This window comes from Janthinobacterium agaricidamnosum NBRC 102515 = DSM 9628 (assembly GCF_000723165.1).
In the GTDB taxonomy this organism is placed as follows: domain Bacteria; phylum Pseudomonadota; class Gammaproteobacteria; order Burkholderiales; family Burkholderiaceae_D; genus Janthinobacterium; species Janthinobacterium agaricidamnosum.
On record NZ_HG322949.1, the window covers coordinates 4,286,019 to 4,343,689 of the forward strand.

44 protein-coding genes, 1 tRNA gene and 1 pseudogene (1 of these 46 only partly in view) are annotated in these 57,671 nt (G+C 62.2%); 3 read left to right on the top strand and 43 right to left on the bottom strand.

Annotation, left to right across the window (positions count from 1 at the left end; genetic code table 11):
- Positions 1-4 precede the first annotated feature (4 nt).
- From GJA_RS18405 to gspG, 4 genes and pseudogenes are all read right to left on the bottom strand, one after another.
- The gene (locus GJA_RS18405; protein WP_038495077.1) at positions 5-844 is read right to left on the bottom strand and encodes a hypothetical protein; all 840 of its coding nucleotides are present in this window, start codon (positions 842-844) and stop codon (positions 5-7) included.
- Entirely contained in the window at positions 837-2,543 is a 1,707-nt protein-coding gene (locus GJA_RS18410) for a GspE/PulE family protein (protein WP_038495080.1), read from the bottom strand. The genes GJA_RS18405 and GJA_RS18410 overlap by 8 nt, the downstream gene beginning before the upstream one ends.
- Positions 2,540-3,736, bottom strand: a complete 1,197-nt coding sequence (locus GJA_RS18415; RefSeq protein WP_038495083.1) for a type II secretion system F family protein — start codon at positions 3,734-3,736, stop codon at positions 2,540-2,542. The genes GJA_RS18410 and GJA_RS18415 overlap by 4 nt, the downstream gene beginning before the upstream one ends.
- 12 nt (positions 3,737-3,748) lie before the next feature.
- Positions 3,749-4,147, bottom strand: a pseudogene (gene gspG, locus GJA_RS18420) (type II secretion system major pseudopilin GspG); the annotation flags it as partial.
- Positions 4,148-4,715: 568 nt separating this feature from the next.
- Between gspG and GJA_RS18425 the strand changes: the two are divergent.
- Both GJA_RS18425 and GJA_RS18430 read left to right on the top strand, forming a co-directional pair.
- On the top strand, positions 4,716-5,510 hold the full coding sequence (locus GJA_RS18425; protein WP_051781087.1) for an NF038120 family PEP-CTERM protein: 795 nt from the start codon (positions 4,716-4,718) through the stop codon (positions 5,508-5,510).
- 50 nt (positions 5,511-5,560) lie between these two features.
- On the top strand, positions 5,561-8,698 hold the full coding sequence (locus GJA_RS18430; RefSeq protein ID WP_038500374.1) for a S8 family serine peptidase: 3,138 nt from the start codon (positions 5,561-5,563) through the stop codon (positions 8,696-8,698).
- Positions 8,699-8,801: 103 nt separating this feature from the next.
- Here GJA_RS18430 and GJA_RS18435 read toward each other — a convergent pair whose 3' ends face one another.
- The 3 genes from GJA_RS18435 to GJA_RS18445 all read right to left on the bottom strand — a co-directional run bounded on the left by GJA_RS18435 (position 8,802) and on the right by GJA_RS18445 (position 13,657).
- Positions 8,802-9,539 (bottom strand): LuxR C-terminal-related transcriptional regulator, encoded by a 738-nt coding sequence (locus GJA_RS18435; RefSeq protein ID WP_038495086.1) that lies wholly within the window; start codon positions 9,537-9,539, stop codon positions 8,802-8,804.
- Between the two features lie 452 nt (positions 9,540-9,991).
- Positions 9,992-10,642 carry an NF038129 family PEP-CTERM protein gene (locus GJA_RS18440; protein ID WP_038495089.1) on the bottom strand — a complete coding sequence of 217 codons (651 nt, stop codon included), beginning with the start codon at positions 10,640-10,642 and terminating at the stop codon, positions 9,992-9,994.
- 9 nt (positions 10,643-10,651) lie between these two features.
- A complete protein-coding gene (locus GJA_RS18445; protein WP_051781090.1) occupies positions 10,652-13,657 on the bottom strand; it encodes an ExeM/NucH family extracellular endonuclease in 3,006 nt (1,001 codons plus the stop codon).
- 528 nt (positions 13,658-14,185) lie between these two features.
- Between GJA_RS18445 and GJA_RS18450 the strand changes: the two genes are divergently transcribed.
- Positions 14,186-14,935, top strand: coding sequence for a PEP-CTERM sorting domain-containing protein (locus GJA_RS18450; protein WP_038495091.1), 750 nt, complete (start codon positions 14,186-14,188; stop codon positions 14,933-14,935).
- 102 nt (positions 14,936-15,037) lie between these two features.
- Here GJA_RS18450 and GJA_RS18455 read toward each other — a convergent pair whose 3' ends face one another.
- The 36 genes from GJA_RS18455 to GJA_RS18630 form a co-directional block, all read right to left on the bottom strand.
- Positions 15,038-15,640: a GNAT family N-acetyltransferase gene (locus tag GJA_RS18455; RefSeq protein WP_197539802.1), complete on the bottom strand. Its 603-nt coding sequence runs from the start codon at positions 15,638-15,640 to the stop codon at positions 15,038-15,040.
- Positions 15,641-15,779: 139 nt separating this feature from the next.
- Positions 15,780-16,832 carry a TIGR03790 family protein gene (locus GJA_RS18460; RefSeq protein WP_051781092.1) on the bottom strand — a complete coding sequence of 351 codons (1,053 nt, stop codon included), beginning with the start codon at positions 16,830-16,832 and terminating at the stop codon, positions 15,780-15,782.
- Between the two features lie 82 nt (positions 16,833-16,914).
- On the bottom strand, positions 16,915-18,333 hold the full coding sequence (locus GJA_RS18465; RefSeq protein WP_038495097.1) for a mannose-1-phosphate guanylyltransferase/mannose-6-phosphate isomerase: 1,419 nt from the start codon (positions 18,331-18,333) through the stop codon (positions 16,915-16,917).
- Positions 18,330-19,505 (bottom strand): nucleotidyltransferase family protein, encoded by a 1,176-nt coding sequence (locus GJA_RS18470; RefSeq protein WP_051781094.1) that lies wholly within the window; start codon positions 19,503-19,505, stop codon positions 18,330-18,332. The genes GJA_RS18465 and GJA_RS18470 overlap by 4 nt, the downstream gene beginning before the upstream one ends.
- Positions 19,506-19,557: 52 nt before the next feature.
- Entirely contained in the window at positions 19,558-20,556 is a 999-nt protein-coding gene (gene galE, locus GJA_RS18475) for a UDP-glucose 4-epimerase GalE (RefSeq protein ID WP_038495100.1), read from the bottom strand.
- Complete coding sequence (locus GJA_RS18480) at positions 20,553-21,836, bottom strand: glycosyltransferase family 4 protein (protein ID WP_051781096.1); 1,284 nt, start codon at positions 21,834-21,836, stop codon at positions 20,553-20,555. The genes galE and GJA_RS18480 overlap by 4 nt, the downstream gene beginning before the upstream one ends.
- Positions 21,820-23,130: a nucleotide sugar dehydrogenase gene (locus GJA_RS18485; RefSeq protein WP_038495103.1), complete on the bottom strand. Its 1,311-nt coding sequence runs from the start codon at positions 23,128-23,130 to the stop codon at positions 21,820-21,822. Before GJA_RS18485 ends, GJA_RS18480 begins: the two co-directional genes overlap by 17 nt.
- 103 nt (positions 23,131-23,233) lie before the next feature.
- The gene (locus tag GJA_RS18490; protein ID WP_038495106.1) at positions 23,234-25,225 is read right to left on the bottom strand and encodes a heparinase II/III family protein; all 1,992 of its coding nucleotides are present in this window, start codon (positions 25,223-25,225) and stop codon (positions 23,234-23,236) included.
- An 18-nt stretch (positions 25,226-25,243) separates the two neighbouring features.
- The gene (gene asnB / locus GJA_RS18495; protein ID WP_038495109.1) at positions 25,244-27,157 is read right to left on the bottom strand and encodes an asparagine synthase (glutamine-hydrolyzing); all 1,914 of its coding nucleotides are present in this window, start codon (positions 27,155-27,157) and stop codon (positions 25,244-25,246) included.
- A gap of 48 nt (positions 27,158-27,205) precedes the next feature.
- Positions 27,206-28,297, bottom strand: a complete 1,092-nt coding sequence (locus GJA_RS18500; RefSeq protein WP_167541133.1) for a glycosyltransferase — start codon at positions 28,295-28,297, stop codon at positions 27,206-27,208.
- Positions 28,290-29,513 (bottom strand): glycosyltransferase, encoded by a 1,224-nt coding sequence (locus GJA_RS18505; protein WP_081905481.1) that lies wholly within the window; start codon positions 29,511-29,513, stop codon positions 28,290-28,292. Before GJA_RS18505 ends, GJA_RS18500 begins: the two co-directional genes overlap by 8 nt.
- A 233-nt stretch (positions 29,514-29,746) precedes the next feature.
- A complete protein-coding gene (locus tag GJA_RS18510) occupies positions 29,747-31,972 on the bottom strand; it encodes a heparinase II/III domain-containing protein (protein WP_051781100.1) in 2,226 nt (741 codons plus the stop codon).
- A gap of 325 nt (positions 31,973-32,297) precedes the next feature.
- Complete coding sequence (locus tag GJA_RS18515) at positions 32,298-33,434, bottom strand: glycosyltransferase (RefSeq protein ID WP_038495115.1); 1,137 nt, start codon at positions 33,432-33,434, stop codon at positions 32,298-32,300.
- Entirely contained in the window at positions 33,424-34,122 is a 699-nt protein-coding gene (locus GJA_RS26315) for a glycosyltransferase family 32 protein (RefSeq protein ID WP_051781101.1), read from the bottom strand. Before GJA_RS26315 ends, GJA_RS18515 begins: the two co-directional genes overlap by 11 nt.
- A complete protein-coding gene (locus tag GJA_RS18525; RefSeq protein ID WP_038495118.1) occupies positions 34,119-35,384 on the bottom strand; it encodes a lipopolysaccharide biosynthesis protein in 1,266 nt (421 codons plus the stop codon). Before GJA_RS18525 ends, GJA_RS26315 begins: the two co-directional genes overlap by 4 nt.
- Positions 35,385-35,449: 65 nt before the next feature.
- Positions 35,450-37,000, bottom strand: a complete 1,551-nt coding sequence (locus GJA_RS18530) for a hypothetical protein (protein ID WP_038495121.1) — start codon at positions 36,998-37,000, stop codon at positions 35,450-35,452.
- 52 nt (positions 37,001-37,052) lie between these two features.
- The gene (gene epsI, locus GJA_RS18535; protein WP_051781103.1) at positions 37,053-37,760 is read right to left on the bottom strand and encodes an exosortase-associated protein EpsI, B-type; all 708 of its coding nucleotides are present in this window, start codon (positions 37,758-37,760) and stop codon (positions 37,053-37,055) included.
- On the bottom strand, positions 37,757-38,689 hold the full coding sequence (gene xrtB / locus GJA_RS18540; RefSeq protein WP_081905483.1) for an exosortase B: 933 nt from the start codon (positions 38,687-38,689) through the stop codon (positions 37,757-37,759). The genes epsI and xrtB overlap by 4 nt, the downstream gene beginning before the upstream one ends.
- Positions 38,689-39,564 (bottom strand): chain length determinant protein tyrosine kinase EpsG, encoded by an 876-nt coding sequence (gene epsG / locus GJA_RS18545; protein WP_038500404.1) that lies wholly within the window; start codon positions 39,562-39,564, stop codon positions 38,689-38,691. The genes xrtB and epsG overlap by 1 nt, the downstream gene beginning before the upstream one ends.
- 15 nt (positions 39,565-39,579) lie before the next feature.
- Entirely contained in the window at positions 39,580-40,989 is a 1,410-nt protein-coding gene (epsF, locus tag GJA_RS18550) for a chain length determinant protein EpsF (RefSeq protein WP_038495124.1), read from the bottom strand.
- 180 nt (positions 40,990-41,169) lie between these two features.
- Positions 41,170-41,958: a polysaccharide export protein EpsE gene (epsE, locus tag GJA_RS18555; protein ID WP_038495128.1), complete on the bottom strand. Its 789-nt coding sequence runs from the start codon at positions 41,956-41,958 to the stop codon at positions 41,170-41,172.
- Positions 41,959-42,004: 46 nt separating this feature from the next.
- Complete coding sequence (locus GJA_RS18560; RefSeq protein ID WP_242404577.1) at positions 42,005-42,955, bottom strand: EpsD family peptidyl-prolyl cis-trans isomerase; 951 nt, start codon at positions 42,953-42,955, stop codon at positions 42,005-42,007.
- 207 nt (positions 42,956-43,162) lie between these two features.
- On the bottom strand, positions 43,163-43,492 hold the full coding sequence (locus tag GJA_RS27510) for a hypothetical protein (protein WP_144241592.1): 330 nt from the start codon (positions 43,490-43,492) through the stop codon (positions 43,163-43,165).
- A gap of 139 nt (positions 43,493-43,631) precedes the next feature.
- On the bottom strand, positions 43,632-45,014 hold the full coding sequence (locus GJA_RS18570; protein WP_038495136.1) for an undecaprenyl-phosphate glucose phosphotransferase: 1,383 nt from the start codon (positions 45,012-45,014) through the stop codon (positions 43,632-43,634).
- Positions 45,015-45,028: 14 nt separating this feature from the next.
- Positions 45,029-46,285 carry an XrtB/PEP-CTERM-associated polysaccharide biosynthesis outer membrane protein EpsL gene (gene epsL, locus GJA_RS18575; protein ID WP_038500407.1) on the bottom strand — a complete coding sequence of 419 codons (1,257 nt, stop codon included), beginning with the start codon at positions 46,283-46,285 and terminating at the stop codon, positions 45,029-45,031.
- A gap of 53 nt (positions 46,286-46,338) precedes the next feature.
- Positions 46,339-47,004: a CAAX prenyl protease-related protein gene (locus GJA_RS18580; protein WP_038495139.1), complete on the bottom strand. Its 666-nt coding sequence runs from the start codon at positions 47,002-47,004 to the stop codon at positions 46,339-46,341.
- A gap of 280 nt (positions 47,005-47,284) precedes the next feature.
- On the bottom strand, positions 47,285-49,186 hold the full coding sequence (locus GJA_RS18585; protein ID WP_038495142.1) for an ATP-binding cassette domain-containing protein: 1,902 nt from the start codon (positions 49,184-49,186) through the stop codon (positions 47,285-47,287).
- A gap of 169 nt (positions 49,187-49,355) precedes the next feature.
- Positions 49,356-49,430, bottom strand: a tRNA-Arg gene (locus GJA_RS18590).
- Between the two features lie 73 nt (positions 49,431-49,503).
- The gene (locus GJA_RS18595; RefSeq protein WP_144241593.1) at positions 49,504-50,532 is read right to left on the bottom strand and encodes an alginate O-acetyltransferase AlgX-related protein; all 1,029 of its coding nucleotides are present in this window, start codon (positions 50,530-50,532) and stop codon (positions 49,504-49,506) included.
- Positions 50,533-50,540: 8 nt separating this feature from the next.
- Entirely contained in the window at positions 50,541-52,013 is a 1,473-nt protein-coding gene (locus GJA_RS18600; protein WP_038495148.1) for an MBOAT family O-acyltransferase, read from the bottom strand.
- A 148-nt stretch (positions 52,014-52,161) separates the two neighbouring features.
- Positions 52,162-52,554 (bottom strand): RidA family protein, encoded by a 393-nt coding sequence (locus GJA_RS18605; protein ID WP_038495151.1) that lies wholly within the window; start codon positions 52,552-52,554, stop codon positions 52,162-52,164.
- 12 nt (positions 52,555-52,566) lie between these two features.
- A complete protein-coding gene (locus GJA_RS18610; RefSeq protein ID WP_038495153.1) occupies positions 52,567-53,709 on the bottom strand; it encodes an acyl-CoA dehydrogenase family protein in 1,143 nt (380 codons plus the stop codon).
- A gap of 1 nt (position 53,710) precedes the next feature.
- Positions 53,711-54,565: an enoyl-CoA hydratase family protein gene (locus GJA_RS18615; protein ID WP_038495155.1), complete on the bottom strand. Its 855-nt coding sequence runs from the start codon at positions 54,563-54,565 to the stop codon at positions 53,711-53,713.
- A gap of 13 nt (positions 54,566-54,578) precedes the next feature.
- The gene (locus GJA_RS18620; protein ID WP_051781105.1) at positions 54,579-55,106 is read right to left on the bottom strand and encodes a MarR family winged helix-turn-helix transcriptional regulator; all 528 of its coding nucleotides are present in this window, start codon (positions 55,104-55,106) and stop codon (positions 54,579-54,581) included.
- 36 nt (positions 55,107-55,142) lie between these two features.
- Positions 55,143-55,913 carry an SDR family NAD(P)-dependent oxidoreductase gene (locus GJA_RS18625; protein WP_038495158.1) on the bottom strand — a complete coding sequence of 257 codons (771 nt, stop codon included), beginning with the start codon at positions 55,911-55,913 and terminating at the stop codon, positions 55,143-55,145.
- A 1-nt stretch (position 55,914) separates the two neighbouring features.
- Positions 55,915-57,671, bottom strand: the 3' portion of a protein-coding gene (locus tag GJA_RS18630; RefSeq protein ID WP_038495161.1) for a bifunctional salicylyl-CoA 5-hydroxylase/oxidoreductase. Its footprint extends 625 nt past the window's final position; 1,757 of the gene's 2,382 nt are visible here — the last part of the coding sequence; its start codon lies beyond the right edge, outside the window; its stop codon occupies positions 55,915-55,917.

Below are 57,671 nucleotides of genomic sequence, written 5' to 3' on the forward strand. Positions count from 1 at the left end.
TGGCTCATGTAGTACTCCCGGCACGCGCCAGCCGGGCGCTGGCCGGCCAGTCGGCGCCCAGCGCGGCCGGCTCCAGCAAGGCCACCGGCAAGTCGCCGGCGGTGGAGGATGGCTTGCTCCACGACAGCGGCGCCGGGCCGGACAACATCAGTTTCGACGGCGCCGCCAGGTCCAGCAGCAGCGCTTCGCGGCGCAAGGTCTGGTTCAGCCAGTAATGTTCGGCGCCATGCGGCACCGGCAACGGCCGCACCGCGCGCAATACGCCCGCCTCGACGGCGGCGACGGTCAGCACGCCGTCATGCATCAAGCCATACCAGGCGCCGCCGGCCAGGCTGCCTTGCCAGCGGTTCCACGCGGCGGCGAAGTGCGGCACGATGGCGACGATATGCAATTTGTGGGCGGCGGCGACGCGTTCGATCTGCGCCAGCAAGGCGCGCGGCATGGCGCCGAAAAACGGCGCGCCGGCGGCCCAGCCGGCATTGATGCTCCAGGCCGCCGGGCTTTCGCCATACAGCGCCTGGAAACGCATCGCGGCGGCGGCGGCCAGGTCTTGCGGCTTGCTGGCGCCGGAAGGCAGCGCCACTTGCCACAGCCGCAGCAAGTCGTCGTCGAGCACAAAACTGACCGGCCAGCCGGCATGGCCGGCGCCGGCCGTGGTGCGCAACACGGCGTCGAGCGCCTGGCCGAGCGCCGCATAAGCGTCCTCGGCGCCGGCCGAGCTGGCCAATACGTCCTGCTCGGCCAGCCGGCTCAGCCTGTCGCCCGACCAGCGGCTGCTGCGCAGCACGGCGACAGCCGATCGCGACACGCCGATCCGCAATGCCTGTCCCAACTTTCTACGCATGCAAAGTCACCCGTTTGATTTCAGTAATGGTGGTGGCGCCGCGCTTGACCAGCTCCAGCGCGGCCTGGCGCAGGCTGCGCGTGCCGTTTTTGTACGCCGCCGCCTTGATCTGGCGGATCGGCCGCTTATCGACGATCAATTCGCGGATTTCATCGTTCAGCGTCAGGATCTCGGCGATCGAGCGGCGTCCCTTGTAGCCGGTGCCGCGGCAATCGCCGCAGCCCTTGCCCTGCATGAACTGGTAGTCGAACACGTCGGCCCGGCTCAGGCCGACGCTGGCCAGTTCGTGGTCGTCGGGCGTGTATTCGGTGGCGCAATGCGGGCAATTGGTGCGGATCAGGCGCTGCGCCCAGATGCCGTTCAAGGCCGACACAAACGCATACGGGTCGATACCCATGTGGGTAAAGCGGCCAAACACGTCGAACACGTTATTCGCGTGCACGGTGGTCAGCACCAAGTGGCCGGTCAGCGCCGACTGCACCGCGATCTCGGCGGTTTCGCGGTCGCGGATTTCGCCGACCATGATTTTATCCGGGTCGTGCCGCAAGATCGAGCGCAAGCCCTTGGCGAAGGTCAGGCCCTTCTTTTCATTGACCGGGATTTGCAGGATGCCGGGCAGCTGGTATTCGACCGGGTCTTCGATGGTGATGATTTTTTCGCGGCCGTTGTGGATTTCCGTCAGCGCCGCGTACAGCGTGGTGGTCTTGCCGGAACCGGTAGGTCCGGTCACCAGCAGCATGCCGTACGCCTCCTGCGCCAGCGTGCGCAGCGACACCAGCGACGGCGCGTCGAAGCCCAGCGCTTCCAGCGTCAGCGAGCCGTACGCTTCGATCATGGCGCGCTTGTCGAGAATCCGGATCACCGCGTCTTCGCCATGGATGCTGGGCATGATCGAGACCCGCAAGTCGATTTCGCGGCCGCCCGACTCCACCCGGAAGCTGCCGTCCTGCGGCACGCGCCGTTCGGCGATGTCCAGTTCGGCCAATACCTTGATGCGCGAAATGATGTGCTCCGCCACTTCGATGCCGTTGACCGCGGTGGCATGGTCGAGCACGCCGTCGACGCGGTATTTGACGGCCAGGCCGCCGGCGGTGCTTTCCAGGTGAATGTCCGAGGCGCCCGCTTTCAACGCGTCGTACAAGGTCGAGTTGACCAGCTTGACGGCCGGGCTGCCCGCTTCCGACACCGACGCGAACGACAGCACGGCGGCGGTCTTGCCGTCGCGCCGTCCGTCCATCGCGCCCGGCAGCAGGCTGTCGACGGCGCGCGCCGATTCTTCCTGCTTCGACAGATAGGCCTGGATATCGGCTTGCAGCGCCAGCCGCAATTGCAGCGGCGCTTGCGGCGCGCTCGCCGCGCGGGCGCCCAGCCAGGTTTGCAGGTCGAGGTCGAACGGGTCGGCGATCACGCCGATCACCTGCCCTTCCGCGCTGCGCAACAGCACCGCGTGGCGCGGCAAGGCCTGCGACAGCGGCAGCAAATCGAAGGCCGGCGTAAACGCCAGCATGTCGGCCGTTTCCAGCACCGCCAGGCCGAACGGCTGGGCCAGCGCCTGCACCACCAGACGCGGCTCGATGCCGGTCAGCGCTTCCAGCTCTTCCACCAGCGAGCGTTTCGAGACGGCACGCAAGGCCCGCGCACGGCCCAGCAGCGCCGCGTCGATGGCTGGTGCCGCGCTGGCCAAGGGAACAACACTCATGAAATATCTCCAGCCAGATCGAAAATCGGCATGTACAACAACACCACGATGGCGCCGACCACCAGGCCGATGGCGGCCATCAGCAGCGGCTCGAACGTGCGCGTGAAGCGCTCGATCCAGCGGCTGATCTCGCCATCGTAAAAGGCCGCCGACTGGCTCAGCATCGGTCCCATGTCGCCGGTCCGTTCGCCGACGCGCAGCATGCGCAGCGAAATCGGCGTGGTCAGGCTGTTCACTTCAAACGCGGTCGACAACGGCAAGCCGGATTCGACGCTCAGGCGCGCCGCCTGCAGCGAGGCGCGCATGCCCGGCGAAACCATGTCCTGCACCGTGCTGATCGCCTGCACGATGGTGATGCCGCCTTCCGACAGCATGCCCAGCGTCAGGTACAAGCGCGACAATTCATAGATGCGCACCCGCTCGCCGATGCCCGGCACCTTGGCCAGCAGGCGAATCGCGCCGCCGTTGGCGGTGACGCGGCGCACCAGCACCGTGACCAGCGAGATCAGCGCGGCAAAACCGCCCAGCAGCAAGGTGGTATGGTTGCCGGCGAACTGGCCCCAGCCCAGCAGCACTTGCGACATCCACGGCAGGCTGCGGCCGGCGCCCTGGTACACCTCGGCGAAACGCGGCACCACATAGGTAATCAGGAAAGTGCTGACGCCGCCGCCGACCAGCAGCAGTATCACCGGATAAATCGCGGCGCTGACGATCTTGGCGCGCACCAGGTCGATGCGCTGCTGGTAATCGATGTAGCGCGCCAGCGCGCGCGGCAAGTCGCTGGTGCCTTCGGCGGCGCGCACGATGCCGATATACAGCGGCGGAAACAGATCGGCCTGGTCGGCCAGCACCGCCGAAAAGCGCTTGCCTTCACGTAAGCCATCGAGCAGGCGGCCGAGTGCGCCGCGGGTGCCCGGGTTGGCTTCTTTTTCGAGCAGCGCTTCCAGGCCCTCGACGATGCCGAGGCCGGCCGTCAGCAGGGCCAGCAATTCCTGGCTGAACAAGACCAGCGACAGGGTCTTGCCCTGGCGCCGCTTGACGGAACTGAACGGCGTGCCGCGCAGCGGCGCGATGGCGCTGACGAACAGCCCGCGCGCCTCCGCCTGCTGGCGGGCGTCGGCTTCGTCGCGGCCATCGATGACCAGACTGGACACGGTCATGTCGGCGGACAGGACCCGAACATCGAACTGCATGGCGATGAAATCTTATTGTGAAGTGATGTCGGCGTCTTCACCGCTGCCGCCGGGCTGGCCATCCTTGCCCAGGGAAATGATGTCGTACTCACCCTTGGTGCCTGGCGAACGGTACTGGTATGGGTGGCCCCATGGATCGAGCGGCACGGCTTTCTTCAGGTACGGACCATTCCATTTGGCGCCGGCGGTCGGCGGCGCCGTCAACAGCGCGGCCAGGCCTTCATCGCTGTTCGGATAACGGCCGACGTCGAGGCGGTAGGTATCCAGCGATTTTTCAAACGCTTCGATCTGCGCCTTGGCCACCGTCACTTCGGACTTGCCCAGTTGCGCAAAATACTTGGGACCGACATACGCGGCCAGCAAACCAATAATCACGATCACCACCAGCAATTCCAGCAAGGTAAACCCACCCTGACCAGCTTTTTCCTTGCCTGTCTTACATGATAAACGGCTCGTTTTACCTGCTTGCTTGCCTGACTGACTGTGTACTGCGTGACTGTGTACTGCGTGCATCCGCGGCGCTCCTCAATTGATCGCTGCCACCCATGCGCCATGACGGCGCAATAAAGTGGTTCCATCCATCAGCCTACCATGCCGCGAATGGTTGAGACAATCTTTTATTTTTGCTGCGCGGCAACTTATTGCCTTGGAAACCAATTTTAATTACATCTGTGGCGGCGACGTCTGGACGCAACATTAATATTTCATTAAAGGCATTATTTATTTTCAACGCCAGCCTCGTTGACTATTGGTTAAAATTTAATAGTAAAAAGAAAATTTTATTCTGTTGTTTTTTGTAACTTGCGAATAAAAAACACAATATTCTTTGCAAAATCAATTGACTCTTTTGCTATAGTAAAAGTTAACCTTATGCATGCTCATTTTTGCAAGACCTTGAGCAGATGACCATACGGTGATGTTGGGATGAAAACACTAAACGCAAAAAATATTGCACTAAAAACAACCAAGGGAAGACCTCATGAATCATTTTATGTACGGTACAGCACCACGCCAAGCTGCCCCATCTCGTTTTCCGTTCAAGAAGCTGCTGGGCGGCGCCCTGCTCGGCGCCGCGCTGGCCGCCGCGCCAGCCGCCCAGGCCGATGTGATCACGTTTGAGAATTACGTCAACAACCTGGTCGGCGACAGCGACTACTTTGACGAAGCCGGCGTACGCCTGACCGGCTTTTCCAATGCGCCGAACGGCCAGCCTGGCGACTTCGTCGGCGCGATCTTCGACGGCAGCGACCGTGGCGCCTGCGGCAACCTGGCTTGCCCGGTGAATAACCAGAGTGCCTATTACGCCGCGCTCAACGACGGCATCCTGCAACTCGACCAGCTCAACGGCAACTATGTCAGCGTGCGCGGCTTCGACGCCAGCTTCATCGGCGCGGCCCAGGGCGTATCGTATCCAGCCGTGTCGGGCTTGCTGCGCGTGCAAGGCTTTTACGCCGACGGCAGCTCGGTCTATGAAACCTACCAACTGGGCGGCCCGATCGGCGGCAGCTTCCAGTTCCAGCATTTCGACACCTCCGCATCGTTCGGCAACCAGCAATTCAACAGCGTGGCGTTTTTCGGCTTTACTTGCAACACCACCGGCAATTGCAATGCGTTCAGCAGCAACAAGGGCCAGTTCGCGCTCGACAACATCGTCGTCTCGGTGCCCGAGCCATCGACCTACGCGATGCTGCTGCTCGGCCTGGCCGGCATAGGCGCCGTGGCGCGCCGCCGCAACCGCCGCCAAGCCACATCGACATTGCAAGCGCACGCTTGAACCGCCACCGCATCCCTTACCCTCATCAGGAATTCACTATGAAATTAAGCATGAAATTACGCCCGGTTTCGGTTGCCGTGCTGGTGCTGTTGTCCGGCCTGAGCATGGCCGCGCACGCCGACGAAATCCGCCGCCCTTACATCGTGCAACTGGCCGACAAGCCGGTCGCCTCCTACACCGGCAGCGTGGCAGGCCTGAACGCGACCCAGCCGGCGCCCGGCCAGCGGCTCGACCTGGCCAGCAGCGATGTGCAGCTGTATTCGGACTACCTGGAACAAAAACAGGCGCTGGTGCAATCCATCGTCGCCGGCGCGCCGATCCAGTATCAATACAAAGTGGTGCTGAACGGTTTTTCGGCGCTGCTGACCGACGATGAGGTGCGCCAGCTCAAGGCCAGCGGCGACGTGGCCAGCGTGGCGGCCGACGAGGCGCGCCATGTGTTGACCAACTACACCCCGACCTTCCTCGGCCTGGACCAGCCGGACGGCTTGTGGAGCAAGCTGGGCGGCAAGGAACACGCTGGTGAAGACATCATCGTCGGCATCGTCGACGGCGGCGTCTGGCCGGAAAATCCGGCTTACGCCGACCGCGTCGACAGCAATGGCTTGCCGACCTTCGATCCATCCGCCACCCTGGCCTACGGCGCGGCGCCAGCCGGCTGGAATGGCACTTGCCAGGCTGGCGAAGGATTTAGCGCCGCCAATTGCAACAATAAATTGATCGGCGCCCAGTACTTCGACGCGGTGCGCGTGACCGACACCGCCAAAGTGGCGCACTGGAGCGAATTCAAGTCGCCGCGCGATTCGATCGGCGGCGGCCTCGGCGAAGGCGGCCACGGCACCCACACCTCGACCACCGCGGCCGGCAACAGCGGCGTGGCGGCGAATGTGGCCGGCGTGCCGATGGGCCAGGTATCCGGCATGGCGCCGCGCGCCCGCGTGGCGGTCTATAAAGTGTGCTGGTCGTACAACCTGGCCACCGAAGCGACCGGCGCCAAAAATACCTGCTATGGCGGCGACAGCGTCGCGGCGATCGAAAAAGCCGTGCTCGACGGCGTCAACGTGATCAACTATTCGATCAGCGGCGGCGCCAGCGTCAGCGACCCGGTCGAACAAGCCTTTTTGCATGCGTCGAATGCCGGCATTTTTGTCGCCGCCTCGGCCGGCAATGCCGGCCCGGCCAATGCGGTGGCCCACATCAGCCCATGGCTGACCACGGTGGCCGCGTCGACCCATAACCGTTTCTTCCAGGGCAAAGTCACCTTGGGCAATGGCGCCAGCTACAGCGGCGCATCGCTGAATAACAGCCCGTTGCCGAACAGCCCGCTGATCCGCGCCGAAGACGCCGGTGTCGCCGGCACCAACCCGGCCAACCTGGCGCTGTGCTTCAGCAGCGGCTCGAATGGCGGCGTGGCGCTGCTCGACCCGGCCAAGGTCAGCGGCAAGATCGTCACTTGCTTGCGCGGCAACAATGCGCGTACCGACAAGAGCCTGGCCGTGCAGCAAGCGGGCGGCGTCGGCATGGTGCTGGTCGATAACGGCGCCGGCCTGGTGGCCGATACGCACGCGGTGCCTAGCGTGCACGTCAATGCGGCGGACGGCAACCTGATACGCGCATTTGCGCAAACCCAGGGCGCCAGCGCGGCGCTGGCCAAGTTCGTGATCACCAATAACGGCGCCGGCGCGCCGGTGGTGGCCGATTTCTCGTCGCGCGGCCCGAACATGTACGACGCCAACCTGCTGAAACCGGACGTCGCCGCGCCGGGCGTGGAAATCCTGGCCGGCATGACGCCAGCCTTGAGCCAGCAACAGCGCGCCGCCGTGATCGATGGCAGCCTGGTGCCGCCGCCGTCGTGGAATTTCCTGCAAGGCACGTCGATGGCCAGCCCGCACGTGGCCGGCCTGGCCGCGCTGCTGCGCCAGCAACATCCGAGCTGGACCCCGGCCGCCATCAAGTCGGCGCTGATGACCACCGGCAGCGCGACCTTGCCGGATGCCCAGACCGGCGAAGCGCGCGGCATCTTGCCCTGGGGCCAGGGCGCCGGCCATGTGACGCCGAACAAGGCCAGCGATCCGGGCCTGGTATATGACGCCACGCTGGCCGACTACAAGAAATACATGTGCGGCGTCGGCATCGCGGCGGAATGCGCGACCGGCAGCATCCCCGGCTACAACTTGAACTTGCCGTCGATCACCGTCAGCAATGTGCTCGGTTCGCAAGTGGTGACGCGCCGCGTCACCAACGTCGGCGCCACGGCCGCGACCTACACCGCCAGCGCCACGCTGAGCGGCTACAACGTGGCCGTCGCGCCAAGCACGCTGGTGCTGGCGCCGGGCGAAAGCAAATCGTTCACCGTGACGCTGACCCGCAATGGCGCGCCGGACAATGTGTGGCAATTCGGCGCACTGGTATGGAGCGATGGCGTACACACGGTGCGCAGTCCGGTAACGGCGCGTTCCGGCCGTTCCGTGGTGGCGCCGGCCTTGCTGGAATCGGACCGTGCCAGCGGCTTGCGCGCGGTCGGCGTATCGACCGGTTTCACCGGCAAGCTGGGCGCCGCCAAGGGCGGCCTGAAGGAAGTCAGCCGCACCGCCTTGACCGTCAACCAGGCGCCGCTCGGCAGCATCGAAAACACCGCCCAGGCGTTGGCGGCGTGCAAGGCCGGTTCCAACGGCGTGCGCCGGGTGCAAGTGGCGGTGCCAGCCAGTACCGTGGCGGCCCGTTTCGAAACCTTTGACCGCGATACCGAAGGCGGCGGCGGCCACGATCTCGACTTGATCGTGCTCAACAGCAGCGGCGCGCAAGTTGGCGCCTCGCTGCACGAAGGTTCCAACGAAGCGGTGACGCTGGCAGGCCCGGCGGCAGGCACCTACACCGTTTGCGTGCTGGGCTATAGCGTGGCCAATGGCGTATCGGCCAACTTCAGCCTGTCGTCGGCGGTGGTGACCACCGCCGATACCGGCGGCAACCTGAAAGTGAGCTTGCCGAGCACCGTGTATGCGGCCGGCACCGCCAGCGCCGGCATCTCCTGGTCTGGCCTGGTCAGCGGCAAGCGTTACCTGGGCGGCGTGACCTTCCTGGATCAAAACAACGCTGCGGCGGCCACCACCGTGTTGTCGGTGGAAACCGACAATCCAGTGCCGCTGGCGGCGCCGGACCGCGCGCCGCGTCAGGTGAGCGACATCTAAGTCTACATTCGAGCCCAAGCCGGCAGGCTGCAAAACCTGCCGTTCCGCAAGCCGCGCGCTTCCCGCCCGCGGCTTTTTTTTCGGCCGCGACCCGGCCCGGCACTCAGGCCGCGTGCTGCTCGAACCAGCGCAAGGCGATGCCGCGCGATACCGCCTGGGTGCGGTTGGCGACCTCCAGCAATTTATAGATGCGCTGCAAATGGCTTTTCACGGTCCAGCCGCTGATGCCGAGGATGGCGCCGATTTCATGGTTGCTCTTGCCTTCTTTCACCCAGCGCAAGATCTCGACTTCGCGCACGCTGGCGGCGCGCATCGCGGGCGCGGCGGCCGGCCCGCCAGCCAGACGCAGCAGTGCCATATGCAGATACGGCAGCAATAAATCCAGCAAATACAACTGTTGCGCGGCGGGCGCTTGCGGCAAGCCGAACAGCGCAAAAAAACTGGCGCCGCCGGGCAAGTCGTCGCTGCCGCGTCCCATCATGTGCTGCAAGCCGGTGTGCCGCAATTCTTCCAGCAAGGCTGGCGGCGGCGCCGCGCCGCCGCTGCAACGATGGTGCCGCGCCAGCCGCGGCGCCAGTCCCCGTTGCGGGTCGGCCAGCCGGCCCAGCAGCGCGGCATCGGCTGTCCCGCCATGCAGGCACGCCGCATGGCGCACCTGGCCGGCGCCGTCAAAATGCAGGCACACCATGATTTGATGCGGCAACAAGGCCTGGAACTCGCCCTGGGTCCACAAGAACAAGTCGTGGCTGCCGCCCGCACGGGGCGCCGCCTCGATGACGCGCAGCAAATACCCCTGCTCGCGCGGAGCGAGCATCAGCGGCCGGTTTTCAAGAATGTACATCTGTGCTGGCATGACTGGCGGTCGGGTCAAGTTATCAAAATGGATAAGAGTGTCCAACAAAACGAATGGTCGACAAGGCAATGTAACGCCGCCATGGATGTTTTGTCAGGCGCTCTAAGTGTTTTCAACTATGCATCAAACGCTATGCGCTGACTAAGAGCCTATCCCAGTAGATGAATACGCCCTCTTCTGGCGCCCCTCAGGAACGGGGACTGCGTTGATCGTCGTCGCGTGGCTCGCCACGCTTGCTCCTCACGCCTGGTCCGCGCTCCTGATGCGCGGCCAGAACAAGACGCTCACTACTGGGATAGGCTCTAATAGGATTTTATGGCTTTATTTATATCTACCCCAAATAAATAATCGGCTCCAGGCGTAAAAAAAGACACATGGCCGATGGCGATGTGTCTTCCCTGAAAAAACGGGCCAGGCCCGTAACGTTGCGAATCGTTGTTTTATGTGCGTGCCGGCAACTGCCGGCGGCGCAAGTGAACGCCGATCAGCGCGATGCCACCCAGCAGCATCAGCCATGTCGACGGTTCCGGCACGGCCGACACCAGCACGATATTGCTGAAGCTGTTAGCGTTGATGCTGGCAGGCACACCGCCATTCAACGGCGTCAATTCAAATTGCAGCAAATTGCCCGAGGCATTGCCCAGGTAGCCATTGTTGTCGAGCAAGCCGATGCCGAAGGTGGTGCCGGCGTCGCCCGCGCTGTCCAGGAAGGAAGCGTCGAACTGGAGGTCGAAGGCGAACTTGCCGCCCAGTACGATGTTATGGAACAAGTCGTTATAAAAACCGCCATTGCCAAAGGTGACGCTGCCCGGCAAGGCGCCGCTTACTTGTCCCTCCTGCGATGCCAGGCTGCCCAGCGCACCGCTGAAATTGCTCAGGATGGCGCTGGCGCCCGGCGCATTGGCGTTACCGGCAATAAAGGAAAAGTCGAGGAAACCGGCGCCGCTGAATTGGCTGGTATCGATTTCGACGTGGTAGGTGTCGGCCACCGGCGCCGCCGCCGCCAGGCTGGCGGCACCGGCCATCAGCACGGCCAGACTCAGTTGGCGGGCGATACGCGTGAAACTGAAACGGGATATCGATGCAAACATGATTTTTCCTTAGAAATTACCGCTGAAGATTTTGGCGCCATAGCTGATCGCCACTTTGGAAGGATTGCTGAAGCTGACCGGCAGCGACAAGGTGGCGCCCGGCGCCAGGCTGGCGAGATTCACGGTCAGATAAGCGGCGCCGGCATTGCTGCCATTGGCGTTGAGCAAGGTCACGCCGGCCGGCAAGCCATCGAAGCGTACCTGGAACGGCCCGTTCAATGCCTGCTTGCCGCGATTGGTCAAGCTTACCGTGCCTGTGTATTGCTGCGTGACGCGGTTCAATGCCAGGCCCGAGCTGAGCAGCGAGACGCTGGCGCTGATATCGCTGACGGCCGGCTGCAAGTTCAGGCTGATCACCACCGGATCGTGGTCCGAGGCGCGGTACGGCAAGGCGTTATACAAGTCTTGCGGCTTGTTGTCGGTGTTGTAGTCGATCACTTGCGGCTCGTCGGCATTGATATGCCATTCACTGGCGCCGCTCACTTGCGGGCTCAGCGCGGCGCTGGCCAAGGCATGGTCGAGGTAGCCGCTCAAGCCGCCAAACACGAAGGAGTACGGCATGCCGTCCGGCCGCACATACCGTTCCAGCTGGTTTACGAAACCGGCACTGACGATGGCATTGATCGGATCTTCGGCGCCGTAGGAATTCAAGTCGCCGATGATCAGCACGTCCGGATCGTTGGCGGCCGCCACCACTTGCGGCACGAAGCTGTTGACCAGGCGCTGCGCTTGTCCGACCCGGGTGGCATTCCAGCAACCCTGGCTGTCGCCGTTGTCGGCGTCGCCGCCAGCGCCGGACGGGCAACTGCCTTTCGATTTCAAGTGATTGACGATCAGCGAGAATTTTTCGCCATTGGCGGCGCGGAAGGTTTGCGCCATCGGCGGCCGGTTATTGATGGCGTCGGTATCCGTCAGCGCGCCGCCGACCAGGCCCACTTTGGACGGCTTGTAAATCATCGCCACGCGGATCGCGTCGGTGCCGGTGCTGGCCGGTTTCGGCACGTACGCATACGACACGCTACCGATGGCCGCATTCAACTGCTCGACCAGGTAAGACACCGCCGTTTCGCCATTGTTCTGGATTTCCATCAAGCCGACCACATCGGCGTCGATCGCTTTCAATTCGGCGACGATCTTGTCGCGCTGGCGGTTGAACTCGTTCAAATTATCGGCGCCGCGGCAATTCGACTTGCTGCTGGAGCTGCCCAGCGTGCAAGCCTGGCCGGTCTGGCCAAACACATTATTGCCATTGGTGAAGGTGGTGAAGAAATTGAGCACGTTGGCGCTGGCCACCGTCACATTGCCGGGAGCGATCGAGGGTGCGGCGCTGCGTGGATTGTCGCGCGAAAACACCGGTGCCAGCGTCGGCTGCAATTTATAGGCCGCGCCGCCACCGCCGATGGCGCCGAAATCGACCACGCCGGTCAGGTTGGCCACCGTGTCGCCATTGCGCACCGTGCCATCCTGGCCGATGTAAGGGATCACCGTCGGCGTCACGAAAATGCCGTCGTCGAGCACGATGATGCCGCTCTCGTTGGTCGCCGCCAGCGCGACCGCTTCCGGCGAGCCGGCCGGATGGCGGTTGGTCGGCACTTCGCGGCGCAGCGACGACAGCGTCAATTCGCCGCGGCTGCCGAGGAAGGCGTTTTGCGACACCGTCAGAGGCTGGCTGAAACGCACCAGCATGCCTTCGAACTGGGCCAGGTTAGCATTCGGCAACTGGATATTGGTCGGCGTGATGCTGTGGCCGCTGCTGCGGGTCAGGATAGCCGTCACATCCTTCAACTCGGTGTAGGAACGGCTGGAGCCGGCCGGCGTGTATTCGAACACGGTGCCGGTGACCCGCACCAGATCGCCCGGCTGGGCGCTGGTGAGCGTGCTGCCGGTGTAGACAAACAGCCCGTCCGAGGTGCTGCTGTCGCCGTCGCCGGACGGGTCCTGGATAAAGAAACCGGTGCCGACTTTCAGCGTCAGCACGCCTTCGGTGGTGTGCACCTGGTTGGCGTACGGGCTGGCCGGGCCATTGCCCTGGATTTGCGGGATGGTGTGGCTGATACCGGACAAGCCTTGCACGCTGACATCGACCTGGCACGACTTGCTTTGTGCCTGGTCATTCGTAAAATTGACGCGCACCGGATAATTGCCGGCCGCCACATTGGCCGCCACAGTCAGGCTGACGCTGGCGCTGTCGCCAGCGACGCCGGCGGCAACAAAATTGGCCAGGCTGATGCCGGCCACCGCCGGCGAGGTGATCGCCGCACCGTTGACGATGCCGTCCACGTCGCTGGCGCTGAGCGCCGCCGTGCCGCCGCTGCCCAGCGCCAGCGCCAGGCTGGCCGGGCACACGGCAATGATCGGATGGGCCACCGCTGCGCCGCACGCATGCAGCGGCGACGCGCTATTGCGCGGCGCGGCCGGGCCGGTACTGAAATCGGCGCCATTGTCGTCGCTGTCGATACAGCCATTGCCGGCCCGCAAGATCGCGCTGGTATTCGACGGCGCCGGCGCCACCGAACCTTCAAAGCCGCCGGCCGTGCCAAAACCGACCAGATCCAGCAGGGCCGCGCCGGACGGGTTGGCCCCGCTCAAGGCGGTCTTGCCATTGCTCAGCGCCACTTTGCCGGTGGTGCCCGACATGGCGATGGCGCCAATCGCGTCCGGCGCCGGCAAGTCATCCGTGCCGCCGGCGCCCTTGGCCTGCTGCACCAGCAAATACTGGCCGGCTTGCAATATCCGATTCGGCAAGGCCGTTACCTGCCACGTGCTGCCGGTGGCGGAACTGTACTGCACGCTCCAGTTGCTGACATCGACCGGCAGCGGACCGCGGTTGAAGATTTCGATGAAGTCGTTTTTATACAGCGCGCCGGTGTTGCCGCCACCGCCATACACCTGGCTGATGACAACATCGGACGCGGCCAGCGCCGGACCGCAGGCAGCGGCCATCAACGCGGCAATGACGGTCAGCCGCAGCGGCGAAGCGGCAACGCCGGAGCGCGGGGAAGAGAAAGTTTTCATGGAAGTCCTGATCGGTGAAAAAGATGGCGAAAGAATGACAAAAAATGCGGGCGGCGCGGCCGGGAGCGCGCCGCCTCTGATTGGCAAAATGGATTCGGTATTGCATTTTGCATATTAATACTTCGTCATGACCATTTGATGACACACGATTGATCCGAACGGAGTAATCGCATAAATTTACGTGAAGAAAGACTTTGTACCGAGATTGCAACACTGGCAATCAAAATATCATAAACACAATTCTTTTTTTAAAAAAACATGGTACATTTCTGCTACGCAATCTAAATTTCCTTCTCCGAAATTTCCTATCGATAGCGGTATCAAACAGGCCCCGTCCATGCCTGACCAGGCAACACACCAGCATCGGTGCCGATGCTGACGATGAGCGTTAATAATATTTCCCGGGGAATATTATTGATCAAGTGCTAAAAGTTACGCGTTCCTCCCCTTGCATTTTGCAGCGCGGCCCGCCTGAAAACCTGTCAGGCAGCGTGCAGACGGCGACCGGAGGCAAACATGAGGTCAGTCATGAAATTCACATCGCAATCGAGATTTACATCGGTCTTGTCAGGCGCCCTGCTGGTCCTGTTGAGCACATCGGCGCAGGCGCAGGGAGCCGCTGGCGCGGCGCCGCAAAACGGCCAGTCCGGCCAGGGCAAATGCCTGGCGGCGGCCAACGCCAGCGGCAAGGAAGCGGTCGGCAGCAACGATACCGACATGAACCGCACCTACAGCGCCTGCCGGCTGGTCAATAGCAGCAACTTCAACGGCAACCGCGCCAACGCCGGCGTCGGCGACGGCGCGCAATCCGGCAAGCACGAGGACGATCCGGACCTGCGCCGTCCCGCCGACGGCGTGGCGAACCACGATTTGCGCAGCGCCATGCCGCCAGCGTCAAGCGAGCTGCCGCGCAACGGCGTGACGGCGCCGCCGGACGACTTCCCCGGCCGTCCCGCCGGCACCGACCTGTTCCAGCAAAACCAGGCATACACCCCGCCCGACTGGAACGCCGTCAATGGCGGACGTTATATGGGCCAGGCCGATACGGTCCAGCCTGATTTGCTCGGCATTACCGCAACAGCCAGCGGCCTGGCGCCGCCGGGCGGCGGCGGTGTCGGCGGCGGCGGCAGCGCCGGCGGTGTCGAAACCGCGGGCAATATCGGCAGCAACCCGGTGGCGCCGGTGCCGGAACCGGAAACCTATGCGATGCTGCTGGCGGGGCTGGCGGTGATTGGTGTGGCGGTGCGCAAGCGGCGCGGCAAGCGTGGGCAGGGTTAATTACTTTTAAGAACCGGGCTGAATCGCATTTTCAACGGAGATGCAGGTCGAACGATGCATCTCCGTGTCCCCCATGGCGCGAGAAACCGTTGCGGCAGCGATTCAAGCCGACGCGCCTATCCTGGCTGCCAGCCTGGATTTCACATCCGGCCATTCGTCGTCAAGAATGCTATAAAACGCGGTGTTACGAGGCTGGCCACCGGGTTCAATCTTGTCCTTCCTGAAAGTACCTTCAAACGTCGCTCCGATTTTCTCCAGAGCACGCCTGGACCTGGCATTGTCCGACTTGGCGCGGAATTGAACCCGATGTGCGTTCAAGGATTCAAAGCAATATTCCAGAAGAAGATACTTGCACTCCGCATTTGCACCGGAGCCCCAATATTGGCTTGCCAGCCAAGTGACGCCGATTTCCAGTTTCCGGTCCTGGGGAACGATGTCAAGAAGCCTGGTCGTTCCAATAATCTGCGCGCCGCCCGCCAGACAAATCAGAAATGGATAGGCGCTGCCAGCCGCTCGTCCCTTTAGCGCAGCGTTAAAATTCGGGTAGAAATTTTCATGCACAGAATAGTCGACTGAGGTAAGACGCCAAATTTCCGGATCTTGTGCGACAGCAAACAACGCATCAAGGGATGCCGGCTCAAGCGGGCGCAGTTCGATATTCTTTCCTTTAAGAATAACCGGGTGTTCCATCCAGGGTGTATCCACTACCTCTCCGAGTGTCCAATGTAAATTTGGTCAGGGCTGACTGAAGAATTCTATTCTTATCCTCTGCGCTGCCGGGCGATTGCCGCCACTCAACTATACCAGCATCCCGCCCGACCAGCGAACCGGCCTCCCGGCCAGCTCAACGCTGTTTATACGGCGCCGCCAGCGCCTCGCCGATGAACACCCCTTGCGCCGGCCACGCCACGCTGCGCCAGTACGATTCGATGGCGCTGGCGCCGGACAGATAGCTGCGCAGCAAGACTGCCGGGTTGGGGAATTTTTGCCAGTAATTACACGGCTCGCTGACCGTGCCGTAGCTGGCGGTGGCGCCCGCGTCCAGCCAGCGCAGGCTGCTCATCTGGCCCTCGGCCAGCAAGTCGCCGCCGAACGACGTCAAATGATCGGCCAGCGCGCCGGGCATGAAGCGCAAGGTGTCCAGTTTCGGCACGCGACTCAGGCCAGTCTGGTAAATCATGATGTCTTGCTCGTTTTCGATGCTGTCGGCCTTCAGGTTCTTGACCGTCAGCTTGCGCTGGCGGAACTGGCCCGATGGCGGAAAGAATGGCGCGCGGCTGCTGCGCGCCGTGTCGCTGGTGGTCAGGTAATACGCAGTGGCGGCCGGCACCCGGAAACCGCTGGCGGTGCCGCGCCCGATCAGGGCCTTGGCGCCGGCCACGCTATCGGTCGGCAGCAACATCGACAAACGCATGCCGTGCTCGGTAAACGGCAGCGCCGACGGCGAATTGAAATACGCGCTCGGCTTGCCCGGGCCGCAAGTCTTGATACATTGCCCGGCGTCGTAGCCCAAGGTGTAGGCCGAGGTGATCGAATTGCACTCGACCGCGTACGGCGCGGTCCAGACCATCACCAGCGCCTGGATGTCCGGTCCCAGCTGGCTGTCGATGCGCGCCTTGAGCTGGGTGAATTGGTCGACGCTCAATGTATGCGGCCGCTTCGGGATGCGCACATGCACCACGTTGGCATCGGGAATCTGGCGCGCCTGGCGATAATATTCGCCGATCTCGACGCTGTTCGGTTCGTCGTCATTGATCACCAGCGCCACTTGCGCGGGTATCAAGCCGGACTTGGGCGCCGCCGATTGCGCCAGCGCGCCGGCGCTGCTTGCCGTCAGCGCCAGCACGGCGGCATAAAAAAAGGGGCGGGACAAGGCAGGCTGGCGAACAATCAACATGGCGGCATCTTCAAAAACAACAACGGTGACCAGGATAGGCCCGTCGATTATAACTGTTTGCAGTCATGCAATATCAAGCGTATCAGGTGCGCTGGTAGACATCGTCAAACCGCACGATATCGTCTTCGCCCAGGTAGCCGCCCGATTGCACTTCAATGATGTGCAGCGGCACCATGCCGGGGTTTTCGAGGCGGTGATTCATGCCGATCGGAATATACGTCGATTCATTCTCGGTCAGCAGGCGCACGCTGTCGCCGCACGTCACGCGCGCGGTGCCGCTGACCACCACCCAGTGTTCGGCGCGGTGATGGTGCATTTGCAGCGACAGCTTGCCGCCCGGATTGACGGTAATCCGCTTGACCTGGAAGCGCTGGCCGGCGTCGATGCCTTCGTAATAGCCCCACGGCCGGTACACGCGGGTGTGGTGCAAATGCTCGCTGCGTTCGTGCAGCTTCAAATGGTCGACCACCTGCTTGACGCGCTGCGCATGGTCCTTGTGCGCGACCAAGACCGCGTCGTTGGTTTCCACCACGATCAAGTCTTGCACGCCGAGCACGGCGACGATGCGGCTTTCGGCGCGCACCAGGCAATTGCTGGCGCCATCGAGATAGACATCGCCGCGCGCCACGTTGCCGGCCTCATCACGCTGCTGCACTTGCCACAGCGCCGACCAGGAACCGACGTCGCTCCAGCCTATGTCGGCCGGCACCACTACCGCGTCGCGGGTATGTTCCATCAGGGCATAGTCGATCGAGTCGGACGGACTGGCGGCAAAGGCTTTTTCTTCCAGGCGGAAAAAATCCAGGTCCCGGTAGGCGCCCGCCACCGCCGCCTCGCAGGCGTTGACGATGGCTGGCTGGAAGGTGCGCAACTGGTCCAGGTACACTGCAGCGCGGAACAAGAACATGCCGCTGTTCCAATAATAATTACCGGCATCGACAAAACCGCGCGCGGTGTCCAGGTCCGGTTTTTCGACGAAGGAATCGACCCGGTAGCAATCAGGCGCGGCGCTCGCCGGGGCACCGCTGCGGATGTAGCCATAGCCGGTTTCCGGACTCAGCGGGACGATGCCGAAGGTCGCCAGCGCACCGGCGTCGGCTTGCGCCGCGGCACGGGCGATGGCGTCGTAAAAGGCGGCCACATGCTGGATCACATGGTCGGCCGGCAGCACCAGCATCAGCGCGTCGGGATCGATCTTGCGCAAGTACAGCGCGGCCGCGGCCACCGCCGGCGCGGTATTGCGGCCGGCCGGTTCGAGCAGGATGGCGAGAGGCTGGACGCCGATGTCGCGCAGTTGCTCGGCCACCAGGAAGCGGTGCTCGTTGCCGCAGACCACCAGCGGCGCTTTCAAGCCATCCAGGCCGGACAGGCGCAGCACGGTGTCTTGCAACATGGTTTTGTCGGTGACCAGCGGCAGTAATTGCTTCGGCAATACGGCGCGCGACAAGGGCCACAAACGGGTGCCGGAACCGCCGGACAAGATGACGGGATAAATATTCATGTCTGAGTGTTTTCTTGATAGTGTTGTTGCGAGTGCGGGCCCGGATCGGCGTGGCGCCGCAGGCGGCGCCGGTCGCGCGCATTGCCCCACGCATCCGGCTGGTATTGCGACGCATGGCGCATTTCGCCGGCGCGGTTGACGCTGTAATCCTTGAACACGATCATTTCATCGATGACGATATCGTGCAGCACGCGGGTATATTCGAACAGCACGCTGCGCACCACCTTGGCGCCGGCGCAGATATGGCTGCCGCTGCCGATCCAGCTCGGCCCGACGATGGTCGCGCCGGCCTCGACCCGGGTGCCGGAACCGATGTAGACCGGGCCCTCGATGCGCGTGCCGTTGCTCCAGTCTATGCGGGTGTTCAAGCCTATCCACAAGCCTTCGTCGACCTGGATGCCGGGCACTTTCATGTTCGCCACTTCGCCCATCAGCACGCTTTGCAGCACTTCCCAATAATCCTTGACGCTACCGATGTCGATCCAGTTGAAGCGCCGCGTCTGCGCATAAAACGGCAAGCCCCGCTCCACCATCAGCGGAAACAGTTCGGCGCCGATGTCGAACGGCCGGTCGCGCGGGATCAGCTCCAGCACTGCCGGTTCGAAAATATAAATGCCGGTACTGACGAAGTTCGACAGCGCCTCGTGCTGGGCCGGTTTTTCCTGGAAGGCGCGCACCCGGCCATCCGGGTCGGACACCACCACGCCATAGCTCGATACCTTGTCCCACGGCACTTCCAGCGTGATCACCGACGCCAGCGCGCCCTTGCGGCGGTGTTCGAACAGCGCCGACTTGATATCGAGGTCGATCAGCGCATCGCCGCACAGCACGATGGTGGTGTCGTCGAAAAATCCGCCGAATTCCTGGATCTTCTTCATGCCGCCGGCCGAGCCCAGCGGTTGCGGCACGACTTCGCCGGCATCGTTGGTATAACCTTCGAAGGAATAACCGATCTGCACGCCGTACTGGTAGCCTTCGCCGAAATACTCTTCGATCTTTTCATGCAGATAGCTGACGTTGACCATGATCTCGGTGATGCCGTAGCGGGCCAGGTGTTCCACCAGATAGGCCATCACCGGCTTGCCGAGTATCGGTATCATCGGCTTCGGCAAGTCGTAGGTCAGCGGACGCACCCGCGTCCCCTTGCCTGCCGCCAAAATCATTGCTTTCATATATAAGGGCCTTCCAGGACAGGATTGAGCAAAATCGGGCTACCTTGGGCCATTATCTGGAACTGGTTTGCCAGCGCCACGCATCGGCGCACATCTGGTCGATATCGCGCTCCGCGGTCCAGCCCAGTTCGCGCTGCGCCAGTCCGGCATCGGCATAACAGGCGGCAATGTCACCGGGACGGCGCGCCACCACCTGGTAAGGCACCGGCCGGCCGCTGGCCGCCTCGAAGGCGCGCACCATGTCCAGCACGCTGTAGCCGCGCCCGGTGCCCAGATTGTAAGTAACGATGCCGGGGCTGGCCGCCAGCTTGTCCAGCGTCTTCAAATGTCCCAGCGCCAGGTCGACCACGTGGATGTAGTCGCGCATGCCGGTGCCGTCCGGCGTCGGGTAATCGGCGCCGAACACCGACAGGCATTCGCGCCGGCCATCGGCCACTTGCGCCACGTAGGGCAGCAAGTTGTTGGGAATGCCATTCGGTTCTTCGCCGATCAAGCCGCTGGCATGCGCGCCAACCGGATTGAAATAGCGTAGCAAGGCAATCCGCCAGTCCGGTTCGGCGCGGATCAGGTCGCGCAGCATCTCTTCGATCATCAGCTTGCTGCGGCCATAGGCGTTGGTCGCCGACAAGGGAAAATCCTCGAAGATCGGCACCGAGGCCGGATCGCCGTACACCGTGGCGGACGAACTGAACACCAGCGTCTTGACGCCGAACTTGGCCATGCTTTCAAACAAGACCAGGCTGCCGGTGACGTTGTTGTCATAATAGCGCAGCGGCTGCTGCACCGATTCGCCGACCGCCTTCAAGCCCGCGAAGTGGATCACCGCGTCGATCCGCTGCGCGCTGAACACGGCTTCGACGGCGGCACGGTCGCGCACGTCGCCCTCGATAAATTCGAAGCGCTTGCCGGCGATGCGGCAGACCCGCTCATACACCGAGGCGGCGGCGTTCGACAGATTGTCGAGCACCACCACGGCATGGCCGGCGTCCAGCAATTCGACCACGGTATGCGAGCCGATATACCCCAGCCCGCCGGTAACCAGTATCTTCATGGATGCTCTTTCCGAAAAGGTGGCACAGCGTCCGGCAACGGCGCGCTGGCGGAAAACAAACGTTCATACGCGGCCAGCAACTTCGGCGCCTCGTATTCCCACTCCAATTCATTGACGACGCGGTGGCGGCCGAATTCGCCCATGCGCGCCCGCAATTGCGGATCGTCCAGCAACTCGACGATCTTGCGCGCCATGTCGACCGGGTCGTTCTTCAAGGCATACAAGGATGCCTGCTGCGCCGATACCTTGCCCTCGACCAAATCAAACTGCACGATCGGTTTACCCAAGGCCATGTATTCCATGATCTTGTTCATGGTCGACTTGTCGTTCATGTCGTTGGCGACATCCGGATTGACGCAGACATCGGCGGTGTTGAGCATTTCCAGCAATTGCTGGTCCGGCACCCGGCCGGTGAACGTGACGTAATCGGCGATGCCCAGTTCGCGCGCCAACTGTTTCATTTGCTCCAGCGACGTGCCGCCGCCGACCAGGCCGAACTGCACATCGGTGCGGCCCAGCGTCTGTATCAGGTATTGCGCCGCCTTCAGCAATAAATCGATGCCTTCCTGGGCGCCCATCACGCCGACATAACCGACCAGGTAGGCGCGGCCGTTCTTCAGGCCGGCCACCGGCGGCAAGACCCGCAAGCGGTCCAGCTTGGGGCCGCTGCGCACCACATAAACCTTGTCGGGATCCATGCCGCCGCGCTCGATCGCGATTTTCTTGTACGACTCGTTGGTGGCGATCGACACGTCGGCGCTGCGGAACGACCAGCGCTCGAACAGCACCATCAGCTTGTAAAAGAAATCGCGCCGGCCAAACTTGGCCTCATACAATTCCGGATTGATGTCGTGGTGGTCGAACAAGAACTTCTTGCCCATGGTCAGCTTGAAAAAGCCGCCGATCAGGAACAGCAAGTCCGGTGGATTGCAGGCGTGGATCACATCGAAGCCGCGCGCGAACAGCACTTTCCACGCCAGCCGCGCGGTGTGGAACAGCGCCAGCGAATACTCCACCAGGTAGCCCTTGGCCCCTTCCGCTTCCAGCGGCAGGCTGTAGCGGTGGATATGGATGCCGTCGATCTGCTCGTAGCGCGCTTCGTAGCCCTTGCCGGTCGGACAGATGATCGACACTTGATAACCGTGTCCGTGCAAGGTGGTCGCTTCTTGCCACACGCGCCGGTCGAATGGCGACGGCAGGTTTTCAACCAGGATCAGCACGCGCCGCTGCTTGCCCGCCGTCACCGGGTTCACAGCGTTACCGTTACCAGCAGATGCCATCGTATTGCTCCCCGCTTTGTTCCTGGCTGATGCGCACCAGATCGACGATGTGCTGGCCCGGTTTCAAACTGGCCGGCACGGTCTTGAATTCGGCCGCGCCATTGCCGATGACGATGGTCTCGGCAAAGTCGAGCACGTCCTGCATCGAGCTCACCATCAATTTCGAGATATGCGGGATGTGGTTCAGGATGTAATCCTGGTTGGCGCCGGTCAGCGCCGCCAGGTTGACGTTCTTGTCGTACAGTTTCAGCTGGTATCCCTTGCCCAGCAAATACTCGATGACATCGACCAGCGGCGATTCGCGCAAATCGTCGGTGCCGGCCTTGAACGAAAAGCCGAGGATGCCGACCTTGCGCGCGCCCTTGTCGACGATCATCTTGACGCCTTTTTCGATTTGCTTGCGGTTCGACGGCAAGATCGCATTCAGCAGCGGCAATTCCAGGTCCAGGCTGCGCGCCTTGTAGGTCAGCGCGCGCACGTCTTTCGGCAGGCACGAGCCGCCGAACGCAAAGCCCGGCTTCATATAATACGAGGACAGGTTGAGCTTGGTGTCCTGGCAGAAAATCTCCATCACCTTGTGGCCGTCGATGCCGACCGCCTTGCAGATATTGCCGATTTCATTGGCGAACGCCACCTTGGCCGCATGCCAGGTATTGTCGGTGTATTTGACCATTTCGGCGGTTTCGACATCGGTGCGCACCAGCGGCGCATCCATCTTGGCATACAACTCCACCAGCAGCGTGCCGGCTTTGGCATCGGACTCGCCGATCACCGTCTTGGGCGGATTGTAATAATCGTAGACCGCCGTGCCTTCGCGCAAGAATTCGGGATTGTTGCACACGCCGAAATCGACCCCGGCCACCTTGCCGGACGCCGCTTCCAGCGTCGGGATCACCAGGCTGCGCATCGAGCCGGGCAACATGGTGCTACGCGCCACGACCACGTGGAACGCGTCCTTTTCCTTGATCGCCGCGCCGATTTCCTGGCATACCTTGCGCACATGGCTCAAGTCCAGGTTGCCGTTCAATTGCGACGGCGTGCCGACGCAGATCAGCGACATGTCGGACGACAGCACCGCGTCGCGCACGTCGAGCGTAGCGCGCAGCAAGCCGCTCCTGACGGTCGCCGCGATCATCTCGCCGATGTCTTTTTCGATGATCGGCGTATGGCCCTGGTTGATCAAGTCCACCTTGGTTTGATTCGGATCGACGCCGATCACGGTGTGTCCATCCGACGCCAGGCAGCCGGCCGATACGGCGCCCACATAGCCCAGGCCAAAGATACTGATTTTCATAATTTCCTCGATAGTGACATGTAGAGCACCCGACTAAACGCCCATGGCAGCATTGCTTTGCATTGGCTTAACGTTTTATCAGGCGATCTTGTAGTTTTAGCTATTAATTGCTGTTAGCTTGATCTAGAACAACTTTAAGAACCGTGCGCCGGCTGACCGGACCGCTGATCTGTTCTTTCCATACAACAACTGGGGCTGGCTGCTTCTCGTCGAAGCGCCAGGATACCCAGCCCAGCGGCGGGTCTTCGGCCGCTGTCACGACACGCGGCGGCGCCGCGCCATCCATCGTCAGCTCGACATGAAAGCCCGGTCCGTCTATCCGCACGCCATCCGGTTGCGGGCTGACCCGGCACAGCGGGTTGACATGCCAATGCCACTCGAGCAGGTGCGCCGCGCGGCATTCGACGCTGTCGTCGATCATCATCGTAGCAGTCTTTTTGCAAAATTCGACCTTCCTGCGATGCAACACAGGGTCCGGCAAACGACGGTAGCCATCATGGCGCGCTTGCAGGCAATCGACTTGCTGGTCGCTATGCCACGCCTCGCAGACGGCGCTGGCCTTGCGCAGCCACAAAAAGTTGCCGCCCGATTCGGACTGGTCCAGTCCATCGACCCGCAGCGTGTTGTGCGCGCTGGTGCCGCGGAAATAATCGCGCCATTTCTGTTGCGTGTGGTACGCATAGGTACCCGGGTCGATCAGCACCGGCACCCCGCCTACCGCCAGCGTCAGCGCCAGCGCATCGGCATGGCCATGCGCGGCGATGCCGAGATAACCGAGCGGACCGGCATCGGCCACCCACTGTATTTCTTGCGGCGTATGGAAATCGCGGCCCAGGAAATACATGCCGCCCTCGGCGAAGGCGCGCGGCAGCTCCGGCGGCACGGCCGGCAATTGCTGGTAGGCTTGCCGTCCCGCCTCGCCCAGCAGCCAGCAGCTCTTGTCGTCGAACGGACCGGCCTGGTATTTGAAGTCGCCGCGCTGGAACAGCAGCGCGCCGCTGGCCAGCAGCGAACGGTAAATATTAAAATCGGCTTGCCGGCTCCACTGCACCAGCAAGGCGTCGTCGGCGTCGCCGGTGGTGCTCAAGCCGCCGCCGGCGTTCAGCATCGCGGCGATAAATTCCAGCATCTTTTCGAGCCGGTCCCAGAAGGCGGCCGAACGGGGACAGCCATTGGCCCGTCCCATCAAGCCGCACAGCAACATCATGTCGGCTACCGAATGCTGGTAATAAATCGCCTGTTCGCGGTTGACGCCATCGGCGAACGTCTGTTTCAGTGCTTCGGTTTCCAGTTCGGCGGCGCTGCGTTCCAGCCAGCGTTGGCTGTCCGGCCAGCAAGGCCAGGTCAGCGCCGCGATATGCAGGCCGGCCAGTTCGCCAAACAAATGGTTGTTGGCCGAGGAATGGCGCGAAAAATAACCGGCAATAAAATGGCAGTGCCGATAAATGCTGTCCAGCCAGCGCTGCAAGAAGCGCTGCCCGGACTCGGACTGGAACAAGGGGCTGTTGATGCCACCCAGAAAATGCCACGCCACCGACCAGTTAACCAGGCGGATGCCCAGTTCCAGCGCGCTGCTCCAGTTGGCGCCCAGCGGATACGGGTTTTGCTCGAACCACGATTCCAGCAGCGCTTGCGCGCCCTCGGCGTACTGCGCCGCGCCGCTCAAGTGGTACGCTTGCGCCAGCGTGCCCAGGGCCAGGTGGCGGTTCGGTTCCCACAGGTATTTGATATCGCCGATCAGGCGTTCATCGCGGTAATTCAATGCCTTGCCGAATTGCAGCGGCGCCTCGGTTCCCGTCTTCGGATCGACGTTCCAGCGCGGCGGAAAACCCAATCGCGCGGCGCGCAGCGCAAACACGTCCCAATGGCCGGCCAGTATGGCATCGGCGGCGGCCAGGTAAGGCGCGCTGTCGGCCGGGCGCGGCAACTGATCCAGCCAAGGCTTGCCGAAGCGGCGCAGGTCGGCGGCCGGCGGCCGGGCCAGGCCGATGCCGCGCGCCTGCAAGCGGGTCTGCACGGCAGCGCCGACCCGGTGCACGATTTCGGCCGCGCCCATCACGCGCAGGCGCTTCAATTTCCAGGCCAGGTCAGACATCGCGCCTCGCTTCCGGCATCATGCTTGAATGTACTGGCGCTGCCAGATTTCCAGGTTCAGCAAGCTCCATAACAGCTTTTCGTGGTTTTGCCGGCCGGCCACATGGTCGGCCAGCACTTTTTCCAGCGCCGCCGCATGGTAATAATGGCGCGTCAGCGACTCCGGGCCGGTCAGGTGCTGGTACAGGTAATCGCGCATCGGGCCGCGGAACCATTCATTGATCGGCACGCGGAAACCCACTTTCGGCCGCTGCAGGATGTTTTGCGGCAGCAACTGCTTCATCGCTTCGCGCAAGATCCACTTGGTGGCCTTGCCGCGCACCCGGTAATGGTCGGGCAGGCTGGAGACGAATTCGGCCAGCTCATGGTCCATGAACGGCATGCGCGCTTCCAGCGACGCGGCCATCGTCATGCGGTCGCCCCGTTCCAGCAAATTGTCGGGCAGCCAGCTGCTTTGGTCGAAGCACAGGATGCGCCGCAACGCGCTGTTGTGCGGATCGCCGCCCAGGGTTTCGCCGTTGCCGGCGTCGGCCGCGCGGCGCGACGGACGGCGGGCCGAATGGCGCGCCGGATCGAGCGCGACCAGCGCCCGGCACTCGCGGTCGGACAACACGCCAAACCAGCGCGGCATGCGTTCGTCGAACGATTCCAGGCCCAGGTTGATGATCGCGGTCTTGGCGCGGCGAAACTTGTACGGCAGCGCCATGACCGCCGGCCGCAGCACCTGATTGCGCAGCCAGGCCGGCAAGCGCTGATAAGGCCGGACAAAATTTTCATACACATGCTTGGGGTAGCCGCCGAGGATTTCATCGGAACCCTCGCCGGTCAATACCATCTTGACCGTCTTGCGCGCTTCCCTGGCCAGCAGATAGATCGGGATATCGGACGGTTCGGCCACCGGCGCATCGCGGAACGCGACCATTTCCGGCAGCAAGGTAATCACTTGTTCGGCCGACACCGTCAATTCATGGTGCTCGGTATGGAACTGGCGCGCAATCTCGGCGGCATAGCGCAATTCGCTGAACTTGCCTTCCTTGAAACCGACCGAGAAAGTTTTCACCGGCAAGCTCGAATGGCGCGCCATCAGGCCGACCACCGCCGACGAATCGATCCCGCCGGACAAGAAGGCGCCGAACGGCACATCGGCGACCATGCGGATGCGCACCGATTCATCGAGCTTGGCCAGGAAGGCCGCGACCGGATCGGCCGGCAGCGTCTTACTCACCGGCAAACGGCTATCGGCCGGCGTGTAATACATGCTTTCGGTCAGCTTGCCGTCTTGCCACACCGCATGACTGCCGGGACGCAATTTACGGATGCCATCGAACAGCGTATGCGGCGCCGGCACGTAACGGTAAGAAAAATAATCCCACACCGCGCCCTGGTCGACCACGCGGGCCACGCCGGGATGCGTCAGGATGGCCTTGATTTCCGAGGCGAACAGCAGCACGCCATCGTGTTCATACAAGAACAGCGGTTTCTTGCCGTAACGGTCGCGCGCCAGGAATAAACGGTTCTTCGCTGCATCCCAGAGGGCGAAGGCAAACATGCCGCGAAAATGCAGCACGCAATCGTCGCCCCACTGCTCATACGCGTGGACGATGGTTTCGGTATCGGATGCGGTCGCGAAGCGGTGGCCGAGCCCGGTCAATTGTTCGCGCAGTTCCTGGAAATTATAGATCTCGCCATTGAAGATGACTTGCACCGACCCGTCTTCATTGCCCAGCGGCTGGTGGCCGGTGGCGATATCGATGATCGACAGGCGGCGGTGCACAAAACCGAGCCGCCGCGCGCCGTCGCTGGTCACGGTTTCCAGGAAACCGGAATCGTCCGGGCCGCGATGGGCGATGGCCCGCCCCATGCCGTCCAACATGGCGTGGGCCGCTTCGGCCGGTGTCGCTGCGTTGATGATAAACCCTGCTATACCGCACATGCTGGCTACCTCAAGATTGAAAGGTTTGATCGAAAAGACTGCAGTAAATCACTTCAACAAGCCGGCATAGATGGCCCGGAAATCGTGTGCCAGCCGCTCCACCGTGTAATGCCGTTCGACCCGCTCGCGGCCGGCTTGCGCCATGCTGCGCAATAGCGGCCGGTCGCGGTCGAGCCGCAAGATCAGCGCGGCCAGTGCTTGCGGGTCGCGCGGCGGCACGAAAAATCCATGCACGCCGTCTTGCATCACATCCGGGATGCCGCCGACCGGGCAAGCCAGCGCCGGCGTGCGCGCCGCCATGCTTTCAAGCAACACATACGGCAAACCTTCGCGGTAAGTCGGAAAACCGAACAGGTCGGCCTGCTCCCACAGGCGTTGCTTGGCCTCGCCAAACACCGGCCCGGCGAATTGCACCGCGTCCTGCAAGCCAAGTTCGGCCACCCGCTGGCGCAAGCGCTGCTCGTCCGGTCCGCCGCCGGCGATCACCAGCAGCGCCATCACGCCCTGGGCGCGCACCAGCGCCAGCGCATCGACCAATTCCGCGACGCCTTTTTCGAGCACCAGCCGGCCCAGGTAGAGCAATTGCAACGGTCCATCGCCGCGATTGATTTTTTGTACCGGATCGGCGCACAGCGCTATCGAATTCGGAATCACCGACAACACCAGCGCCGGCTCGAATGCGCGGTAAGCGTGCAACTCTTGCTGCGCCAGCAGCACCACGCTGTCGGCCAGGCGCAGCACGCGGCGCAATAGGCCGGTGCGTAGCGCATGACCGGCAAAAAAGTCTTGCGGCAAGGCGCCGCCGTGCACCTGGTACAGCACCTTGGTGCGCATCGATTTGGCGACCAGCAAATACACCAGGTCGCGCCAGTAACTCTTGGCGACCATCGACGTATTCAAGTGCACGATGTCGGGACGATGGCGCCATAGCGCCGCGGCGAATTGCAGCGGGCTCAAGAAAAACCGCAGCAGCTTGTGCGGCAACGATTCGGCGCGGCCCTCGCTGCCGACCTGAAAATGCAGCAAGACATGGTCCTGCGCCAGCGTCGACTGGAATATCTGGTTCAAATGGGTGCTGACGCCGCTCGCGGCGCCGACCGACGGTCCCAGCAGCATGACTTTGATCATAGTGTCACTCATGGTGTGCCGGCACGCGGCCGGCGATCTGATGGTATTGCCGCGCAACCGCCTGCGCCAGCACCCGGTAGCTGCGGGCCGATTCGATATAGGCCGGCCCGGCGGCGGCGCGGCGCCGCGCCGCATCGACGTCAGACAGCACCTGCGCCATCGCGGCCGCCATCGCGGCCGGATCGCTGGCCGTCAGCCAGCCGGCTTGGCTGGCCGCCAGCACTTGCACCTGGTCGGGAATATCGTTGGCAATCGCCGGGATGCCGAGCGCCAGGTATTCCAGCAATTTGGTGGGCGAACTGACGTCGTACAAGGCGCCGCGCGGAATATACGACACCGCCGCATCGGCCCCCATCAGTAATTGCCAGGCCTGTTCAGACGGCAGCCAGCCGGTCACCCGCACCCCATCGGCCAAGCCCTGTCGGCGCGCATAGTCGAGCAAGTCGTCGTTGTCGCTGAGCGTGGTGGAACTGCCGATCAGTAACAAACAAGCCTCGGGCATGCTGCGGCGCAAGATCGACAAGGCATCGATGACGCTTTCCAGCCGGCGCGATTTTTCCAGCGATCCCAGGTAGGCCAGCATCGGCCTGGCATGCCAGCCGTCCGGGCGCGGACCGGCTTGCGGCGGCCGGGCCAGCAATTCCATGTCGACCCCCATCGGCACCGCCGTCATGGACGCGCGCGGCAAGCCCTGCCCGGCCAGCCAGTCGCGCATGGCGTCGCTTTGCACGAAGATATGCGCCGCGCCCGGCAACACCAGGCGGTACAGCAAGCGTTTTTCGAGCAAGCCCTTGAACAGCACCAGCCGCTGCCACCAGCCCGCTTTCTGCGCCAGCCGCTGGCGCGCGCCGTCGATGCGGCCTTCGCACATCGGATACGACACCCAATACACAAAGGGAATGCCCTTCAGGCGGGCCAGCCACATGCCGGCCAGGCCGATGGTGACCATGTCGCGCACCTGGATCACGTCGCAATTGGCCTTGTCGGCCCCCCACAGCGCGCGCAGGCACAGGCCGACAAAGGACAATTCGCGCCGCCAGCGCCGCCCGTGGAACGCGCTGCGCCGCGCGGAGGCGAACCCCTGGAGTTCGGCCGGCGCCTGTTGTCCGGTGCCGACCACGTCGCACACCACTTGATGGCGCGGCAAATACTTCCCAAATAGCAGCGCGACATCGGGCCGGAACGTCGGCAATGCCTCGGGAACCAGCTGTAATATTTTTAATGGCACGTATCAGCAATCGTCGAAGAAATTGTTCACGAAACCGCGCAAGGTGCGGCACTGTACCGGTCCTGGCATAGCGACCATGAAGAATTGGCAACACTATACCAACAATTTCTTAATTGACAAAATTTCCTGGCAATTTATTGTCGTTTCGAGGCAGGCTGCCGCATTCAGGCACGCTATCATGAAAAACCGCCGGACCAGCCGGCGGTATCCAGGCACCTCGCATGCGGGAGCGATCAGGGCAAATTGATGGGCTGGTCGCCGACCAGCACCTGGCGGCCGACGCGGGTATCCGATACTTTCACGGGCACACCCTTGCAACCGATGTCGAGCAACACCAGAAATTCCGCCTTCGACGTGGCCAGCGTCTTGACGAAAGCGGCATGGTCTTCGCTCACGCCCGGCCGCGACGGTCCCGCCACTTTCTTGAATGTATCGTTCTCGCTCAACGACGTCAGGCACAGCGAACTGGTGTTGTTGACGATGCGGGCCTTGTTCGTGCCGTTGGCGACAATCGGCGCGATCGCGTGCATATTCCACTCGTACGCATGGGGCGCCGGCGCATCGAGCACGTCTTGCACCAGCACCGCATTGCTGCCACGCACATACCAGACCCGGCGGATCGCCGATTTCAGCACCGGGCCATAGGCGGCGCTGGCGTCGCCTTCGGTAAAGTCGAGCGCCGGCGTGGTCGAAAAGGCGGTGATCTTGCCGTTACGGATCAGGTTCTCTTGCCCGACGATCAATTGACCGACACCGCCGTCGAAGGTGACGGCATTGTGCGCCTTGGTCTGGCGGTACCATGACGTGACCAACGGCGAATAATAATAGTCCTGGTAGCCGGACTCGGTCAGCAAACGGTAGCCGCCGCTGTCGATCACCAGCGAATTCTGGTCGCCGTGGGAGTGATTGTAAGAACCATAAGGGCTGGACTTGAAATAGATCGAACTGCGGCCACGGTCAGCCATGCTGCTGTGCATCGCGACCACACCCGTGCTCGGATACAGGCCGGCGTCGGGCGGCGGTTTCAGCGCCGCCACGGTCGTGGCCGGCAATGGATATTCAGCCAGCAGCAAATTCAGCGGATCCTCATCGCCGATGATGTTGCGGTTATACCAGGCCGCTTCCGGGGTGCGGAAACGGCTGCTGAACGCCTTCAGCAGCGGTTTGTCGAGCGGGGTTTCATGCGCATCGCCGAATACGAAGCCCGGCGCGCCCGGCGGCAGGAAATGCATCAGCATGCGCGCAAAGCCCAGCGACCATGGCTTGTCGTACAGGTTGACGCCGGTGACTTCCTTCAGCGGCCCCCACAGTTGCAGGATGTACGCGGCGGTATAGGTGGCGTACGGCGTGCCCGACGCGTGGCCGCCCTCCGGCCCGCTCCAGAAGAAGATCGAGTTCATGTACGGGCGCACCGAAAAGGTGAACCATTGCTGGGCGGCCGGCAAGTCGCCGATGGCCAGCGCCGAAAACAGCGCCATGTAACCGTAGGCGTCGGCGCCGTGCGAGTCGAAAGGATATTGATCCATGCGGCCGCCGTCGCCGGCCAGGTCGGCATAGACCGCGCCGGCGCGGGTATTGACCATCGCCATCCAGCGCGCGCGGCGCGGCGCATCCAGGTCGTTCCACAGATAATCGCACGCCTTCAGCAAGGCCATGCCGATGTTGCGGCTGGCCTGGTCCTGGTTGGCGTAACCGCTGGCGCCGTTCGGGTTGAGCGCCGACAATTCGTCGCCGCGCCTGATGGCCTCGGCCAGATAGGCATTGTCCTTGGTCAGGCGGAACAGGAAGGACGACGCCTCCAATTGCCGCAGGCTGGCGCTGGTCTTGTTGGCGACATCGGTGAAACGCCGGCTCGCATCGGCCCCGCTGAGCGCCACATTCATCGGCCACAACGCGTCGCTGATGCTAGGCACCGTGACCATGCCGCCCTTGATTTCATTCGACAGCGTGGTCAGCGCAGGTCCCCGGTCCTTGCGCTTCTGGGCGTTCCACGCGCTGTACGGCTGGAAGTTTTTCGGTAATTGACGCGGCCGGCCATGCGCCAGCACATTGGCCTTGATGGTGTCGCTGTCGGGCACTTCGAACACGATCGAACTGGCGTCGATGGTAAAGCCGCGCGGCGTCGACCAGTCGGCCTTGGTCGATGGACGCACGCGCCAGGTGTAGCGGCCCGGCGCCATGGCCTTGGTCGGCAAGAAGAAATTGCGCGTGGTGACATAGCTGCCGACCACCTTGCCCTCTTGCTGGATTTCCAGCGTATAGGATGGCACCGGCGGCGCTACCGGATAACGGGCCCAGGCGAACGCCGGCGGGTTTTGCGGCTGTACCGCGAACAGCGTCGGCACCGGCTTGACCATCAGTATATCGGTCGCGTCGGCCCAGTCGGCATGGCTGGGTGCGCTGGCCGCCGTCAAGAGCAAGGCCAGGCCGCAGGTGGAAAATAATGGATGTGGTTTCATCGAACAATACCCCTCCAATCAAACAATACCGGTGCATTGGCTGCGTCCGCGGCGCCATGGAAAACTTGTAATACGCCAATTAATTTACTGTACACGATGGGGTACTATCTTTGGTCGTGATAAAGCAACTGCCTGCATATTTAGCTGCAACATTTCCGAAGTGAAATTTTAGCGTGCCTGCAGCGTCGATTTGGCCATTTTCTGCGCTGTTGTCGACGCTGAAAAGCGAGCCCGGCTGGAAAGTGAAGCGAACCCGGCAGAAAACCCGCCGCTATCATCTTGCCAGCCGGCCCCGCTGATTTCACTGATACCCGCGTGTTTCCGCCTATTTTAACTGAGTTAACTGAGCGCGGATTTCCGCGACGAAACCGGCTTCCACGGTGGTATGCGCGTATTGTCGCAGATTAATAGCGCGCCGCAGCGCGGCCGCCTGGTAAGCGCCGCGATCGCGGCGCAGCGCCAGCACCGCCTGGTACAGCGCGTCGGCGTCGTAATCGATCAGCAAGGCATGGTCGCCGACATAATCGGTGTGGGTGGCGATGCGGTTGCAAATTACCGGCAAGCCGGCCGCCATGTATTCGAAAATCTTTTGCGGCGGACAGGCCGCATAAAAAATCGTCGATTGCAGCAGCGACAGGCCGGCGTCCATGCGGCCGTATTGTTCGATGACGGCGGCATACGGCATCATCGGATGGACCCGGATGACTTGCGCCAGCGCCGGCTGTTCGCGCAACGCCTGCTCCAGCAGCGCATCGTGGCAGCCGAGCAAGTGGAACGTGTCGGGCTGGCCGTCGGCCAGCATCTTGCGGGCGCAGGCAATGATCAGTTCGATACCGCGCCCGGCGCCGCCGGAACCGGGATAGACGATCTTCAAGCCGGCGCCGGCATCGGCGTCGCCCGGCCCATCGACCAGGCGCTGCCGATGTTGCACGACCGTGCTGTACAACGACAGATCGACCCCCATCGGCAGCAGCACCACCCGTTTGGCGCGGCCGGCATACAGTTCGCGCAACTGGCGCGAAATCGCCATCACCGAATCGACCCGGCCCAGGCCCCTGAAAAACAGCGCCTTTTTCAAGGCCGACACCAGCTTGCCCTTGAGTCCGGGCGAACCAAGGAAATGCTGCTCGTAATGGGTCGGTCCGTAAGCGATCACCGGCCGTAGCGGCCGGCTGAACGCAAAGGCCATCACGGCCGGCAAGCCGATGACGAAAATGAAGTCGTGGTCCTTGCGGTGGCGCGCCAGGATGCGCGCCGCCTGCAGCGCGAACAGCAGCGGATTGGCGGCGCCGATCAGGTGCAGCGCGTCACCTCCGTCGAGCCCGGCATTGCTGGAACTGATCACCACCCCCAGCTTGAAATGTTTTTTCAAGAATTCGTAACGCGCCATCTGGTCGGGATAGCGGGCCAGCCGCTCTTGCGGCAGGTAGACGATCAGCAGGCATTTTTTGTCAGAACTCAACGCCGATTCTCCAATCCGGATGCCGCTTCAAACGGTTGGCGATGCGTTGCGCCAGGCTGGGCCGTTGTTTGATGCCCCAGGACAGCGCGTAATGGTGGATGCCGACCGTGTCGGGCTGGATGTCGGCATACAGCAATTGGCCGGCGTTGGCCGGATTGCCGTCGTCGAAGGGATTGAACGGAAAAAAGCGTTGCGGTGCAAAGATTTCACACGGGGCTTGCGCGGCGCAATCGTCGATGGCCCGTTTCAAGACCCGCGGCGAGGTCACGAAACGGCGCAGCGGCACCAGCTTTTGCAGCATCAGGTCGCACGCGCGCTGCAGCACCGGATGCCGCGCCGGACTGGCGATGAAGGCAGTGCCGATGAATTCCGAGCTTTCCCATGCGCCATATAATCGTTCTTGCGGCAGCAAGCCATCGAAGCCCCGTATCAATTCGATGTCGGTATCGAGGTAAATCCCGCCATGCTTGTGCAACACATCGAAGCGGACCCAGTCGGAAACAAAGGCCCATTTTTTTTGCCGTATCGCTTGCCGGCAATACTCATTGTCGATATCCGAGTTGGATTCATTCCACAACACCAACTCATATTCCGGACAATATTTTTTCCACGAGTCGATACAGCGCTGGTTCAGCACCGACAGCGGATTACCGCCAAACCAGCAATAATGGATTTTCTTTGGAATCATGCGAGCTTGCCCTTTTCTTTCAACAGGAACACCACTTTGATGGCCACCACCAGCGTGACATGGATCAGGAAAGCACCGACCGCGCCGATCAATCCCAGCCAGTGACTCAGCGACAGCAGCATCGCCAGATAAAACAGGTTGGAACCGACGGCAATCGCGGTGGTTTGTTTCTTCTTGCCCAGCGCCCAATAGATCGCGTGGGTGGTGATGAAGGAGCCAGCCACCACCGCGCTGGCGATCACCACCATCAGCTCGGCGCCATAGGCCGCCAGGCCGCGGTAGATCATCGGGATCCAGATGCCGCGCAGCAGATAACAGGCGGCGCCGACCAGCAGCGACAGCGGCAACAGCAGCATGATGGTCTTGCGCCACAGCGCGAAGGCGCCAGCCGTGTCGCCGAGATTGATTTTGCGCGAAAACTCCGGGATCGAATTCATGTACACCGGCGCGGTCGCCATGCCGATGATGCTGTACAGGCGCTTGAAGATATTATAGATACCCAGCGCTTCCGGGCTCAGCGCGACAGCCACCAGCACCTTGTCGACATTGGCCACCGGCAAGTCGGCAATCGCCAGGAAACTGGCCCATTTTCCGGCAGAAAATATCTTCTTGTCGTCCGGCGCTTCTGTGCCGTCGGGCGTGGCTTCCAGGTCTTTCTTACTCATCAGCATCACGGTGACCAGGAACAGCAAGTGCAGGATTTCCGGGATCGCATACGACAGGATCACCGCCGCCGGCGTTGGATGGAACGCCAACGACAAGCACAGCAAGGCCAGCCGCAAGCCATTGCTGCACAGGCCGGCGCCCATCAGGATAGGGTATTGATTGGTCAGGCGGTAAAAGGCGATCATCGAACCGAGCGCCGGCACCAGCACGGCCACCGCGATCAGCACGATTTCCATGATGTTGAACGCGCCGATCTGGCGGATGCCGAACCACGGCAGGCTGGCCACCGCCAGCAAGGCCGCCGCCACACCCACGCCCTCATACACGGCACTGCGCAGCACTTGCCGCTTGAGCACGGCGATGCGGCCTTCCTTGCCGGGAAATTCCAGCAGCAAGCCCTGCCAGTACTGTACCGTCAGCAAGGTGAAGACGATCATCGCGACCGACTGCACCAGCACAAAGCTGCCGTACTGCTCGATGCCCATGATTTTCAGCGTGATCGGGATCGCAAAAAAACTGATCGCCGTGCCGGATACATTCAACAAGAAAGAAAACAGACTGTTCTTGAAAAGATTACTGGTGCTTTTTTCTTTCACACAGGCTCACTATGTCACGAGGGTGGTCGGTCTGGATACGTTTGTCGGGCCACGGCACAACTGCGTCAGCCAGGCTTGGCGCCGGCGGGTTCATCCGGATCGGGCTCCTTGCCGTAGCGGCAGCATTGCACGATGCAGCCCATGCAAAAGAACATCAGCAATTGCGCGGTGGTTTCATCGATCAGCGTGCGGTTGTATATCACCGTGGTCAGCAGCAGCACCAGCATGACGGCGCTGGTATCGACGATCGCCAGCTGGCTGGGCGGCGCATTGCCGCGCGCGACGAAACGCCAGCCCGCCACGATGCCGAACACCGACATCGACACAAAGCTGATCGCGCCGAGGATGCCGACGTCCCACAGCAGCGCCGACATGCCGTTGGCGTTGATTTCCAGCGGCAGGTAGCGGCGCGCGATGATACCGCTGCCGACTGTCGTATTGATGGTGCTGGCGCCCGGCCCATAGCCCATCAGGCGGTGCAGCGTGTCGATCGACGGATCGCGGTACCACAGGTACAGCGAGGCGACCCGGCCCATTTCACCGGTGTCGTACTGGATTTCATACGGGTTGAAGAAATAACCGCCGGTATGATCCAGCTTTTCTTCCCAGGTATTGCCGGACGTGCCGGACTCGCCCCAGTACATCGCCTGATAGGCGCTGAACGTGGCCACCATGAAGACGACGATGAAACAGCCGTAGGCGATGAAGGCACCCAGGTTGCGGAATACCTGGCGCCGCATGACGAGGACCAGGCCGAGCGGCATCCACAGCGCGATCGCCTTGACTTCGGTGAGCAGGATATTGGCCACCGCCACCACGAAGATCGCCGACAGCAGCCAGGTCGGCGTCAAGCCGCGCGACCAGCGCGCCAGGCAATACAGCAGCGCGGCCAGCGAAAACAGCACCAGCAGCGGGCTCATGCCCGGACCGAAGGTGCCGACCACATTATCCCAGTTGAGCTGGCCCGCGCTCGAAAAATGCTGGTAAGTCACCAGCGGCAATTGCAACAAGGTAATGAGCAGCACCAGCTTCCACATCATTTCAAGGCGTCGCCCGGAAAACTTGCTACTCGACATGACGATCAGCACGCCATACATCGGCAAGCCGAAACGCAGCGCGGAAATATCTTGCGTCAGCGTGCCGCTGCCGGCTGCCAGGCCGAACAGGAAAAACGCCACGTAGATGGTGGCCGCCACCACCATCAAGCCGGCGCCGTTCCATGGCAGGATGCGCGTCTTGCCCTTGATGATGAACACTTCCAGCAAGGTGCGGCACAATAGCAGCAAGGCCAGCGCGCTGCTCATCCAGATCGCCATGCGCGAATGGAGGAATTGCGCAAACGGGCCCGGTATCAGGAAGATGAATAAAAACAGCAGCGTCAGGAAGATGCGCGTATTGACAAACCACAGCACCGGCACCAGCAGCAGCAAGCTGCTGAACACCAACGTCAGCTGGTAAGAGCCGAGACCGATGACGATCCCCAGCAGCACCGCCAGCAGCAGCAACCCGAGCCCGGCCAGGCCCAGCGCCAGGCTGGGCCGGCTGGAGCGCTTGCGCGGCGCATACGGATGGTGCGCCGCGGCCGGCCGGGGAACGGTTTTCTGGAAAAAACTCATGCTGCCTTCATCAAAAATGTCATGCCGTGCCGATTCACCATGTTTACCCTGCTCACAATGCAAAGCCGCTGAAATGGCGGCGCGCCTGCGGCGTCATCGCATCGAACATCTGGCTGACGAACTGTTGCTGCAATTGGTAAGCCTCGGGCGCGTCCGGGTCGATATTCGATACCCGCACCAGCGTCGCGTCGGGAATTTCGCGCTTCAGCGCGTAGGCCAGCTTGACCTTTTTCATTTCCCACGAATCGCGCACCGCTTTTTCACCGACCATCACCCAATAACTGATCGGTTCGATGCGGTTGTTCAGCGTGGCCACCATGCGCGACACCGGCAACGTACCCTGGCCGGTCTTGAGCACGTCCGACTCGACGGCCGTGACGGCAAAACCCTGGCCGCCATAACAGCCTTCGGGGAAATGCACCGACAAGTTGTCGCGCTGGTCGGTGCCGTAGGCGATCGACAGCATGATGCGCGCGCCGCGCTGGTTGACGTAGGTGCGCGACAGGGTTTGCGCATAGATGCGCTGCAAGGCTTGTTCGGTGGTCGGATTGATCACCGCCGACGCTTGCGACACATCTTCGCGCCAGTCGCCGAATTGTTTCGGCACCGCGCTGTCGAGCATGATCTGGGCATGGCTGTCGGCGATGCGGATGGTCGGTTCGGCCAGCCTGGCGGCCCAGCCGCCGAGCAGCATCAGGCCGCACAGCACCCAGCCGATGGCGAACGGTTTCTTGATATTGGCATGCATCACGGCACTCATGGCGACACCTCCTTCGCGGCAACCTGTGGCGTCTGGCGCCGGCGCACCAGCCATTGCAGCAGCGTATCCAGGCTCAGGATCAGGATCAGCGCGCTGACAAACAGCACCATGCCGGCAAAGCCGTGCAAGAAGCCCTGCCCGGCCGCGTCGCCGAAATAATAGGTAATCAGCGTCAGCGCGACCACCCGCGTGACGTTGGCGATGAACGAGATCGGCACGATCAGGATCGCCAGCGTAATGTTGCGGAACGCCGACGTATGCTGCACCACGTTCAGGTAAAACAAGCCCAGCGACTCCAGCGCCAGCAAGGTTTGCAAGCCGGCGCAGGCGTCGGCGACCAGCAGCTGGTATTGGCCGATCTGCAAGATCACGCCGCTGCGGGCAATCGGATAACCGAGCCAGAACAGCAAATGTTCGGTGGCGTACGACACCGCCATCTTCATCGGCATGGTCAGCATCGCCACCACCGCGCTCGGCAGCGGGATCATGAACAGCATGAAAAAGAAGGCGAACCAGACCTTGCGAAAGGCGGCGTTGCCGAACTTGATCAGGATCAGCGCGGCGCTGACGACGATGAACGACGCCATTTCGAATGCCAGGATTTGTTGCGAACGGCCGGCGATATACAGCAGCATGCCCAGCACGAACACGCTCCAGCCCAGCCATGCGACGCCTTGCGGGCGCGACGCCAGCAATTCGGCGCGGCGGCGATAGATCAGCCAGAACGACAGGCCGAGGATGATCGGGCTGTGGGCCTGGTCTTCGCCGCCCCAGATGTCGGTGGCGAAGGTGTAGAACGATGGAATGAACAGCGTCAGGAAGCCGACCGCGATCGGCAGCCATTCCAGCAGCAGATCGCGCAAGGGCGGCAAGGACGGACGCAGCGGCAACGCTGCGGCGCCCTGCTCGGCGGTAGGCGCGGCGCTCATCAGAAATCGACCAGTATCGAGCCCAGCACTTCGGCGCCGCTTTGCACCACCTGCTCGTTCATCGCGTGGATCGCCGCGACGTGGGTGTGGTTCTTGCGGGCCACCAGCAGCACGCCGCCGACCCGCGCGGCGATCGCCAGCGCGTCGGAGCCGACGCTGAATGCCGACGCGTCGTACAGTACCACGTCGAACTGGCTTTCCAGGCCATTCGCCAGTTCGGCGAACGATGGCCGGCTCAGCAATTCCTGCGGGTTCGGCGGCAAGGTGCCGGAACTCAGCACCGACAGCGACACGAAGGACTCGACCTTGGAAATGACATCGTTGCCGGCGCGGCCGGCCAGCATGTCGGACAAGCCCTGGCGCGCGCTCAAGTCGAAAATCTGTTGCTGGCGCGGCGTGCGCAGATTGCCGTCGACCAGCAAGGTGCGCTCGCCCAGTTGCGAAAACACCACCGCCAGGTTGGCCGCGCACAGGCTGGCGCCATCGCCCGGATTGACGCCCATCACCACCAGCGACTTGTGGTTGCGGGCAAACCAGCGCAGCATCAGCTGGCTGCGCACGGCGCGCAGTTTTTCAACTTGCTGGCTGAACGGCTGGTACGCCGCCACCAGTTCCGGCGCATATTTTTTCTCGCCTTGCTGCAGGTAGGGATAATCGAACTGGCGCGCCAGCACCTGCTGGATGTCGGCGTCGGTGATCAGACCCAGCCGCAGCGCGGCCTCGCCGAAGCGGATGCCCAGCTCTTTTTGCATGCGCAGCACGGTTTCGGCGTCTTCCGGCGTGATCTTGCCGGCTTCGAGCAGCAGGCCGCCGATGCTCGAATCGCGCCGCGGGTGAGACAGGGAAGCCTGAGTCGGCTGGGATGGATGGTTCATCTTGTCTTCCATGATTTAGTTCAGGCGCAGGCTGCGCGGCAAAAACGAATTGATCACGCGGAAACGCGGACGCGCCGGCGCGTTCCATTCGATCTCCGCCAGCACCGGAATATTCAGCATGTCGCTGAAGTCGTCTTCCGAGCGCACCCGGCGGTCCAGCATTTCGGCCAGCAGCGTGAAACCCAGCCCCAGCAGCGAACCGAGGAAAAACGCCAGCGCGGTATTGAGCAGCACTTTCGGGCCGGATGGCTGGAACGGCACCACCGCCGGGTTCAGGATCGAAATATCGGACTGATCGGACTGGCCTTCGATGCGGGTTTGCGAAAACCGCTGCGAAGTCGCGTCGAACGCTTTTTGCGCGCTTTCGACATCCTTGGCCAGTACGCCCATTTCATCGCGGGTGCGGTTCAATTCCAGTACCTTGTCTTTTTGCGCGGCCAGCGCGGAACGGATAGCCGCTTCGCGCTGCTGCATGATCTGTGCATTGTTGACCACGCTGTTCGAGGTGATTTTCAATTGCGCGTTCAAGTCGGCGCGCAATTTATCGACCTCGGCCTTGGCGCTCAGGTATTGCGGATGGTTGCGGTCCAGCCGCTGCGCCACTTCGGCCAGCTTCGATTCGGCGCTGCCCAGGCCCATCTTCAAGTTCTGGATCAGCGGATTGGTGGCCACGTCCGGCGATTCGGCCGATTGCTGGCCCTGCGCCATCTGGCGGCGCGACTCCGCTTCCATCGCCAGGCCTTGGGCCGCCACCAGTTGCGCCGACAAGTCGTTCAGGCGGTTCGATTCGACGTCAAGCCGGTTGTCGACGCTGACGATGCCGTGTTCCTGCTGGTATTTCGAGAGCCGGCTTTGCGCCGTTTCGACCGCGTCGCGCAGCAGCTTGGTTTGCTCATTGAAGTACACCGATGCTTTTTTCATCGGATCGACCTTCAACTGGATATTCGTCTTCTGGTATTCCTCGGCGAACGCATTGGCGATCGCGGCGACGAATTGCGGATCGCTGCCCTTGAAGCTGATGTCGACCACGCTGCTTTCGCGCGACGGCACGATTTCCAGCTTGCCCAGCAACAGGTCGGCCAGCCAGTCGCGCAAGGTACCCTTGCCGCCGGTGGCCTGGGTGAACTGGATGTTCACCGCCGGGCTTTGGTCCAGCTTCAACTGATCGACGACGCGCAAGGCGACATTCTTGCTGCTGATGATATCGACCTGGGTCGCCATATAACCCGGCAACAGCTGGCCCGGCATGCTCAGGCCGGTCAGCGGATCGACCCCCTTATAGTTCAGCAACAGCGAACTGGTGGCCTTGTAGGTCTTCGGCAAGCTCAGGCTGATCACCGCCGTCGCCGTCACGGTCACCAGCAAGGTGATCAGGAAGATCCATTTGCGCGCGCGCAAGATCAAGAAAAACTGGGCAAAATTCATGTTCAAACTCTCAAGATGGTAAGGCGGAATAGCAAGACCACGATTAATACAGCAAGGCACCTTGAAAAACCGTAGCGAGCAAGCCCGGTATCGGCTTGAGTAGCGCAGCCGTACTTGAGTACAGCGAGCAACGCCGACCCGAAAGTGGGCTGCGCAGCAGGTTTTTCGAGGTGCTCATTGTTAGAACCAGCTTTCCTTGACATACAGCACATCGTCGACCTGCAACAGGTCGTCGTGCTTGGCGTCGATGATCTGCACCACGCCGGCCGCGTCGCGCCGCTTGATGCGCACGCCACGCTCGGTGCCGCGCTGGGTCAGCCCGCCGCCGGTGGCCAGCGCCTGCAACACCGTCATCGAGCGCTCCAGGCGGAACGCGCCGGGACGCTGCACTTCGCCATAAATGTAAAACTTCGGCGCCCGTTCGACAAACACCACGTCATTGCCGCCGACGTCGAAATCGCGGTTCAGGTCGGCATTACGCACCATGTCGATGATGTCGATGACTTCCTTGGTCGTGCTCCCGTTGCGCTTGCGCACCAGCGTCACGCTATCGCCGCCGTCGGGGCCGACGCCGCCGGCCATGGCCAGCATGTCCATCAGGCTGCGCTTGCCTTCGATCGGATAGCGTCCCGGCCGGTTGACCTGGCCCAGCACCGACACTTGCTGGCTTTGCAGCACGGTGACGATGATATTGACTTGCGCCTTGCGCAAGAAACCGCCCTCTTCCAGCAAGCCGCCGATTTTCTTTTCGGCCGCCGACGTCGACAAGCCGCCGATGGCGACCGTGCCGACCAGCGGGAAGGTGATGTCGCCGGCTTCGCTGATGCGGGTTTCCAGCGCCAGGTCGGGACTGCCGTAGACGGAAATTTTCAGCACGTCGCCAGCCCCCAGCAACACGTCGGCGGCCGCCGCGACGCCGGCCCCCATGGCCAGGAAGGCTGCCAAAATCCAGATTGCCAGTCGTTTCATGATGTACCTGATTTCAAGTGTTGAATGATGTCTGAAAAAGCCTTGCTTACTTCAAGCCCGCCACGCCCCGTTCATGCGCTGCGCTGACCGGGCTGGACGACTCCGCCGCCGGGGCCGGAGCCGGAGCCGGAGCCGCTGCCGGTGCCGCTGCCGAAGCCGCAGCGGAAGCCGACGCTGGCGCGCCCTTGTTCAGGTACTCGATCTTGGCCGTCGCGCGCAGCCGCGCCAGTTCGGCGTCGGCCGCATCCTTGTTTTTCTTGTTGAACAGGAATTGCTGGATTTGCTGCGAAGCCACCGCCAGCGTGACCGGGCTATCCTTGATGTCGGCGATCGAAATAAGCAGGCTGCGGTCGCCTTCGCGGATGATGAACAACTGGCCTTTCGGCATCGCCAGCAGCTTGGCGCTCAATTCGGGCGCCAGGTCGGCGCTGGTGCGCGACAACTGGGTGCGCACATACTTGAGCTGGTGCGCGTCGAGCCAGACCGCGACTTCTTCGAGCGACTTGGCGCCATCCATCGCTTTTTTCAATTCGTCGTTCATGTCGGCGCTGGCGATGACCAATTCCTTCATGTCGAACTGCTTGCGCTGAGTAAAGAATTCAGGATGCTTGGTGAAATAGTCTTCCACTTCAGCCTCGGTCGGCTTGGCGACGTTGCCGATGCGTTTTTGCATATACGCCTGGGCCACGATCAGCGACTTGGCGCGTTCGATCGCCTGCATGACTTTCGGGTCGCGGTCGGTCTTGTCCTTGCTCGCCTCGTTTTCCAGCAGCTGGCGGTCGATCAGCGCTTCCAGCAATTGCTTGCTGGCCGCTTCCTGCTGCGCCGCCTGCACGCCGGAGCGCTGCAATTCTTCATTCAATTGCAATACAGTAATTTCTTTGCCATTGACGCTGGCCAGCGCCTGGCCGGATTTCTTTTCCTTGTCGCCGCATGCCGACAAACCGACGGCGGCCAGCAGCACCAGGCCGGCGCACAATACACGTTGGGATGACATTTTCGGGCTTGCCGTCATGGCTGCGAGATCAAAGTGTTTCAAAATTACTCCTTCGGAATTAGGTAAGTGCCGCAATGATGCTGGCATTTCTTTACATGTATACACGCCTGGCGACACAATTAACAAGATTATAAATAAGGTCACTCGCGGTGCATAGCATTAACAAAATTATTTGCCTAAAAAACTATGAAGCAGACATAAAAATAACTATTTCCAGCATAAAATAAATCTCTTTTGGAAATTATTTTTATTCAATATTTTCAATATAATAACATCCTTGGAGAACACTGCATTGATGCGGCGCGGATCGGGGGGCCAGTTGCCGCGTCCAGCCTCGCGCGGGACTATCGTTTTAATACGGATGACAGTATGGCTACCATCACCGGCGGCGTTCTGGCCGGGGAAGCGCGGCCGGCTGCTGACGCCCAGCGGCCGGCCGGTTGATCTTGCAATTGTGCGGCAGCGGCATGCATCGGGGCGCTGGACCGGCTGCGCGGCGCACTTGCGCGCCACGCCTGTCATAGGGAGTGCTGCCATGTTCCGACCCATAAATTGTTTCAGGAGCCGTGGCCCGCGCTGCCTGGCAGGCGCCGCGGTGCAGCTATTTTAGCGTTTATTACTCTTTAAAACCATGCCGCGGCAATCACGCGGCACGCTGTCTCGCCGCCACCACACCTCAATGCGCGTTATCGCGCTTCAGCACCACCTTGACGGTCTTTACGATAATCCACAAGTCCAGCCACAGCGACCAGTTGCGCAGGTAGTCGAGGTCGAAATGGATGCGCGCCTCCATCTTGTCGAGCGTCTCGGTTTCGCCGCGCAAGCCATTCACCTGGGCCCAGCCGGTAATGCCGGGCTTGACCTTGTGACGCAGCATATATCCCTTGATCAGCTTGCGGTATTGCTCGTTGTGCGCCACCGCATGCGGGCGCGGTCCGACAATGCTCATGCGTCCTTGCAAGACATTCAGGAATTGCGGCAATTCATCGAGCGAACTGCGCCGCAAGAAGCCGCCGATGCGCGTGACGCGCTGGTCATTCTTGGTCGCTTGCACCACCTTATTGCCATCTTCGCTGACCGTCATCGAGCGGAATTTGTAGACGATGATTTCCTCGCCATACAGGCCGTAGCGGCGCTGGCGGAAAATCACCGGCCCGGGCGAGGTCACCTTGACGGCGATGGCGATCAGCACCATCAGCGGCAACAGCAGGACCTGGATCAGCAAGCCGAGCACGATATCGCTGGCGCGCTTGATCATGCTGTTAAAACCGGTAAACGGCGATTCGCAGATGGCGATCACCGGCACGCCGCCGACATTGTCGAAACGGGCTTGCATCAGGTCGAACAGATAAATATCCGGCAGGAAATAAACCGAGGCGGTGGTGTCTTGTAATTCATCGAGCAGTTTGCGGATGCGCGGCTGGGCCGAGATCGGCTGGCTGATGAAGATGATCTTGATATTATGTTCCCGCACATAGGCGGCGATATCCTGCATATTGCCCAGCATCGGCTCGCGCATCGCCACCGGCCAGCGGTCTTCGGTGCGGTCGTCGAAATAACCGCGCACGCGCATGAACAGATTCGGATGGCGCGCGATGGTGGCCGCCAGTTTGATGCTGGCCTCGTTGGCGCCGATGATCACCACCGAGCGCACTTCCCGGCTCTGGCCCGGATCGGACACCAGCTGGCGCGCCGCCAGGTGGCTGGCCAGCAACAGAAATGGCGTCAGCACAAACCAGCCCAGCACCACCCGCTCTTCGAAGTGATAGGCCAGGCCGGTAACCGAGCCGAGGAAAACCAGGATCAGCACCGTCAGGCCCCAGCCGACGAAGATATCGCGCGCGTAAGCCAGCATGCGGCCGCTGCGCCAGGTACGGTAAGGGTCGACGTATTGGTAGACCGACGACGAAATGAAGAATGCCAGTATCATCAAGACCAGCGAATAACCGGTGAACGGCTCGCCCGACATCAGGCACAGCAGGTAGAGCGCGCCCATGATGATCACGGGATCGAGTACCCGCTGGAAAAATGAAATAAGAGGAATATCGCTGACAGTCATCGGATTCTGTAACCTTAAAACTGGACGCTGGCGTTAACCGAGGCGCCCTTGGCGTGGAAACTATTGGTACCCACTATTGGCGAACCGTCGCGCACGTCGACAAACACGCTGACGCCCAACTGCACCTGGCGGTACGGCACATAACTGAAGCCCAGCGTGGCGCCATGGCCGCGGTCGCTGACATCGCCGCCCGCCGCCGCCACGCCGCTGCCGTTGAAATCGCGTTTTTCGCGGCGCACCGAGGCATCGACGCGGATCTTGCCGGTCGCATCCCAGGTCGCGCCGAGGCTGACGCCCTGGTTCAGGCTATTGTTGAAAATAACGCTTTCGACCACCGAGAATTCGCGCCACGCGCTGCCGGTGAAACGCAGCTTGCCCAGCGGCGCCCAGTACAGATTGGTGCGCGCGTTCAAGCCGCTGGCGTCGCGCGCATTCAGGAAGGCATAACGGCGGGTGGCCCAGCCGCCGATGAATTCCAGTTGCGTGATGCCGCTGAAATACCAATAGATATTCGCCTTCGCCTCATCCTGGTCGAAACTGTCTTCGACGAACGCCGCTTCGATCAGGCGCGGCTGCTGGTAGACCGAGTGCGAATGGCGTACCTGGAAACCGATCCGGCTGTCGCTGGAGGCCAGGTAATCGCCGCCGACCTCGGCCGCGTTTTCGCTGCGGTTGTTAAACCGCTGGGTACTCAAGTCGTAGTTGTAGCTTTCATGCGAGAGCGCGCCGCGCACCCGCCAGCTTGGATGGAAGCGCCAGGCGACGTCGAAATAATCGCGCCGCTGGACCCGCAGATTGCGCTCGCTGCTCTGGAAATCGGAAAACGGCGTCAAGGTCTGGTTATAGCTGGCGCCGAGATGGCCTTGCAAATGATTAGCGAGATGCCATTCCCAATCCGCCAGGAAATCCTTGCCATCATAATCGAGGTCCTTGAAGTGCTTAAAGCTCACTTTCGACCACTTGGCCTGGCCGGAAAGAACTTGCCGGCCGATCGGCCGGTTGAACAGGAAGCCGGCCTGGATCTGGCGCGCGGTATCGCCGCGGCCGCCGCCCTGCCCCTCGACGCCGTCCGGCAGCCGCAACAGGTTATCGTCGTAAGAATAGGCGGTGGCGATAAAGGGCTTGATGGTGTCGCTGATCTCGGCCAGCGCCGGTCCGGCGCCCAAGGCGCCGCCAGCCAGCAGAAGCGAGCTGATCAGCGCGCGGCGCGGCGCCGGCAAGGGCAACGCTATCCATTCGCAACTGATGTTTTTTCGCAAGAGATTCAACATGGTCATTCGTCTTTTTGAGAGTCCAACAGCAGATAGCCAATAGATAACAAATACTACCAGTAAGTCCAATGACCAGTAGTAACAATCCACACGCCCAAACCCGCATTCGTGACAGCATGCGCAATGATCGGCGGCCACAGCGACTGGCTGCGCATATACAACACGCTGTAGGCGGCCCCGGCGACTAAACCGGCCAGCCACAGATTGTGTTCAAACCCAAACAGCAGCACCGAGACGGCAAATGCCCTGGCGCTGACCTGCGCCGGTGCGCGCTTCAAAAAATCGGGCGCATCGATCCAGCGCATCAGGAACGAGCGCCAGAACAACTCCTCCATCACCGGCACCACCAGCGCCGCGCCGGCGATGCGCATGGCCACCAGGCGCCAGTCGATGATGCCGCCGTCGCCACGCGGATCGAAACCGGCGCTGCTGCCGATGCTCATCCAGCCGGCGTCCAGCTTGACCCACAATACCAGCACCAGCAAGCCGGTCAGCAGCGACAGCAGCAAGCCGCGCGGGCTGGGGCGGACCCAGCGCAATTCGCCGTAATGACGCCGGCAAGCGATCAGCACGGTCAGCACGGCGCCGATCTTGATGCCGTACAGCCAGCGCAATGCATGCGCCGGCCAGCCGAAACGGCGCAGCATGTCGTCGATAAGGATAAAGGAAAGGTAGAGCGCGAAGGGCAAGACCCGGACCAGTGCGGCCCGCTCAAACATGCGCCATCCGGCAGGCCTGCCCCAGCCCGGACTCCACGCCAGCTTGCGGCCCTCCGGCTGGCATGTTCTCTGTTGAAAACATGCGTACCTCGATATAAAAACATTAATCAAATGATTATATCAAGCACAGGTCTCTTTGGGGAAGAGACCTATCTGAATTACAACAGTTGATACTGAAAACAAAATGTTTGCGGTTAATCAATTTGCGATTAGTCAATTTGTGTTTAATCAATTTTTCGGCTAAGCAACTCTTGACACTAAGCAATTTTTGATGATAAGCCTAGGTGCGCGCCTCGATGGTTTCCCATTTTTCCAGCGCTTCCAGCAGCAGCGTCTCGATTTCAGCGACACGGGCGTTCAGGCGCTTGCCTTCGGCCGGGGTCTTCTTGTAAAAATCGGGATGCGACAGTTGCGCCGCGATCACTGCCTGCTCGTCTTCCAGGCTGGCGATCAGCACCGGCAATTCATCGAGTTCGCGCTGCTCCTTGTAGCTGAGCTTTTTTTGCCGGGCAACGGCTGGCTGGGCGGCGGCCGCTTCCACCTTGGCGGCCGGCCTGGCGCTGCCGGCCACCGGCGTCGCCGGGGCGATGCTGCGCACCCGCTCCCAGTCGGAATAACCGCCGACGAATTCGCGCCACTTGCCCTCGCCTTCGGCGACGATCACCTGGGTCACCACGTTGTCGAGGAAGGTGCGGTCATGGCTGACCAGGAAGACGGTGCCGGTATACTCTTCCAGCAACTCTTCGAGCAATTCCAGCGTATCGATATCCAGGTCATTGGTCGGTTCGTCGAGCACCAGCACGTTGGCCGGCTTGGCGAACAGGCGCGCCAGCAGCAAACGGTTGCGTTCGCCGCCCGACAACGACTTGACCGGCGAGCGGGCCCGTTCCGGCGCGAACAGGAAATCGTTCAGGTAGGTCATCACGTGCTTGCGCTGGCCATTGATTTCAACCCAGTCGCTGCCCGGCGCGATGGTTTCCATCAAGTTCGCCTCTTCATTCAGCTGGGTGCGCATCTGGTCGAAATACGCGACCTGCAACTTGGTACCCAGGCGTATCGTGCCGGTGTCGGATTCTTCCTGGCCCAATATCATTTTCAGCAAGGTGGTCTTGCCGGCGCCGTTGGCGCCGATCAAGCCGACCTTGTCGCCACGCAAGATGGTGCCGGTGAAATCGCGCACGATGACTTTCTCACCGTACACCTTGGAGACGTTTTCCAGTTCCGCGACGATCTTGCCGGAGCGTTCGCCGGCCGACACGTTCAGGTTGACCTGGCCTTGCTGTTCGCGGCGCGCGCTGCGCGTCAGGCGCAATGCTTCCAGGCGGCGCACGCGGCCTTCGTCGCGCACCCGGCGCGCCTTGACGCCCTTGCGTATCCAGACCTCCTCTTGCGCCAGGAATTTGTCGAACTTGGCGTTTTCCACCTCTTCGATTTCCAGCTGTTCGCTCTTGCGCACTTGATAGGCGCTAAAGTTGCCTGGATAGGACAGCAAGCGGCCACGGTCCAGTTCGATGATGCGGGTCGCCACATTGTCGAGGAAGGAACGGTCATGGGTAATGAACAGCACGCTGCCCTTGTAGTCGCGCAACAAGCCTTCCAGCCACAGGATCGACGTGAAATCCAGGTGGTTGGTCGGTTCATCGAGCAGCAGCACGTCCGGCGCCGACACCAGCGCGCGCGCCAGCGCGACCCGCTTCTGCATCCCGCCCGACAGGGTTTTCATCAACATGCCGCCAGCCAGGTTCAAACGGCCCAGCACGGTTTCGACCTTGTTCGGCAAGCTCCAGCCATCGGCCGCATCCAGCTTGACCTGGACCTCGTGCATCCGTTCCATCAGCGCGTCGTCATCGCCCTGGCCGAACTGGCCGGTCAGGCTGTCGTATTCCGACAACAGCGCCTGCAAATCGCCCATGCCGGACGCGACCGCGTCGTACACCGACATGCCCGGATCGAATTGCGGTTCTTGCTCGACATAGGCGATTTTCAAGCCTTGCTGCATGACCAGCAAGCCATCGTCGAGCTTGAATTTGCCGGAAATGACTTTCAGCAAAGAGGATTTACCGGTGCCGTTGCGCCCGATCAGACCGACCCGCTCGGTCGTTTCCAGTGAAAATTCCGCGTGGTCGAGCAGCGCGACGTGACCGAACGCGAGTTGCGCCGATGAAAGAGAGATGACAGCCATAATGAATGAAAGGTATTCGGACGCTATTGGCCACGGTCAGTGGCAGGCGCCCCGATTGGATGAATGAAGCACGCATTGTACCGATAGTCGGACAGTGAGCGCCATTTATCGGCGAATAGCCGTGAAGATGATGTTGCAGAAAGGGAATTATCAGGCATCAGCGGGAAGATGGTGTCGCCAGCAGGAATCGAACCTGCATTTAAGTCTTAGGAGGACCTTGTACTATCCATTGTACGATGGCGACACACGAGCACGGGATTATACAGAGTTGCCTTTCACATGGGTAGCACGGACTACTCTGATGGTTTTTTCTCCAGCTAATCGAGCAAAGGCAACACTTGCTGCGCAGCCAAAGCATGCGCCACCGGATTCCAGTGGCCATCCATCGGCAGGAAGTCCATGCGCTCTTGCCGCGCCGCCCAGTGGGCGGCAAACACCGGCTGCATGTCGGCCACCTTGTAACCATGTTTTTCTGCGCTGGCGATAAAGAATTGCCGGTCGTCGCCATGCCAGCCCGGCGCCACCTGGCCCGGGCCGTACAGCGCCTTGCGGTCGCCATCGACCAGGAACACGAAGTTGATGCCGCTGGCCGCGCCCAGCGCTTGCAGGCGGTTCAGGTAATACTCGACGGCGGCGCCGCGCGCCGGATCGGGGCCTGTCGCGGCTGCGGCCGCCACTGACGCGGCCGCTGGCCGGCCCAGGCTGCGCCATTTGGACGACAGCCAGTCCGGCAATCTGAGGCTGTAATAAATATAGCGCGCCAGCGCCGAACGCGACACCAGCAGCTTCGCCTTCGGTTCGGTGTACGCTTGATGCACCACCCGCACCGCGCCGTGGCTGACCTCGAAATTGCTGTGGCCACGCACCGCGGGTGCCAGGATGTCGGACAAGTCGTTCGGCTCGACAAACAGCACCACGTTGCGCGGATGAATGCGCGGCACATAATACGCCAGCACGTCCAGGCTGTCGGCCAGGCCGTTGCCCGAACTCGACGCCGCATACACCGCGCCGCCCAGCGCGTGGTCCAGCCGGCCTTGCACGGTATCGGGATAATCCAGCATCAGGCTTTCGATGAAGCTGTCGCCGATCACCAGCACCCGCGCATCGTCCTTGAAGTCGGCCGAATTGGTGAAACCCTGCAGATTGGTTTGGCCGCGCCGCGCATTGTCCAGCGCCCAGCCAAACGAATACACATATTTTTGTTCCGGCAAATAACGGCTGAACGGCGTAGCGGCGTCGCTGGCCGCCAGCCGCAAGCCGGAAAACACCGGCACGCATTGCAAGGCGACTTCCAGTACCAGCGCCATGGCCGCCGCTCCCACACCGATTGCGATTGAAGTACGCATGTTGCCGCCTAAAAATTAAAATACAGGAATTCGGACACGCCGCGCGTTTCGCTGATGGCCAGCAGCAGGAAACACAGCATCAGCAAGGCGCCCAGCAACATGCTGCCGCGCGTGCCTTCCAGCGCGCGTTCCTGTTCCGGGCGCATGCCGCGTCCCAGTAACTGGTAGGCGTTCGGCAACAGGAACGCGACCATGGCGCAAGCGGCCAGCCACCATAAGCACATATCGAGTTGCATGATGCGGTTGACGCCCAGCAGCGTGCCTTGCATGGCCGGCGTCAAGGTGCCGCCGGCCATGCCGTTGAGCAGATCCAGCGCGACCGGCACCGAAGCGGCGCGGAAAAACACCCAGGCCAGCACCACCGCCAGGAACGTGGCGGCGGCGCCCGGCACGCGGATGAGTAGACTGTCGCGGCCGCCCAGCAGACGCCGCAGCGCGTGGTTGACGATCAGGTACAAGCCATGCAGCGCGCCCCACAGCAGGTAAGTCCAGTTGGCGCCATGCCACAAGCCGCCCAGCACCATGGTGATCAGCAAGTTCAGGTAGCGCTGCATGCTGCCCTTGCGGTTGCCGCCCAGCGGGATATACAGATAATCGCGCAAGAAATTGGACAGCGTGATATGCCAGCGGCGCCAGAACTCGATGATCGACGTGGCCTTGTAGGGCGAATCGAAATTGATCGGCAAGACGATGCCGAACAGATAGGACAAGCCGTAAGCCATGTCGGAATACGCCGAAAAATCGAAATACAGCTGGAAGGTGTAGGCCAGCGCGCCGGCCCACGCTTCCAGCATGCTCAGGTGGTGGTAATGCAGGTCGAACACCGGCCCGACAAAGCGCGCCACGCCATCGGCCAGGATCACTTTCTTGAACAAGCCGATGGTAAAGAACGACAGCCCGACGACAATGCGGCCGCGGCTGAATACATGCGAAGCCGGCCGCTCGAATTGCGGCATCATGTCCTTGTGATGCAGGATAGGGCCGGCGATCAGGTGCGGAAAATACGTGACGAACAAGCCATAGCTTTCAGGCTGGTAATCCTTGACCTTGCCGGCGTGACAATCGACCAGGTAGGCGATTTGCGTGAAAGTAAAAAAGGAGATGCCAATCGGCAAGGCAATGCCGATAGTCCGCCACGGCGCGCCGGTCAGCCAGGCCAGGTTGCCGATTAAAAAGTCGGCATACTTGAAAAACACCAGCAAGGACAAATTGAACACCAGCCCGCACACCAGCCAGGTCTTGGCGGCCGGCAAGCGCCCTACTTCGCGGCGCTGCGAAATAGCGCGGCCGATGACAAAGTTGCTGCATATCGACACCCCCAGCAAGGGCAAGAAGGCGATATCCCAGTAGCAATAGAAGGCGATCGACGCCAGCAGCAGGAAGATGATCGACAGGCGCAGCGAATAGGTCGATAAAACAAAATAAGCAAGCAGGGCCAGCGGCAGGAATACGAGAAAAAACGGAAATGAATTAAATAGCACTGGGCAATCTCAACACAAGTAAGTTACCCATAGGTAATGGGATCTCAAAAAATTCGTTGCGATTGTATCATTTATATGATTTTTTAATAATCATTTCCTGATAATAAGATCAAGTTTTCACCTTCGATGCCACACCGCCTGCAAGCCGCTACCCGGGCACGATCGCCGTCACCTCGATCTCGACCCGGGCCTCGTCCTCGATCAAACCGGCCACCTGCACCGCCGTCATCGCCGGAAAGTGCGAACCGATGATGTCGCGGTAAGCCGCGCCGATCTGCTTGTAGGCCGCCACGTATTCCTTCTTGTCGAGCACATACCAGGTCATGCGCACGATGTGTTCCGGCCGGGCGTCGGCCTCGGCCAGCACCGCCACCACGTTCAGCAAGGCCTGGCGCACCTGGCCGGCGAAATCGGCGGTGTGGAACTTGCCCTGGCCATCCCAGCCTATCATGCCGCTGACGCAGACGGTGCGCCCGCTGGCCGCCACGCCGTTCGAATAACCACGCGGCCGGACCCAGCCCGGCGGCAACAATATGTCCATATTCAGCTCTTTCTATTCTGTCGTTGCATCGCGCAGCAATTCGCGCGCGATGATCAATTGCTGCACTTCGGTCGCACCTTCGTAAATGCGCAGCGCGCGGATGTCGCGGTACAGCCGCTCGACCGGATGCTCGCTGACCACGCCCAGCGCGCCAAACATTTGCACCGCCGCGTCGATCACTTGCTGCGCCGTTTCGGTGGCCGTCATCTTGGCCATCGCCGCTTCCCTGGTGACCCTGGCGCCCTGGTCGCGCCGCCATGCTGCGCGGTAGGTCAGCAAGGCCGCCGCATCGATGCCGGTCGCCATCTGCGCCAGCTTCGCCTGCGTCAGCTGGAAGTCGGCCAGCGTCTGGCCAAACATCTTGCGCTGCATCGCGTGGCGCAGCGCCTCGTCGAAGGCGCGCCGCGCAAACCCCAGCGCCGCCGCCGCGACCGAGGTGCGGAACACGTCCAGCGTCGCCATCGCCACCTTGAAACCCTGCCCGGCCGCGCCCAGCATGCGGCTGGCCGGGATGCGGCAATCGCGCAAGGTCAAACGCGCCAGCGGGTGCGGCGCGATCAGGTCGATCCGTTCGGCGATCTCGAAACCCGGCGTGCCGGCATCGACGATGAAGGCGCTGATGCCGCGCGCGCCGGGCGCTTCGCCGGTGCGTGCGAACACCACGTAAAAGTCGGCGATGCCGCCATTGGAAATCCAGGTCTTTTCGCCGTCCAGGACGTAATCGCCGCCATCCAGCCGCGCCGCGCATTGCAGCGCCGCGACGTCGGAACCGGCCTGCGGCTCGGACAGGGCGAACGCGGCGATCGCCTCGCCGCGCGCCACCTGGTCCAGGTACGCCGCCTGCTGCGCCGCGCTGCCGAACAGGCTGATCGCGCCCGACCCCAGCCCCTGCATCGCGAACGCGAAATCGGCCAGGCCGGCGTGGCGCGCCAGCGTTTCGCGGATCAGGCAAATCGCCCGCGTGTCGATGGCGCCGACCGCGTGCCGCAGCCAGCCGGCCCGGCCCAGTTGCAGCACCAGCGCGCGGCACGCCCGGTCGACGTCGCCGGCGTGGCCATCGTTGATATTGGCGCTGGCCCAGGCATCGAGTTCCGCTTCCAGCGCGGCGTGGCGCGGCTCGAAGAACGGCCAGTCCAGATAGGTTTTATCGCTCATTTTAGTCGCCCTCGAATTGCGGTTTTTCCTTGGCCACAAACGCATGGTAGGCGCGGTGAAAATCGTTGGTCGCCATGCAAATCGCCTGCGCCTGGGCTTCCGCCTCGATCGCTTCGTCGATGCCCATGCTCCACTCCTGCTGCAGCATTTTCTTGGTCATACCATGGGCAAAGGTCGGGCCGGCGGCCAGGCCGGCCGCCAGCGCCTGCGCCGCGGCCAGTAAATCGGCCGGTTCCTGCAAGCTGTTGAAAAAGCCCCAGCGTTCGCCCTCGCTACCCGACATCGAGCGGCCGGTGTACAGCAATTCGCTGGCGCGGCCCTGGCCTATCACGCGCGGCAGCAAGGCGCAGGCGCCCATGTCGCAGCCGGCCAGCCCTACCCGGGTGAACAGGAAGGCGGTCTTGCTGCGGGCCGTGGCCAGCCGCAGGTCGGACGCCAGCGCCAGCATCGCGCCGGCGCCGGCGCAAATGCCGTCGATCGCCGCGATCACCGGTTGCGGACAGGCGCGCAGCGCCTTGACGACGTCGCCGGTCATGCGGGTAAACGCCAGCAGGCCGGGCATGTCGAGCCGGGTCAGCGGGCCGATGATGTCGTGCACGTCGCCGCCGGAACAGAAATTGTCGCCGGCGCCGCAGATCACCACCGCCTTGACATCGTCGGCATGGGCCAGCGCGCGGAACAGTTCGCGCAGCTCGGCATACGAATCGAAGGTCAGCGGATTCTTGCGCTCGGGCCGGTTCAGCGTCAGCGTGGCGACGCCGTCGCTGACGCTGAACAGGAAGTGGCGCGCCTGGTAAGCCGCCAGGCTGGTCCGGTTGCCGGGCAATTGCTGCGCCTGGCCGGGAAGATATCGCATGCGAACTTGCTCCTCAGGGTCCTGGTACTTCGTTTAACTGCTGCTTCATCTGCGACAGCAGCGTAATCAGCTGTCCCTTGTCGTGCGGCGTCACGCCATGCAGCAATTCGGCGATCCAGCCTTCATGCACCACCGCCATCTCGGCGAACGCGCGCCGGCCGGCGGCGGTCAGCTTGACGCTGTAGGCGCGTCGGTCCTTCGGGTCCGCCACCCGCACCACCAGCTTTTCCAGTTCCAGCTGGTCGGTGATGCCGGTGATATTGCCGCCGGTGACCATCATCCGTTTCGACAGTTCGCCCATGCGCAAGCCTTGCGGATGGCGCTCCAGCTGCGCCATCAAATCGAAGCGCGGCAAGGTGATGCCGAACGTCGCGCGCAAGCGGCTGCGAATTTCATTTTCGATCTTGACCGTGCACGACAGCATGCGCAGCCACAATTTGAGCGACTGGTGATGGTCTTGCGTCAGCCGGCTGGCCAGGTCCAGCACTTCGCTGCCTTCGCCGTGCGGCGCTGGTTCTTGTTCTTGTTCAGTACCCGACATTATCTATCCCAGAGTTATCCTCGATTACATGGCTGATTACATCACCTCGCCGCCGGCGACGGCGATCGATTGACCATTCATGGCGGCCGACTCGGGCAGGCATAACCACAGCACCGCGCCGGCCACCTCTTCACTTTGCACAAAGCGCTGCTGCGGATTGCCGGCGTACAGCCCGGCGCGCGCCTGCGCCTCGCTGCGCCCGGTCTTGCCGACGATGGTGGCGACCGCCTGGCGCACGATCTCCGTGTCGGTAAATCCAGGACATACCGCGTTCACCGTCACGCCCTTGCTCGCCACTTCCAGCGCCAGCGCGCGCGTCAGGCCGATCACGCCGTGCTTGGCCGCCGCATACGCGCTGACGTAGCGGTAGCCGGTCAGGCCGGCGGTCGACGCGATATTGACGATGCGGCCCCAGCCAACCTCCAGCATGCCCGGCAAGGCGGCCTGCATGCAATGGAAGACGCCGTCCAGGTTGACCGCCATCATGCGCCGCCACAGCGCCGCATCGGTCTTGCCGAACGGCGCAGAACCGGCCTGGCCGGCATTGTTCACCAGTATGTCGATGCGGCCGGCCTGTTCTGCGGCGGCCTGGAAGCCCGTTCGCACCGAGTCTTCATCGGCCACGTCGAGCAGCACCACGCCGACCTTTCCCGGCTCGCTCAACTGCTGGCGCGCAGCCTGCAATTTAGCGCCATCGCGGCCCGCCAATGTGACATAGGCGCCCCGTTGCAGCAAGGCGCGCGCGACCGCCAGGCCGATGCCGCTGCCGCCGCCGGTGACCAGCGCATGTTTTTCATGCAATACCATGTCAGCCCTCCAGCAGCCGGGCCGCGATTTGCTGCGCACTCAGGCCGGTATTGGCGGCCGCCAGTTGCCGCTCGCGCTCCAGGTTGCGTTCCAGCTGCTGCTTGGCCGGCCGGTACTGCTTCGGCCAGGCCACCGCCTGGTAGCCGATCCTGGCCGCTTCGCTCAAAGTCCAGGCCGGATTGGCCAGGTGCGGCCGGCCGACCGCGCACAAATCGGCGCGGCCGGCGGCGATGATGCTGTTGGCGTGGTCGGCCTCGAAGATCGAACCGACCGCCATCGTCGCGATGCCGGCCTCGTTGCGGATGCGGTCGGCGAACGGGGTCTGGAACATGCGGCCGTACACCGGCCGTTCCAGCTTGCTGACCTGGCCCGACGAACAATCGATCAAGTCGGCGCCGGCCGTCTTGAACAGGCGCGCGATCGCGACCGCGTCATCCGGCGTGATACCGCCTTCCACCCAGTCGTGCGCCGAAATGCGCACGCTGATCGGCCGCTCTTGCGGCCAGACCGCGCGCATCGCGCCAAACACCCGCAGCGGAAAGCGGCAACGGTTTTCCAGGCTGCCGCCATACTCGTCGCCGCGCCGGTTGGTCAGCGGCGAAATGAAGCTCGACAGCAGATAGCCATGCGCGCAATGCAATTCCAGCCAGTCGAAACCGGCCTCCGCGGCGGCCCTGGCCGCGGCCACGAAATCGGCTTCGATGCGCGCCAGGTCGGCCACCGTCGCGGCGCGCGCCACCTGCGACACGCCATCCAGGTATTGCTGCTCGGACGCCGCCAGCAGCGGCCAATTGCCGTCGGCCAAGGGCTGGTCGATGCCGTCCCACATGGCCCGGGTCGAGCCTTTCGGCCCGGCGTGGCCCAGTTGCACGGCGATCTTCGCATCGCTGTTGGCGTGCACGAAATCGACGATCCGGCGCCATGCCAGCGTATGTTCCGGCGCGTACAGCCCGGGGCAGGCCGGCGTGATGCGGGCATCGGCCGACACGCACGTCATTTCGGCAAACACCAGCGCCGCGCCGCCCATCGCCCGCGCGCCCAGGTGCACCAGGTGATAATCGCCGGCGACGCCGTCGAGCGCGCTGTATTGCGCCATCGGCGACACCACGATGCGGTTTTTCAAGGTCAGGCCGCGCAGCTTGAACGGCGTCAGCATCGGCAATACCTTGTCGCTTGGGTCCGGCGGCGGCAAGCCGGCCTGCTCGCAGGCGCGCCGCGCCAGCCACCCCTCGTAAGCGGCGACATAGCCCGGGTCGCGCAAGCGCAGGTTTTCATGCGACAGGCGCTGGCTGCGGGTCAGCATCGAATAGGCGAATTGCGGCGCCTCCATCGCGCTGTAGCGTTCGACGTTTTCAAACCATTCCATCGAATTGCGCGCCGCGCTCTGCAGCTTGGCCACTTCGATCGCGCGCGCCGCCTGGTACTGTGCCAGCGCCTGCCGCACATCCGGCTGGCCGTCGCCAGCGCAGCAGCGCGCCAGTTCGATCGCGTCTTCCAGCGCCAGCTTGGTGCCGGAACCAATCGAATAATGCGCGCTGTGCGCCGCGTCGCCCATCAGCACCACCGGCACCGCGCCATGCCAGTGCACCCATTGGCGACACACCACGCGCGGGAAGGTGATCCACATCGCCGAGCCGCGCAAATGCGCGGCGTTCGACAGCAGCGCATGGCCATCGAGCCGGTCGGCAAACAGGCGCTCGCAGAAGGCGATCGCCTGTTGCTGGCTCATCTGTTCCAGCCCGGCCGCGCGCCACACGC

Excerpts from the sequence above, each read along its gene's own strand:
- GJA_RS18615 (WP_038495155.1), bottom strand. The coding sequence starts at position 54,565 with ATGCGATATCTTCCCGGCCAGGCGCAGCAATTGCCCGGCAACCGGACC.
- epsI (WP_051781103.1), bottom strand. The coding sequence starts at position 37,760 with ATGAGTGCCGTGATGCATGCCAATATCAAGAAACCGTTCGCCATCGGC.
- galE (WP_038495100.1), bottom strand. The coding sequence starts at position 20,556 with ATGAAGATACTGGTTACCGGCGGGCTGGGGTATATCGGCTCGCATACC.
- GJA_RS18620 (WP_051781105.1), bottom strand. The coding sequence starts at position 55,106 with ATGTCGGGTACTGAACAAGAACAAGAACCAGCGCCGCACGGCGAAGGC.
- GJA_RS27510 (WP_144241592.1), bottom strand. The coding sequence starts at position 43,492 with ATGGCAGCACTCCCTATGACAGGCGTGGCGCGCAAGTGCGCCGCGCAG.
- GJA_RS18605 (WP_038495151.1), bottom strand. The coding sequence starts at position 52,554 with ATGGACATATTGTTGCCGCCGGGCTGGGTCCGGCCGCGTGGTTATTCG.
- GJA_RS18570 (WP_038495136.1), bottom strand. The coding sequence starts at position 45,014 with ATGACTGTCAGCGATATTCCTCTTATTTCATTTTTCCAGCGGGTACTC.
- GJA_RS18625 (WP_038495158.1), bottom strand. The coding sequence starts at position 55,913 with ATGGTATTGCATGAAAAACATGCGCTGGTCACCGGCGGCGGCAGCGGC.
- GJA_RS18465 (WP_038495097.1), bottom strand. The coding sequence starts at position 18,333 with ATGAATATTTATCCCGTCATCTTGTCCGGCGGTTCCGGCACCCGTTTG.
- GJA_RS18425 (WP_051781087.1), top strand. The coding sequence starts at position 4,716 with ATGAATCATTTTATGTACGGTACAGCACCACGCCAAGCTGCCCCATCT.
- GJA_RS18450 (WP_038495091.1), top strand. The coding sequence starts at position 14,186 with ATGAAATTCACATCGCAATCGAGATTTACATCGGTCTTGTCAGGCGCC.
- GJA_RS18430 (WP_038500374.1), top strand. The coding sequence starts at position 5,561 with ATGAAATTACGCCCGGTTTCGGTTGCCGTGCTGGTGCTGTTGTCCGGC.
- GJA_RS18440 (WP_038495089.1), bottom strand. The coding sequence starts at position 10,642 with ATGTTTGCATCGATATCCCGTTTCAGTTTCACGCGTATCGCCCGCCAA.
- GJA_RS18460 (WP_051781092.1), bottom strand. The coding sequence starts at position 16,832 with ATGTTGATTGTTCGCCAGCCTGCCTTGTCCCGCCCCTTTTTTTATGCC.
- xrtB (WP_081905483.1), bottom strand. The coding sequence starts at position 38,689 with ATGAGCGCCGCGCCTACCGCCGAGCAGGGCGCCGCAGCGTTGCCGCTG.
- GJA_RS18595 (WP_144241593.1), bottom strand. The coding sequence starts at position 50,532 with ATGCGTACTTCAATCGCAATCGGTGTGGGAGCGGCGGCCATGGCGCTG.
- GJA_RS18435 (WP_038495086.1), bottom strand. The coding sequence starts at position 9,539 with ATGTACATTCTTGAAAACCGGCCGCTGATGCTCGCTCCGCGCGAGCAG.
- GJA_RS18580 (WP_038495139.1), bottom strand. The coding sequence starts at position 47,004 with ATGTTTGAGCGGGCCGCACTGGTCCGGGTCTTGCCCTTCGCGCTCTAC.
- GJA_RS18470 (WP_051781094.1), bottom strand. The coding sequence starts at position 19,505 with ATGAAAGCAATGATTTTGGCGGCAGGCAAGGGGACGCGGGTGCGTCCG.
- asnB (WP_038495109.1), bottom strand. The coding sequence starts at position 27,157 with ATGTGCGGTATAGCAGGGTTTATCATCAACGCAGCGACACCGGCCGAA.
- epsG (WP_038500404.1), bottom strand. The coding sequence starts at position 39,564 with ATGAACCATCCATCCCAGCCGACTCAGGCTTCCCTGTCTCACCCGCGG.
- GJA_RS18560 (WP_242404577.1), bottom strand. The coding sequence starts at position 42,955 with ATGTCATCCCAACGTGTATTGTGCGCCGGCCTGGTGCTGCTGGCCGCC.
- GJA_RS18500 (WP_167541133.1), bottom strand. The coding sequence starts at position 28,297 with ATGAGTGACACTATGATCAAAGTCATGCTGCTGGGACCGTCGGTCGGC.
- epsF (WP_038495124.1), bottom strand. The coding sequence starts at position 40,989 with ATGAATTTTGCCCAGTTTTTCTTGATCTTGCGCGCGCGCAAATGGATC.
- GJA_RS18530 (WP_038495121.1), bottom strand. The coding sequence starts at position 37,000 with ATGAGTTTTTTCCAGAAAACCGTTCCCCGGCCGGCCGCGGCGCACCAT.
- epsE (WP_038495128.1), bottom strand. The coding sequence starts at position 41,958 with ATGAAACGACTGGCAATCTGGATTTTGGCAGCCTTCCTGGCCATGGGG.
- GJA_RS18585 (WP_038495142.1), bottom strand. The coding sequence starts at position 49,186 with ATGGCTGTCATCTCTCTTTCATCGGCGCAACTCGCGTTCGGTCACGTC.
- GJA_RS18405 (WP_038495077.1), bottom strand. The coding sequence starts at position 844 with ATGCGTAGAAAGTTGGGACAGGCATTGCGGATCGGCGTGTCGCGATCG.
- GJA_RS18410 (WP_038495080.1), bottom strand. The coding sequence starts at position 2,543 with ATGAGTGTTGTTCCCTTGGCCAGCGCGGCACCAGCCATCGACGCGGCG.
- GJA_RS18610 (WP_038495153.1), bottom strand. The coding sequence starts at position 53,709 with ATGAGCGATAAAACCTATCTGGACTGGCCGTTCTTCGAGCCGCGCCAC.
- epsL (WP_038500407.1), bottom strand. The coding sequence starts at position 46,285 with ATGTTGAATCTCTTGCGAAAAAACATCAGTTGCGAATGGATAGCGTTG.
- GJA_RS18480 (WP_051781096.1), bottom strand. The coding sequence starts at position 21,836 with ATGGCATCTGCTGGTAACGGTAACGCTGTGAACCCGGTGACGGCGGGC.
- GJA_RS26315 (WP_051781101.1), bottom strand. The coding sequence starts at position 34,122 with ATGATTCCAAAGAAAATCCATTATTGCTGGTTTGGCGGTAATCCGCTG.
- GJA_RS18510 (WP_051781100.1), bottom strand. The coding sequence starts at position 31,972 with ATGAAACCACATCCATTATTTTCCACCTGCGGCCTGGCCTTGCTCTTG.
- GJA_RS18445 (WP_051781090.1), bottom strand. The coding sequence starts at position 13,657 with ATGAAAACTTTCTCTTCCCCGCGCTCCGGCGTTGCCGCTTCGCCGCTG.
- GJA_RS18485 (WP_038495103.1), bottom strand. The coding sequence starts at position 23,130 with ATGAAAATCAGTATCTTTGGCCTGGGCTATGTGGGCGCCGTATCGGCC.
- GJA_RS18415 (WP_038495083.1), bottom strand. The coding sequence starts at position 3,736 with ATGCAGTTCGATGTTCGGGTCCTGTCCGCCGACATGACCGTGTCCAGT.
- GJA_RS18490 (WP_038495106.1), bottom strand. The coding sequence starts at position 25,225 with ATGTCTGACCTGGCCTGGAAATTGAAGCGCCTGCGCGTGATGGGCGCG.